At 67.8% G+C, this 57671-nt stretch carries 47 protein-coding genes, 1 tRNA gene and 4 pseudogenes (2 of these 52 running past the window's edge); 23 read left to right on the forward strand and 29 right to left on the reverse strand.

What is annotated here, in order from left to right:
• The 4 genes from QP165_RS15275 to QP165_RS15290 all read right to left on the reverse strand — a co-directional run.
• Positions 1-1147, reverse strand: the 5' end (the start) of a protein-coding gene (locus QP165_RS15275; protein ID WP_333996263.1) for a TonB-dependent receptor plug domain-containing protein. The gene continues 1955 nt to the left of window position 1, outside the view; only the first 1147 of its 3102 coding nucleotides appear in the window; its start codon is at positions 1145-1147; its stop codon lies off the left edge, out of view.
• A 1018-nt stretch (positions 1148-2165) separates the two neighbouring features.
• Positions 2166-3176 (reverse strand): Ig-like domain-containing protein, encoded by a 1011-nt coding sequence (locus QP165_RS15280; RefSeq protein WP_333996264.1) that lies wholly within the window; start codon positions 3174-3176, stop codon positions 2166-2168.
• On the reverse strand, positions 3095-4045 hold the full coding sequence (locus tag QP165_RS15285; protein WP_333996265.1) for a hypothetical protein: 951 nt from the start codon (positions 4043-4045) through the stop codon (positions 3095-3097). The genes QP165_RS15280 and QP165_RS15285 overlap by 82 nt, the downstream gene beginning before the upstream one ends.
• A gap of 1173 nt (positions 4046-5218) precedes the next feature.
• A complete protein-coding gene (locus QP165_RS15290; RefSeq protein WP_333996266.1) occupies positions 5219-6160 on the reverse strand; it encodes a hypothetical protein in 942 nt (313 codons plus the stop codon).
• A gap of 155 nt (positions 6161-6315) precedes the next feature.
• Here QP165_RS15290 and QP165_RS15295 point away from each other — a divergent pair, with 155 nt between their 5' ends.
• The 10 genes from QP165_RS15295 to QP165_RS15340 all read left to right on the forward strand — a co-directional run bounded on the left by QP165_RS15295 (position 6316) and on the right by QP165_RS15340 (position 16482).
• Positions 6316-7104 (forward strand): polysaccharide deacetylase family protein, encoded by a 789-nt coding sequence (locus tag QP165_RS15295; RefSeq protein ID WP_333996267.1) that lies wholly within the window; start codon positions 6316-6318, stop codon positions 7102-7104.
• A complete protein-coding gene (locus QP165_RS15300) occupies positions 7101-8276 on the forward strand; it encodes a glycosyltransferase (RefSeq protein WP_333996268.1) in 1176 nt (391 codons plus the stop codon). The genes QP165_RS15295 and QP165_RS15300 overlap by 4 nt, the downstream gene beginning before the upstream one ends.
• Positions 8273-8524, forward strand: coding sequence for a hypothetical protein (locus QP165_RS15305; RefSeq protein ID WP_333996269.1), 252 nt, complete (start codon positions 8273-8275; stop codon positions 8522-8524). Before QP165_RS15300 ends, QP165_RS15305 begins: the two co-directional genes overlap by 4 nt.
• A gap of 78 nt (positions 8525-8602) precedes the next feature.
• The gene (locus QP165_RS15310) at positions 8603-9154 is read left to right on the forward strand and encodes a thermostable hemolysin (RefSeq protein ID WP_333996270.1); all 552 of its coding nucleotides are present in this window, start codon (positions 8603-8605) and stop codon (positions 9152-9154) included.
• 133 nt (positions 9155-9287) lie between these two features.
• A complete protein-coding gene (locus QP165_RS15315; RefSeq protein ID WP_333996271.1) occupies positions 9288-11195 on the forward strand; it encodes an AMP-binding protein in 1908 nt (635 codons plus the stop codon).
• Entirely contained in the window at positions 11182-11937 is a 756-nt protein-coding gene (locus QP165_RS15320; protein WP_333996272.1) for an SDR family NAD(P)-dependent oxidoreductase, read from the forward strand. Before QP165_RS15315 ends, QP165_RS15320 begins: the two co-directional genes overlap by 14 nt.
• An 11-nt stretch (positions 11938-11948) precedes the next feature.
• The gene (locus tag QP165_RS15325; protein WP_333996273.1) at positions 11949-12614 is read left to right on the forward strand and encodes a hypothetical protein; all 666 of its coding nucleotides are present in this window, start codon (positions 11949-11951) and stop codon (positions 12612-12614) included.
• A gap of 69 nt (positions 12615-12683) precedes the next feature.
• Positions 12684-13172: an RNA polymerase sigma factor gene (locus tag QP165_RS15330; RefSeq protein ID WP_333981277.1), complete on the forward strand. Its 489-nt coding sequence runs from the start codon at positions 12684-12686 to the stop codon at positions 13170-13172.
• A 69-nt stretch (positions 13173-13241) separates the two neighbouring features.
• Positions 13242-14222: a FecR family protein gene (locus QP165_RS15335; protein WP_333996274.1), complete on the forward strand. Its 981-nt coding sequence runs from the start codon at positions 13242-13244 to the stop codon at positions 14220-14222.
• Positions 14122-16482 carry a TonB-dependent receptor gene (locus QP165_RS15340; RefSeq protein ID WP_333996275.1) on the forward strand — a complete coding sequence of 787 codons (2361 nt, stop codon included), beginning with the start codon at positions 14122-14124 and terminating at the stop codon, positions 16480-16482. The genes QP165_RS15335 and QP165_RS15340 overlap by 101 nt, the downstream gene beginning before the upstream one ends.
• A gap of 9 nt (positions 16483-16491) precedes the next feature.
• Here QP165_RS15340 and QP165_RS15345 read toward each other — a convergent pair whose 3' ends face one another.
• The gene (locus QP165_RS15345) at positions 16492-17844 is read right to left on the reverse strand and encodes a sensor histidine kinase (protein WP_333996276.1); all 1353 of its coding nucleotides are present in this window, start codon (positions 17842-17844) and stop codon (positions 16492-16494) included.
• A complete protein-coding gene (locus QP165_RS15350; RefSeq protein ID WP_333996277.1) occupies positions 17822-18499 on the reverse strand; it encodes a response regulator transcription factor in 678 nt (225 codons plus the stop codon). The genes QP165_RS15345 and QP165_RS15350 overlap by 23 nt, the downstream gene beginning before the upstream one ends.
• 128 nt (positions 18500-18627) lie before the next feature.
• Here QP165_RS15350 and QP165_RS15355 point away from each other — a divergent pair, with 128 nt between their 5' ends.
• From QP165_RS15355 to QP165_RS15365, 3 genes are read left to right on the forward strand one after another with little or no spacing between them, the layout of a single operon-like run.
• Positions 18628-19905: a TolC family protein gene (locus QP165_RS15355; protein WP_333996278.1), complete on the forward strand. Its 1278-nt coding sequence runs from the start codon at positions 18628-18630 to the stop codon at positions 19903-19905.
• Positions 19902-23072 (forward strand): efflux RND transporter permease subunit, encoded by a 3171-nt coding sequence (locus QP165_RS15360; protein WP_333996279.1) that lies wholly within the window; start codon positions 19902-19904, stop codon positions 23070-23072. Before QP165_RS15355 ends, QP165_RS15360 begins: the two co-directional genes overlap by 4 nt.
• Positions 23069-23596 carry a phosphatase PAP2 family protein gene (locus QP165_RS15365; protein WP_333996280.1) on the forward strand — a complete coding sequence of 176 codons (528 nt, stop codon included), beginning with the start codon at positions 23069-23071 and terminating at the stop codon, positions 23594-23596. The genes QP165_RS15360 and QP165_RS15365 overlap by 4 nt, the downstream gene beginning before the upstream one ends.
• A gap of 335 nt (positions 23597-23931) precedes the next feature.
• On the opposite strand, the gene QP165_RS15370 is transcribed toward QP165_RS15365, so the two are convergent.
• The 6 genes from QP165_RS15370 to QP165_RS15395 form a co-directional block, all read right to left on the reverse strand.
• Positions 23932-24006 (reverse strand) — tRNA-Glu (locus QP165_RS15370).
• A 47-nt stretch (positions 24007-24053) separates the two neighbouring features.
• Positions 24054-25805 (reverse strand): single-stranded-DNA-specific exonuclease RecJ, encoded by a 1752-nt coding sequence (gene recJ / locus QP165_RS15375; RefSeq protein ID WP_333996281.1) that lies wholly within the window; start codon positions 25803-25805, stop codon positions 24054-24056.
• A gap of 176 nt (positions 25806-25981) precedes the next feature.
• Positions 25982-26665, reverse strand: coding sequence for a prolyl hydroxylase family protein (locus QP165_RS15380; RefSeq protein ID WP_333996282.1), 684 nt, complete (start codon positions 26663-26665; stop codon positions 25982-25984).
• Positions 26666-26814: 149 nt separating this feature from the next.
• A complete protein-coding gene (locus tag QP165_RS15385; protein ID WP_333996283.1) occupies positions 26815-27843 on the reverse strand; it encodes an RcnB family protein in 1029 nt (342 codons plus the stop codon).
• Positions 27844-27969: 126 nt separating this feature from the next.
• The gene (locus QP165_RS15390) at positions 27970-28515 is read right to left on the reverse strand and encodes a (2Fe-2S)-binding protein (RefSeq protein WP_333996284.1); all 546 of its coding nucleotides are present in this window, start codon (positions 28513-28515) and stop codon (positions 27970-27972) included.
• A 40-nt stretch (positions 28516-28555) separates the two neighbouring features.
• Positions 28556-29317 (reverse strand): class II aldolase/adducin family protein, encoded by a 762-nt coding sequence (locus QP165_RS15395; protein WP_333996285.1) that lies wholly within the window; start codon positions 29315-29317, stop codon positions 28556-28558.
• Positions 29318-29453: 136 nt separating this feature from the next.
• Here QP165_RS15395 and QP165_RS15400 point away from each other — a divergent pair.
• A pseudogene (locus QP165_RS15400) lies at positions 29454-30765 on the forward strand (sugar MFS transporter).
• 81 nt (positions 30766-30846) lie between these two features.
• Here QP165_RS15400 and QP165_RS15405 read toward each other — a convergent pair.
• The 4 genes from QP165_RS15405 to QP165_RS15420 form a co-directional block, all read right to left on the reverse strand.
• A complete protein-coding gene (locus QP165_RS15405; RefSeq protein WP_333997050.1) occupies positions 30847-32028 on the reverse strand; it encodes a CaiB/BaiF CoA transferase family protein in 1182 nt (393 codons plus the stop codon).
• A 99-nt stretch (positions 32029-32127) separates the two neighbouring features.
• On the reverse strand, positions 32128-33312 hold the full coding sequence (locus QP165_RS15410; protein ID WP_333996286.1) for an acyl-CoA dehydrogenase: 1185 nt from the start codon (positions 33310-33312) through the stop codon (positions 32128-32130).
• A 67-nt stretch (positions 33313-33379) separates the two neighbouring features.
• Positions 33380-33721, reverse strand: a complete 342-nt coding sequence (locus QP165_RS15415; RefSeq protein WP_333996287.1) for a hypothetical protein — start codon at positions 33719-33721, stop codon at positions 33380-33382.
• Positions 33718-33906, reverse strand: coding sequence for a hypothetical protein (locus tag QP165_RS15420; protein ID WP_333996288.1), 189 nt, complete (start codon positions 33904-33906; stop codon positions 33718-33720). Before QP165_RS15420 ends, QP165_RS15415 begins: the two co-directional genes overlap by 4 nt.
• 107 nt (positions 33907-34013) lie before the next feature.
• Between QP165_RS15420 and QP165_RS15425 the strand changes: the two genes are divergently transcribed.
• A complete protein-coding gene (locus QP165_RS15425; RefSeq protein ID WP_333996289.1) occupies positions 34014-34634 on the forward strand; it encodes a S24 family peptidase in 621 nt (206 codons plus the stop codon).
• Here the strand turns inward: QP165_RS15425 and QP165_RS15430 are convergent.
• Positions 34631-34798: a DUF2207 domain-containing protein gene (locus QP165_RS15430; protein ID WP_162235475.1), complete on the reverse strand. Its 168-nt coding sequence runs from the start codon at positions 34796-34798 to the stop codon at positions 34631-34633. The two genes, QP165_RS15425 and QP165_RS15430, sit on opposite strands and share 4 nt — an antisense overlap.
• Positions 34799-35006: 208 nt before the next feature.
• Between QP165_RS15430 and QP165_RS15435 the strand changes: the two genes are divergently transcribed.
• Both QP165_RS15435 and QP165_RS15440 read left to right on the forward strand, forming a co-directional pair.
• Positions 35007-37022 (forward strand): autotransporter assembly complex protein TamA, encoded by a 2016-nt coding sequence (locus QP165_RS15435; RefSeq protein WP_333996290.1) that lies wholly within the window; start codon positions 35007-35009, stop codon positions 37020-37022.
• Positions 37022-41188: pseudogene (locus QP165_RS15440) on the forward strand (translocation/assembly module TamB domain-containing protein). The gene QP165_RS15435 and the pseudogene QP165_RS15440 overlap by 1 nt, the downstream one beginning before the upstream one ends.
• A gap of 63 nt (positions 41189-41251) precedes the next feature.
• Here the strand turns inward: QP165_RS15440 and QP165_RS15445 are convergent.
• On the reverse strand, positions 41252-42676 hold the full coding sequence (locus tag QP165_RS15445; RefSeq protein WP_333996291.1) for an aldehyde dehydrogenase family protein: 1425 nt from the start codon (positions 42674-42676) through the stop codon (positions 41252-41254).
• A gap of 105 nt (positions 42677-42781) precedes the next feature.
• Between QP165_RS15445 and QP165_RS15450 the strand changes: the two genes are divergently transcribed.
• Positions 42782-43747, forward strand: coding sequence for a quinone oxidoreductase family protein (locus QP165_RS15450; protein ID WP_333996292.1), 966 nt, complete (start codon positions 42782-42784; stop codon positions 43745-43747).
• A 254-nt stretch (positions 43748-44001) separates the two neighbouring features.
• On the opposite strand, the gene glnA is transcribed toward QP165_RS15450, so the two are convergent.
• From glnA to aroQ, 6 genes and pseudogenes are all read right to left on the reverse strand, one after another.
• Positions 44002-45414, reverse strand: coding sequence for a type I glutamate--ammonia ligase (glnA, locus tag QP165_RS15455; protein WP_333996293.1), 1413 nt, complete (start codon positions 45412-45414; stop codon positions 44002-44004).
• A gap of 120 nt (positions 45415-45534) precedes the next feature.
• On the reverse strand, positions 45535-45873 hold the full coding sequence (locus QP165_RS15460) for a P-II family nitrogen regulator (protein WP_055875939.1): 339 nt from the start codon (positions 45871-45873) through the stop codon (positions 45535-45537).
• 156 nt (positions 45874-46029) lie between these two features.
• Positions 46030-46364, reverse strand: a pseudogene (locus QP165_RS15465) (ArsC/Spx/MgsR family protein).
• Positions 46365-46497: 133 nt separating this feature from the next.
• Positions 46498-47850, reverse strand: coding sequence for an acetyl-CoA carboxylase biotin carboxylase subunit (accC, locus tag QP165_RS15470; RefSeq protein WP_056021063.1), 1353 nt, complete (start codon positions 47848-47850; stop codon positions 46498-46500).
• The gene (gene accB, locus QP165_RS15475) at positions 47850-48338 is read right to left on the reverse strand and encodes an acetyl-CoA carboxylase biotin carboxyl carrier protein (RefSeq protein ID WP_037527677.1); all 489 of its coding nucleotides are present in this window, start codon (positions 48336-48338) and stop codon (positions 47850-47852) included. The genes accC and accB overlap by 1 nt, the downstream gene beginning before the upstream one ends.
• A 14-nt stretch (positions 48339-48352) precedes the next feature.
• Positions 48353-48787, reverse strand: a complete 435-nt coding sequence (gene aroQ / locus QP165_RS15480; protein ID WP_056021066.1) for a type II 3-dehydroquinate dehydratase — start codon at positions 48785-48787, stop codon at positions 48353-48355.
• 142 nt (positions 48788-48929) lie between these two features.
• On the opposite strand from aroQ, the pseudogene thiS reads away from it, so the two are divergent.
• The 3 genes and pseudogenes from thiS (at position 48930) to QP165_RS15495 (ending at position 50981) form a co-directional block, all read left to right on the forward strand.
• Positions 48930-49936, forward strand: a pseudogene (gene thiS, locus QP165_RS15485) (sulfur carrier protein ThiS).
• A gap of 110 nt (positions 49937-50046) precedes the next feature.
• Complete coding sequence (locus QP165_RS15490) at positions 50047-50229, forward strand: CsbD family protein (protein WP_055875955.1); 183 nt, start codon at positions 50047-50049, stop codon at positions 50227-50229.
• Positions 50230-50321: 92 nt separating this feature from the next.
• The gene (locus QP165_RS15495; RefSeq protein WP_333996294.1) at positions 50322-50981 is read left to right on the forward strand and encodes an HAD-IA family hydrolase; all 660 of its coding nucleotides are present in this window, start codon (positions 50322-50324) and stop codon (positions 50979-50981) included.
• A gap of 26 nt (positions 50982-51007) precedes the next feature.
• Here QP165_RS15495 and QP165_RS15500 read toward each other — a convergent pair whose 3' ends face one another.
• Together QP165_RS15500 and QP165_RS15505 are read right to left on the reverse strand one after the other, a co-directional pair.
• The gene (locus QP165_RS15500; RefSeq protein ID WP_333996295.1) at positions 51008-52081 is read right to left on the reverse strand and encodes a PA0069 family radical SAM protein; all 1074 of its coding nucleotides are present in this window, start codon (positions 52079-52081) and stop codon (positions 51008-51010) included.
• Between the two features lie 79 nt (positions 52082-52160).
• On the reverse strand, positions 52161-52859 hold the full coding sequence (locus QP165_RS15505; protein WP_333996296.1) for an outer membrane protein: 699 nt from the start codon (positions 52857-52859) through the stop codon (positions 52161-52163).
• A 171-nt stretch (positions 52860-53030) separates the two neighbouring features.
• Between QP165_RS15505 and QP165_RS15510 the strand changes: the two genes are divergently transcribed.
• Positions 53031-53225, forward strand: coding sequence for a hypothetical protein (locus QP165_RS15510; protein WP_056021075.1), 195 nt, complete (start codon positions 53031-53033; stop codon positions 53223-53225).
• A 7-nt stretch (positions 53226-53232) separates the two neighbouring features.
• Here QP165_RS15510 and moaB read toward each other — a convergent pair whose 3' ends face one another.
• The 3 genes from moaB to QP165_RS15525 form a co-directional block, all read right to left on the reverse strand.
• On the reverse strand, positions 53233-53760 hold the full coding sequence (moaB, locus tag QP165_RS15515) for a molybdenum cofactor biosynthesis protein B (protein WP_333996297.1): 528 nt from the start codon (positions 53758-53760) through the stop codon (positions 53233-53235).
• A gap of 5 nt (positions 53761-53765) precedes the next feature.
• Complete coding sequence (locus QP165_RS15520) at positions 53766-55688, reverse strand: lytic transglycosylase domain-containing protein (RefSeq protein WP_333996298.1); 1923 nt, start codon at positions 55686-55688, stop codon at positions 53766-53768.
• A gap of 67 nt (positions 55689-55755) precedes the next feature.
• Complete coding sequence (locus tag QP165_RS15525) at positions 55756-56385, reverse strand: uracil-DNA glycosylase family protein (protein WP_333996299.1); 630 nt, start codon at positions 56383-56385, stop codon at positions 55756-55758.
• 187 nt (positions 56386-56572) lie between these two features.
• Here QP165_RS15525 and QP165_RS15530 point away from each other — a divergent pair, with 187 nt between their 5' ends.
• On the forward strand, positions 56573-57671 hold the 5' portion of the coding sequence (locus tag QP165_RS15530; RefSeq protein ID WP_056022236.1) for an electron transfer flavoprotein-ubiquinone oxidoreductase. 563 nt of this gene lie beyond the right edge of the window; only the first 1099 of its 1662 coding nucleotides appear in the window; the start codon lies at positions 56573-56575; its stop codon lies off the right edge, out of view.

Here is a 57671-nt window from a genome sequence, read left to right on the forward strand (position 1 = left end):
TGTAGGACTTGTCGCGGTAGAACAGCCCGTTGCCGTAGAGCTCGATGTCGTCCGTGATCTTGGCGGTCAGGAAGCCGCCAAGGTTGACGCGATTGAACGCACGCTGGACCGCCCAATTGTCATAGGGGTTGGCGGACGAGCCCTGCGGCCCGCTGTTGATCGGAATGAAGGTCCCGTTGCCGTTGGGATTGTTGACCAGGATCTGCCCCGCGCGCGGCCCCGACTGCGGGACGATCGTGCCGGCGGGCGTGAAGCTCGCCCGCGAACAGCCGAGCGGCGACGTGTTGGTCGGCTGGACTGCCTCGCAGACCGAATAGGAGCGATCGACCAGCTCGATCGGGTTGGACTGGCGGTAGTTGATGAACCCGGTGAGGTTCACGCGGTCGTTGAACAGATTGGTGCCGGCCGCCAGGCTGACGTCCGAACGGCCCCCGTCATTGGTCAATCCGCGCTTGGCGGCGAAACCCGCGCGACCGGCCGCATCGGTGACCGCGTTGCTGCCATTGTCGTGGTTGTAGAAGCTGTAGTTCGCGTCGAGCCGGATGCCTTCGAAATTCTTCTTCAGAACGAAGTTGACGACGCCCGACACCGCGTCGGACCCGTAGACGGACGAGGCGCCGCCGGTCAGCACGTCGATCCGCTCGACCAGCGCGTTGGGGATGATGCCGACGTCGACCGTGTTGGCGAGGCCCATGCGCAGGCCGTCGATCAGCGTCAGCGTGCGCTCATAGCCCAGGCTGCGCAGCTTGATGCGCTGGCGACCTTCGGAATCGCTGAAATTCTGTTCCGAGTTCACCTGGACCTGCGGCAGACGGTTCAGCACCTCCTCGATCGTCGTCGCGCCCTGTGCCGCGATTTCCGCGGCGGTCGTCGTGACGATCGGTGCGGCGGAGCGGTTGTTCGGGCGAGCGATGCGCGTGCCGGTGACGACGATGTCCGACCCATCCCGCGGTTCGCCGGTGCGCTGCGTATCTGCGGCGAGCTTGGCGGAGGCGACGGGATCGCCGATCGCGACCTGGCCATCCTGCGCGCCGGTATTTCCGCTGGCACTTCCCGTGCCGCCTGCATCCGCTGCCTGCGGCTCCGGCATGCCGCTATCCGGCGACTGGACCTGTGCCTGTGCCGGCAATGCCATCAACGCAGCCACGCAACATGTCGTGGCCATCAACCCCTTTAACACCATCATTCTAGCCCCCCTGTGTCGCCGATCGGGTCACATGGATGATGCCGCGCGCTGTCGACTGCCTTCCGACCCTGTTCGGACGCAGTCGATGAACCTTATGCTGCTCGTTCATCGGGATCTGGCGCCCCGTGACTTGCTGACATTGTTCGGCAGTACCATCCGGACCCATCGGACAAGCACATGCTGTCACGTTCGCAGTATCAAAACAATACCAATCATATCGAAAATCCGGGAAGGTTATATTGCGGGGATCGCATGCACTTGGCGCCGAAGATGCAATCGATTCCGCGGTCACTATGCATACAAATCGGCAGACGTCGTCGATGGCGAAGTTCGCTCGTTCCAATGTCTCGCCCGGATTGATCGTCTCAAATGTCGACACCATCGATATCGCGGTGTGACCCACGACTCGCGCCTCGGGCAGGACCGGGGTGGTTCGCCGCGGCAGGGCGGTTGTTCTTTACAAATTGATTCAGGTTAATCGATTGCGAACTAGGACAGTCAAACTGCCGGTCGTATGTAGCGGGCGTCACAGTGCGTGCGGCCAATCTTAAGCTTTTGATTGGTATCCTGCAGGTGGTCAGCGTGCCGGTTTTTATCAGCATTTTTTCCGGCACGCTGACCACCGGCATTTTTCTGTGACGTACCCAGATTTCGAGTTGACCGGCTTGCCGGCATCTATCCCAGACAGAGTGCCCACCTTCGCGAGGCAGCTTTCGGCGACGCTGAAGACGGGCGGAATAAAGCCTGCTGCTCAGTGGTTACTTGCGGTCACGATGGCAGCGCGATCCTGCCATTGGACGTCACGGAACAGTGACAGACGACACGCCCCTGCACGAGTCGAAGCGCAGATAACTCCGGGTCCGCTATACCTGTGGGGGTGTGGTGAAACCATTGGACAGGGCACGGTTTGAAATATCGCGTGCCCTGCGTGCTTGAAGAGCATGCCGGGCGACTGGAGTCGCCCGGCATGATCTTCCGCTCAGAACTGCAGCGCTGCGGTTCCGGCAGCCGACCCGTCGAGGCTGTAGACATAATAGGTCGTGCCGTCGTGCGAGACCGCGCCGTCGAATTCGAGCGTGGAAACGGACGCGCCCTTCAGGCCACCGATCGTGACGTCGCCCAGATCGACGCCCGCGTTGCTGCCCAGGTCGAGTACGCCCTTGGCGCCAAGCTTGACGTGGCCGGTGCCGTCGTCGGGCAGCGCGACCGTGGTCACCAGCACATCCTTGTTGCCGAAATTCGACAGCGTGTCGTGACCGAGATCACGCCCGAGCGCGGTATCGAAAAAGAACTGGCTGGCCGTCTTCTCGGTCGAATCGCCCGACAATTTGTCGTTGGCGAGCGTGCCTTCCTCTGCCCCCTGGGGGCGGACGCTCGCATCCGCGTAGATATACCGCCCTGCGGCATCGGTGCCCATCAGGCGGAGCGCCGAAACGCCTTCGATGACGGCGTAATCATCGCTCTTGGGCGCATCCAGCGACAGGCTGTTGGCGGCGAACTTGATGATGCCGTCGCCATTGCCGTCAAAAAGCTTGGCGGTGGTGGCGAGCACGTCTTCGTGGCTGAAGTTCTTGATCGTATCGGTGCCGCTGTTCTTCGCAATGTCGAAGAAGAACATGTCGTTGCCCGACGTCCCCGTGAGCGTCTGCGATGCCGAACTGCTGCCGTCCTGGATCGTTGGCTTGCTGACGGGGGGAGTGACCGGTGGCGCCGTCACCGCGATCGATACGACGCCATTGTCGGAGACCTTCCCGTCGCTTGCCGCGTAGGTGAAGCTGTCGCTGCCGACATAGCCCTTGTCCGCGACATAGGTGAAACCGCCATTGGCGTTGAACAGCAACGAACCATGCGTCGGACCCTTGACGAGGCTGGCGGTGAGCGCGTCGCCATCGCCGTCGCGGTCGTTGGTCAGGACGTTGCCGGTCTCGCTCTTGCCCGCGACGATCGCGAACGAGTCGTCGACTGCGACAGGAGCGATGTTGGCGGGCACCGGGGCGCGCCCGCACCGGACTTGATCGCGGCGACGGTCGCGTTCAGATCATCGGTGATACCCATGTAGAAGGTGAACGTCGTCGATCGGCCCGCGGCGAGCGTGCCGAGACCGAAATTGATGTTGATCGCGTTGTCGCCCTTGAGCGAATAGCCCTCGGCCGGCGCGGTATCGAAGGTCGCGGCCGCGTCGGGGTTCTCGTTGACATAGCCCTTGAAGGTGGAGACCTTCGCACGATCATCGGCCGTGTAGTAGAATAGCGGCGTCTTGCCGCTGGACGCATAGGCCGCGATCAGCGCGCCGTTAGCGCCGTCGCCACCCTGCTCGATCACCGTGTTGACGGTATCGAAGCCTGCACCGTGGTCGGGGTCGATCGAGCGCATGTAATGCAGATCGGCGACGGCCTTGCCCGTCGTGTTGGTCAGCGTGACGTCGACCTTGATGTATTTCGCACCATCGGCGAGCGACATCGTCTGCGCGACCTTGACGCCCTCGGTCGTCGCGCCGGTCCAGCCGGCCTTGCCGACGCCGTTGCTCGACAGATCGGAGGAGACCCCGCCGGCGACTTCGCTCTTACCGTTTCGCTCGCTGTTGACGCTGGAGTAATGCTTGGCGCCGATGTCGTAGCCGATCGAAAAGCTCTCGACGGGCGTTCCCGCGAGCATCGCGTCGCGCGTCGGTGCCGCACCCTTGCCGAAGCCATCCGTGTCGCCAACGAGCCCCAGGCGGATATAGCCGTTGACCGCATCGGTGACGAACCCGACGGGTGCGGTCGCGCGCGTCCCGAGCGTGCCGCTGCCGTTGATACCCAGGCTCAGATACTGACCCTGCAGAAAAATCTCATTTCCGATAGTCGCGTCGCGTAACATGCTCTGTTCCCCGTCCCGGACGACGCACGGTTATCCCCGTACAGCGCTTGGTTCCCTGAAGTTCACGGTAAGTGCGAGTAATCCGGTGTTTTTTCTGTGGACGGATCATCCCGAAACCGTTCCGCCCCAAAGCCCTTCCGAAGATTGACGGCAGATGAACGGGCACGTCGGATTTTCGTTTTGAGCGGGAACCAGCAGGCAATTCAGACGTTCCGGGCGCCCAATTTGCACGCTTCGTCGAGTCTGCGGGCGGTGGTTTGCGCCGACCGGGGGGCGAATTCCCGCCCGGAACTGGCCGATCCGGCTACCCCCAGAAGTGCAGAACGGTCAGACAATTCGCTGCATGGCTAAAACCGTCACACCCTTCCCGTAAGGTCTATCTCGTCCAATCTGCCGGCGCTCGTTCACGAGGGGCAAACGCACGATACCTGCGGATCAACCGGCTACCAACAGCAGGTCAAGGATGACTGACCTCTAATGTTGGTTCGCCCTTCGACGTGCGTCGTCGTTCGCGGGGAGGTATTCAGGCGCGGCAGGTCCGATGGTCGTGGTTGCCCTACTCGTACGCTGCCGCGACAGCGGGCGGCGAGCGAGCCCGGAACGTTCGGATTATCGCAGCACCAGCGTGGCAAAGCCTGCAGTGTCGTGGACACCGTCGATGTGGCTGGCGTTGACCGCGTGCGATGCAAGGACGCAGGGACCGGCTGAGACCGAGGGCGGTGGGCCAGCCAGGTTCGACATCACACTCGAGCGCGGCCGGCGTCAGGTCGATGGTGGCGGTGCGCGTGCCGACCCTGTCGTCGTGGTCGGGTGCGGCGAGCAGCAATGCGCTCGATAAGACCGGTCCGCCGAGCGCCATCACCGGCGATAGTCTTTAATCTTGTGCACCGCCCGCATTGGCGGTGCTCAGGTTCGTCCAGCCGACGGCGCTGCTCTGTGAATCGAGGCGGTGCCAACCCGTGAGCCAGAGATTGGAGACCTGCGTTCGGACAAGCGCGAGTGTCTTTAAGGCCTCCCGCGCGACCAGAGACCTTGTCGTCGGCGAGAAAGTCGCCGGTCGTTGCCGCGTAGATCTTGGCGCGCAGCCGTCCCGTGCGATCCTTCAACCCGTCGACCGTCACGAGGATGGGGGCTCGCTTTCGTGCGGCTACGAGCAGGGCGACGAGCGGAGGATCATCGCCCGGCCTCCGGCTGGGCAAGCTCGACCGCGGCGAGGATCGCGCCGAGCAGCAGGTGCGTGACGAGCCAGAGCGCGGCGATCATCGTCAGCATTTCGGTTACCTGCGACGCCTGGCCGATGGTGAAGGCGACGAGCCCGGCAAAGACGATGTCCTTGTTGGGCAAAAGCGGCAGACGCGAGACGAGCATGCGCAGCGCCGCGAGCACGAGCCACCAGGCGAGCGGCGCGGCGGGCAGCGTCACCGCCCACAGCATCGCCGCGAGCGTCGTCGTGGCGGCGATGCGGAGGAGGTGGATCAGCGCGATGCGGCGGAGTGCGGTCCCCGGCAGCGTGAACAGCCGTTTGCGCAGCGCGAGCGTGACGAGCGAGGGCAGCGCGATGCTCGCGGCGGACACCAGCATCACCTTGGCATCGGTCCCGAGGTTGAGCGCGAGCAGCGCGCGCCAGCTTACCGCGGCGAGCGCGAGCGTGCAGCCATTGGCGACCACCGCGGACAGGATCGACACGTCCTTGATCGCGCCGAACGGCGTCCCGATCAGCGTCGCGTGCCGCCGCGCCCAGGCATAGAAATAGAGCTCGCCCGAATAGCCCGCGACGATCTCGTTGCTGATCCGCTTGCGCAGCAGCGCGAGAAACCCCCTGGCCGGCAGCGCCCAGAGCTGGCGGTAGATGACCCATTCGCTCGCCGGCATCGCCAGATAGCCCGCGGCGAACACCAGCCAGAACCGCGGCGACCGCGGCAGCATCGCGATCACGCCGCGCACGTCGAGATGCCGCAGCTGCCACAGCGCAGCGACAAGGATCGCCGCGGACAGCGCCGGCGTCAGCCAGCGTGCGACGATACCCTGATGCACCGCGATGGGTGTGAGCGGCAAGGCGGGTAGTGCGGGCAGAGCGGGGGCGGGGGCGGCGGCGGACGATCCTGGTTCGGTCATGGCCCCTCGACGCCGCGGGGCTGCGTGATCCGCAGCTTGGTGCGCGGTGGGGGCGGAAAAAATTGCCGCCTGGTGTCCGCGGGGAGCTGCGGATCGGGTGGCGTGGTGCCGTCACCCGGCATGCAGCGGCGAGAGGTGACGGGAATGACGACATGATGATCGGTGATCCCCGGCGGGATGGTGCTGCGGCGAACCGGCGACTGGTGGTGTCGATCCACGATGTCTCGCCCGCCTTTGCCGATCCGATCGAGCAGCTGGCCGAGACGATCGGCGCGATCCTTGGCGGGCCGCGCTTTGCGATGCTCGTCGTGCCCGATCATTGGGGCCGTGCCCCGCTCGACCGTTCGCCGGCGTTCGCGCGCCGGTTGCGGCACTGGGCCGATGCGGGAGTCGAAATGTTCCTGCACGGCTGGTTCCACCGTGACGGAAGCGACCACCCGACCGCCGCCGCCGCGATGAAGGCCCGGTACATGACCGCGGGCGAGGGCGAGTTCCTGGGGCTCGGCGCGGACGAGGCCGAGGATCGCATGCGGCGTGGGCGCGCGGTCGTCGAGGACGCGATCGGTCGTCCGGTCGCGGGATTCATCGCCCCCGCCTGGCTTTATGGCGCAGGGGCGAGGGCGGCGCTGAAGGCCTGCGATTTCGCGCTTGCGGAGGATCATGTCCGCGTGTGGCAGCCGGCGACCGAGGCAATCGTCGCGCGCGGGCCGGTGGTGACCTGGGCGAGCCGGTCGGCGGCGCGGACCGCGAGTTCGCTCGCGGTTGCCGCCGCCGCGCGCGCGCTGCCCGACTGGCTGCCGACCTTACGGGTCGCGGTGCATCCGGGCGACGTCACCAAGGCATCGCTGATGACGAGCATCGCGCAGACCATCGGGACGCTCGCGGCACGACGGACGGTCGCGCGCTATGCCGATCTTCTCCCCCAGGACGGAGCGGCGGCATGAAGATCGTCGATGTCTGCGCCTTCTACACGCCGAGCGGCGGCGGGGTGCGCACCTATGTCGACCGCAAGCTCGTCGCGCTCGCGGCGCGGGGGCACGAGGTCGTCGTCGTCGCACCCGGCGCGCGCGATGCGGAGGAACGCCGTGGACCGCGCGCGCGAATCCGCTGGTTGCGGTCGCCCCGGTTCCCGCTCGACCGCGCCTATCGCTATTTCGCCGACCGCCCCGCCTTGTACCGCGTGCTCGACGAAGAGGATGCGGACCTGGTCGAGGTGTCGTCACCGTGGCGCAGCGCCTCGATCGTCGCCGACTGGCGCGCCGAGCGCCGCAGTCGCGCGCGGCTCGCGCTGGTTGCGCATGCCGACCCGCTGTCCGCCTATGCGTATCGCTGGTTCGAACAGGTCGCATCGACGCAGACGGTCGATCGTGCGTTCGGCTGGTATTGGCGGCATCTGCGCCGGCTCGACCAGCGGTTCGACATGGTGGTGAGCGCAAGCGACAGCCTGACCGGGCGGTTGCGCGACGGCGGGCTGCGCAAGGTCGTGACCGATCCGATGGGGGTCGAGCCGGGACTGTTCTCCCCCACGCTTCGCGACGCCGATGCGCGGCGCGCGATGCTCGGGCTGTGCGGGCTGCCCGAGACCGCGTTGCTGCTGATCGGGGTGGGGCGGCATGCGCCCGAGAAGCGCTGGCCGATGGTCGCGCAGGCGACAACGCTGGCGGGCGCGCAGGTGCCGGCCGGGCTGGTCATCATCGGCGGCGGATCGCGCCAGCGCGCGGTGGTCGATGCGATCGCGGGCAATCCGCACGTCCGCCTGATCGAACCGACCCGCGACCGCGCGGCGCTGGCGCGGATGATGGCGAGCGCGGATGCGGTGATCCATGGCTGCGAGGCGGAGACGTTCTGCTTTGCCGCGGCGGAGGCGGTCGCGTCGGGCTGTACGCTGATCGCGCCCGATCGCGGCGGTGCCGCCGACCTCGCGCGCGCAGGCGGCGGCGTCACCTATCGCTCGGGCGATGCGCACAGCGCCGCCGCGGCGATCCGTGCGGTCGCACGGACAGCGCCCGTGCGGCGCGCGGTCCGGTCCGTCCGGACGATGGACGATCATTTCGACGCGCTGCTCTCGCTCTATGCGGGGCTTGCGCCTGCGATCCGGGAAGGAACACGGTCATGACCGCCATCGCCATCGCCATCGCCGTCGCGCACCCCGCCGCCGTCGACCCGGCACCCGCCGCGATCGTCGAGGATGCGGACCCCTCTGATTTCAGCGGGGACGGGCGTCTCGCAAGGCCCCGGGCTACGGCGCGCACCGCCTGGGCGGCGCCGGATTTCTATCTTGCCCTCGCGATCGGCGCGGTGCTGGCGATCGCGGTCCTGGTCATCCGGGTGTGCGACGCGCTGTGGGCGCGGGGGCTGGAATAAAAAAATCGTCATCGCCGGCGGGCGCGGACTGCGGTGCGCGCGCGGCGGCGGCGTCACCTCCTCGAAGGAGACGGGCGGATGCGGGAGGACGAGATCAGGCGGTTCGTGAGCACGCGCTTCGACCAGGCGTTCGGGGCGACGGCGGACCCCGCCTATCCCGCCTGGCAGGTTCGCGGCGCCAGCGGGCGCGGGGCGTCGGATGCGGCCGCGCTCGGCTATCGGTCGGCAGCGGACCAGCGCCTGTTCCTCGAAGCCTATCTCGACCGCCCGATCGAACAGGCGGTTTCGGAGCGGCTGGGGCGCGCGGTCGATCGTGCGGAGATCGTCGAGATCGGCTGTCTCGCCAGCACGTCGCCGGTCGCGCTGATTCACCTGTGGCACGACACCGCTACCGCGCTGGGCGCGGGTCACGCGCTCGTCGTCGCGACGGTCACCGCGACGGTCCGACGGCTGCTCGGGCGGGCGGGGGTGCCGCTGGTCGAGATCGCGCGCGCGGACCCCGGCCGGCTTGCCGATGCCGCGCGCTGGGGCAGCTATTACGACGACGATCCGCGCGTGTGCGTCGGCGTGATCGCCGACGGCGTCGCGGGTCTCGGCCGCTATGTCGCGTTGCGGACGGCGGCGGCATGAGCGCGCTGTACGACTCGATCGTGGCGCGGGCGGCGCAGGTCCCGGACCGGATCGCGGTCGACGATGGCCGGGAGCGCATCAGCTATGCCGCGCTCCCCCGCGCGTCGCGACGATCGCGGACACGCTCGGGCGGGTGCTGGACGGCACGGCGGCACCCGTCGGGCTGGCGAGCGACAACGACATCGACTGGATTCTCGCCGATCTTGCGCTGCTGTCGCTCGGCGTCGCCTGCGTACCGATCCCGGCCTTCTTCACGCCCGCACACGCCGACGCGGTGCTGCGCGACGCGGGGGCGTGCGCGATCATCGATGCGCGGTCGATCCGGCGGCTCGACCTTGCGCGGCGCGCGGTCCCCGCAGGTACCGCGAAGATCAGCTATACCTCGGGTTCGACCGGCGCGCCCAAGGGCATCTGCCTGCCCGATACGCTGATGCTCGCCACCGCCACGGCGATCGTCGCGCGGTTCGGCGCGGACATGGCGGGGACGCACCTGCTGCTGCTGCCGCTTGCCGTGTTGCTCGAAAACGTAGCGGGGCTTTATGCCAGCCTGCTCGCGGGCGGCACCTATGCACCACGCGGTGCGGCGGCGATCGGGCTCGCACAGCCGTTTCGCCCCGATCTTCCGCAGATGGTCGAGGCGATCGCGGCGACGCGCGCGACCAGCCTGATCCTGGTACCCGAACTGCTCGGCGGCATCGTCGCGGTGCTCGAGGCATCCGGGCGCCGCTTGCCCGCGCTGCGGCTGGTCGCGGTTGGCGGCGCGCGCGTGCCCGTCGCGCTGCTCGATCGCGCCGCCGCGCTGGGGCTGCCCGTGGTGCAGGGCTATGGCCTGACAGAGTGCGGGTCGGTGGTGGCGATCGAGGCGCTGGGCGAACGCGTGCGCGGCACCACCGGGCTGCCGCTCGGTCATGTCCACGTCACGCTCGCCGACGACGGGGAGATCCTGGTCGACGGGGTCGGTCATCTCGGCACGATCGACGCCCCGCGGCCAGGCGGCGGACCGCTGGCGACCGGCGATATCGGCGCGCTCGACAGCGCCGGGCGGCTGACGATCGTCGGGCGCAAATCGTCGATGCTCGTCACCGGTTTCGGCCGCAACGTCGCACCCGAATGGGTCGAGGACGCGCTGCGAGCGCAGCCCGGCGTCGCGCAGGCGTGCGTGTACGGCGATGGCGACGCGGCGCTGTCCGCCTTCATCGTGACGTCTGCCCCGGAGGCCGACATCGCGACAGTGGTCGCCGCTGCGAACCGGTCGCTGCCTTCCTATGCACGGATCGCCGGCTGGCGGAGCGTCCGCGCCTTCACCCCCGCCGACGGCACGCTGACCGCCAATGGTCGGCTTCGCCGCAGCGCCATTCTTCACCGGGAGACTGCCATGCCGTTCTTTGACCAGCTCGTCGATCAGACCGCCGCGGCGCGCGCGGCGATGTTGCGCACGCCCCAGCTCCAGGCGGGGCTGACCGGGCGGATCGATCGCGCGACCTATATCGCCTATCTGACCCAGGCCTATCATCACGTCAGCCATACCGTGCCGCTGATGCACGAGGCGCGGATGCGGCTAGGCCATAACCCGATGCTGGTCGCGGCACTCGACGAATATATCGCGGAGGAAACCGGGCACGAGGCGTGGATCCTCGACGACATCGCCGCGGCGGGCGGCGACCGCGCGGCGGCGATCGCGGCGGGGCCGTCCGATGCGACCGCGGCGATGATCGCGTCTGCCTATGACACGATCCGCCACGGCAATCCGGCCGCGTTCTTCGGCATGGTGTTCGTGCTCGAGGGGACGAGCATCGCCTTTGCGCAGCAGGGGGCCGAGGCGGTGCAGGCGAGCCTCGGCCTGCCGCCCGCGGCATTCCGTTATCTCACCTCGCACGGTGCGCTCGACCAGGAGCATATGGTGTTCTTCGAGGGGCTGATGAACCGGATTGACGACCCCGCCGACCGCATCGCGATCGTCGCGATGGCGAAGGCGATGTTCGGGTTGTTCGGCGGGATGTTCGCGGCGATTCCGATGGAGGCGATCGATGTCGCGGCTTGACGGCGAACGCATCGTCCTGACCGGGATCGCCGGCGGCATCGGCACGCTGGTCGCAGCCCGGCTGCGCGCGGCGGGTGCAAAGGTGATCGGCGTCGACCGGGTCGCCTCCGATCTTGCGGACGATATGCTGGTCGCGGATCTCGGCAGCTTCGAGGGGCTCACACAGATCGCCGACGAACTTGCCGCGCGCGAGGTCGACGGGCTGATCAACCTGGCGGGCATCCAGTATTTCGGGCCGTTCGCGGACCAGTCGCCCGACGCGATCTGGGCGGGGTACATCATCAACCTCGTCGCGCCGGCGATGCTGACGCGTGCGCTGATGCCGCGGTTCAAGACGCGCGGGACGGGCCGCATCGTCAATATCGGGTCGGTCTTCGGCGCGATCCCGTTCGCGCATTTCGTGACCTATTCGAGCGCGAAGGCGGGGCTCAAGGGCTTCAGCGACGCGCTGCGCCGTGAATATGCCGGGACCGACGTCAGCATCACGCATGTCGCGCCGCGGGCGGTGCGCACCGCGCTCAATTCGCCCAAGGTGCTCGCCTTCGCCGACGCGACCGGAATGGCGATGGACAGCCCCGAGCACGTCGCCGACCGGATCGTCGCGGCGATCGTCGCGCGGAGCCGCAACGTCGTGATCGGGTTCCCCGAAAGCCTGTTCGTCCGCGTCAACGCGCTGATGCCGCGCGTGGTCGACCAGGCGCTTGCCGCGAACGACCGCAAGGCCGCCGCCCTTTTCATCTGATGGAGAAGATCATGCGATTCCGTATCAAGAACAGCGTCCCCGCCGTCCTCACCGTCATACTCGGCGCGGCGTTGACGACTGCCGCGCTGGCCGACCCGGTGACCGACCGTGCGGACGACATCGCCCGCACCTGGGCGCAGGTCCATTACCGCGTGCCCGCCGCGCAGAAGCTCGGCGCGATGACGAAGCTCAAGACGCAGGCGGACGCACTGGCGCAGGCTGCACCCAATCGCGCGGAGGCGCTGGCGTGGGACGGTATCGTCACGTCGTCGCTCGCCGGCCTGAAGGGCGGGATTGGCGGCCTGTCGCTCGCCAAGGATCTGCGGACGATGCTCGAACGGGCGAGCAAGCTCGACAATGGCACGGCGGGCGCGATGGCGCATACCAGCCTCGGCGCGCTGTATTATCAGGTGCCCGGCTGGCCGATCGGCTTCGGAAGCAAGGACAAGGCGCGCAGCGAATTGCTTGCGGGGCTGAAGATCACGCCGCGCGATATCGACGCGAATTATTTCTGGGGCGACTTCCTGTTCGCGCAGGGGCAATATGCCGATGCGGCCAAGGCGCTGCGGACGGCGCTCGCTGCGCCGGCGCGCCCGGGACGCGAAATCGCCGATGCGGGGCGCCGGGGTGACGTGCAGCAACTGCTCGCCAAGGTGAACGCCAAGCTCGGTGCCTGACCGCGGAGCCGTGCCGTAACCGACGCCGACACTCTTTCGCCCGCAGGCCCCATCGACGGCCTGTCTGCGGTGCTCGCGGCCCACCGCCCGCAACTCGTCCGGTTCTTTACCGGGCGAACGGGTAGTGCGGCCGAGGCGGAGGATGTCGTCCAGGAGATCTGGCTTCACATCGCGGAGCCCCTGGCGGGGCCGATCGGAAATCCGCTCGGCTACCTCCACCGGGTGGGCCTGAACATCGTGCTCGACCGGGCCCGCGCGCGTGGGCGGCGGCAGCGGCGCGATGCGGGCTATGTCGATGCGACGACGTCGGTGCTGGGGGCGGAGGCGATCGACGACCGGCCGTCCGCGTTCGACGCGGTCGTCGGTCGCGAGCGTGTCGCCCGCCTCGCCGCCGCCCTCGCGGGCCCGCCCGAGGGCGCGATGCGCGTGTTTCGGCGGCACCGTATCGACGGCGCGTCACATGCCGAGATCGCAGCCGAACTCGGCATCACGCGCAGCGCGGTGGAAAAGCATGTCGCGGTTGCTCTCCGGCATCTCAGAAAGGCGCTGGATGAGTGATCGGGTGGGCGACCTGCGGTTCGGTGGGCGCGGTGGCGTCTAATGGTTGAGCATGGAAAGGAGGGCGGCATGACGGATACGGAGACGGGCACACGGACAGCAATCGATGCCGCTGCCGCCTGGCATGCGCAGCTCGAGTCCCCCGACATGGACTGGGCGCGGTTCGGCGCGTGGCTCGAGGCCGATGCCGAGCATCGCCGCGCCTATGAGTCGATCGCGCTGCTCGATGCGGAGATCGCGGACGCGGCGCCGGCGATTGCCGCGCGGCTGCCGGCGAACGACGTCGATACCGTCGCGCCTGCCGCCGCGATGCGTCCCGCGCGCTGGCGGCTGGCCGCGCTCGGCGGCGGCGGCGCGCTGGCGGCCGGCCTCGCGCTGCTGCTGGTGGTGCCGTCGGCCGAGACCGCGGCGCAGATCTACACGACCGGTCGCAGCGAGACGCGCGCGGTGACGCTCGCCGATGGCAGCCGGATGCAGATCGACCGCGGCTCGCGCGTGACGGTCAGCGGCGCGCGCAGCCCGGTGATCGAGATCGCGCAGGGCGCGGCGAGCTTTGCCGTGCGGCACGATCCCTCGCGCGTGCTGACGGTCCGCGCCGGGGGTTACGAGGTGCGCGACATCGGCACGCGGTTCGACGTCGTCAGCGCGCATGGGCGTGTGGCGGTGACCGTTGCGCAAGGCATGGTCGGGGTGAGGCCGATTGGCGGCGAGTCGGCAGACATGACGACGCTCCACGCGGGGCAGGCGCTGGACATCACGCCCGCCAAGCAGATCGCGGCGCGCCGGAGCATCGATCCGGCACGCGTCGCGGACTGGGCCGATGGCCGGCTCGAATATGACGGCGCACCGCTCGCGCTGGTTGCGGCGGATATATCGCGATATGCTGATCGCCCGCTGATGGTCGACCCATCGGCGGCGGACCTACGCTTTTCCGGGGTATTGACGATTGGTGACGGATCGCGGCTCGTCGATCAACTTCGCGCGGTCCTGCCGATACGCGCTCGCGCTGTCGGCGGCGTCGTGCATCTGGACGCTCGCGGCGGCGGTTGACGCGCAGCGACCGGCGCTCACAATTCCGGCGGGAACGCTGCGTTCGGCGCTCGACGCGCTTGCACGGCAGAGCGGGATATCGATCGGCATGGCGGGCGCGCTGCCCGATCTGCGCGTCAGGCGGATCGAGCACGCGCGCGACGTCGGCGATGCGCTGCGCAGGATGCTCGCGGGCAGCACGCTTCACGCAGTCCGCATCGATGCGACGACGTGGCGGATCGAACCGCTCGCGCCCACGCGGCGACTGCGCAAGCTCATCCCGCGCCCGCCGCCCGAGCTCGCCGCGGGGGACATCATCGTAACCGCCAGCAAGCGCGACGAACGGCTTTCCGATCTGCCCGCCTCCATCAGCATCGTCGGCGGGCAGGGGCTGGGGCGGCTGGCGGGACGGCGCGGGCTGGTCGATGTGATGGCGACGACCGATGGCGCGTTTTCGACCAATCTCGGTCCCGGCCGTGACCGGATCTTCCTGCGCGGGGTCGCCGACAGCGCATTCAATGGTACGAGCCAGTCGCTCGTTAGCCTGTATCTCGACGATGCGCGGATCGGCTATGCCGCGCCCGATCCCGATCTGCGCCTCGTCGATGTCGATCGCGTCGAGGTGCTGCGCGGACCGCAGGGCACGCTCTACGGCACCGGCGCGCTGGGCGGGGTGGTCCGGATCGCGACCGTCGCGCCCGATCTCGACCGCTTTGCCGGCAGCGTCGCGGTCGAGGGGACGGGCATCACCAACGGGGCGCTTGGCGGCGCGGTCGAGGGGATCGTGAACCTCCCGATAAGGCCGGGTACGCTCGCGCTGCGCGTCTCGGGCTGGAGCGAGACGATGCCCGGCTGGATCGACGATAGCGGGCGCGACCGCCGCGACGTCAACCGGACACGGCGGAACGGCGCGCGGGCCGCGCTGCGCTGGGCGCTGGGCGACTGGCATGCGACGCTCGCCGGCGTCGCGCAGCGGATCGATGCGCGCGACAGCCAATATGCGACCCGCGGCCTGTCGCGCGCGACGCTCATCGCCGAGCCGCAGGACAACGACTTCACCGCGGCGACGCTCACGCTCCAAGGGCCGATCGGCAAGCTCGACGCGCGGGCAACGACCGCGGTCGTCGACCAGGAATTCGGCAGCACCTACGATGCGACCGTCCTCGCACCCGCGCTCGGGGCGCAAGCGCCGCTTTCCTATGTCGAGGATCGTTCGGCACAGCTTTTGTCGCAGGAGCTGCGCGTCAGCGACCCGACCGCGCGCCATCCGTGGATCGTCGGCGTGACGATCCTTCATTCGACGAGCCGGCTCGACGGCCGCTTCCTCGCGGTCGGCACGGCTGCGCCCGCGGCCGCGATCACCGCGCGCCGCGACGAGGAGAACGTCACCGACGCCGCGCTGTTCGCCGAGGGAACGCAAAGGCTCAGCGAGCGGCTCGATTTCAAGCTCGGGCTGCGCGCCTTCTCGACGACGAGCCATCTCGAGCAGCAGGGGCCCGAACGCGAGCGCGTGCACCGGCTGGGGGTGACGCCGAGCGGCACGCTGAGCTGGCACCGCGACGATCTCGGGCTCGTCTGGCTGCGCTATGCGAGCGCGGTCCGCCCGGCCGGGATCAGCCGAACCGCGCCCGTCGCCGGCCGCCGCATTCCCGGCGACGAATTGCAGAGCCTCGAGCTGGGGTGGCGGATCCGCCTGGGCGGTGACCGGCTGAGCATCCACGGTGCGCTGTATGGCTCGACCTGGGAGCATCTGCGGAGCGACACGGTCGGCGCGGATGGGCTGCTCGGGACGATCGACGCGGGCAATGCGACCAATGTCGGGCTCGAGGTCGGCGGGCGATGGGAGCTGGCGCCGGTCGCGATCGACTTCGGGGCGACGGTGCAGCGCGCCCGGCTGACCGCGCCGTCCGGCCGCGCGACGATCGAGGACGACGATCGCCGCCTGCCGGTCGTCCCCGACCTGTCCGCGCGACTGGCTGCGGCGCGCCGCTTCGTGGTGCACGGGCTGCCCGCGCAGATCTATGCGCAGGCGCGTTATGTCGGCAGCAGCCGGCTGAGCTTCGACCCCGTGCTCGACCGGCCGGCCGGCAACTATGCGACGCTCGACACCGGCGTATCGCTCGACGCGGGCGCGCGGCACTGGTCGATCGACGTCGCCAACCTGCTCGACAGTCGCGGCAACAGTTTCGGCTTCGGCAATCCCTTCACGCTCGACACGACGATGCAAAGCGTCCCGGTGCGGCCCCGGACGATCACGCTCAGGCTCGCGATCGGACTATAGGCGCCGATATCAGCCGGGCCCGACGAGCGAGACCGCGCTGCCCGTCTCGGCGAAGCGCAGCGTGAAGCCGTGGAGATCGGCGATCGCCTTGACCAGGCTCAGCCCCAGCCCCGCACCCTCGCGGTCGTGCCGGCCGCGGTAGAAACGCTGCGTGACCAGCGGCCGTTCGGCGGCGGGGACGCCCGCGCCCTGGTCGGTGACGGTGATGACGACCGCGCGCTCCTCCTGTCGCAGCAGCAGCGCGACATGGCCGCCGGCGGGGCCGAACTTCATCGCATTGTCGATCAGGTTCGACATCGCCTCGATCAACAGGCTCGCATCGCCCTCGATCGGCGCGACCGGGTCGATGTCGCAGCTGAGAACGATCCCGCGATCCTCCGCGGTCGGCCGGTGGAGCTCGCACGCATCCTCGGCCAGCCGCGCAAGATCGACCGGCGCGAAGCGGCTGCGGCGGGCATGGTCCTCGAGCTCGCGGACACGCAGCAGCGCGGCGACGATGCCGAGCAGCTGGTCGATCTCGTCAAGCGCGGCGTCGGCGCTGGCCTGGAATGCGGCGACGTCGCCCGCCTCGCGCAGCCCGCGCTCGAGCCGGGCGCGAAGCCGCGTCAGCGGGGTGCGGAGCTGATGCGCGATGTCGTCGCCGACGCCGCGCACGTCGATCACCAGCGACTGGATGCGGTCGAGCATCAGGTTGATGTGCGCGCAGAGCAGCCGGAAGCTGTCGGGGCGCTCGCCGACGGGCAGCCGCTGGTCGAGATCGCCCGCGACGATCCGCTCGGTCAGGCCGCGCACCGCATCGACCTGAGTCGCGGCACGGCGCCCCGCGACGAGCCCGAAGCCGATCGCGAGCAAAAGGCCCGGGATCAGCCCGAACGCGAGCGACCGCTCGATGATCCGCAATGCGCCCTCGGCATTGTCAAGGTCGACCCCGGTCAGCAGCCGGGTGCCGTCGGGCATCGCGCAGGTCCGCAACCGCGCGACGTCGCTGGTCTTGCCCGGCAGTTCGGTCGGTGTGATCGTTGCGACGGTCGAGCCGGCCCGCAGCGCATCCGGCGGCAGCCGGGCGACATTGCCGTCGATCCGCGTCCCGTCAGCGGCGAACAGCGCGAGGAACCGGTCGCGGTGGATGTCGTGCGCCAGCATCTCGCGCAGTTCGACACGGCGAACCTCCGGCGAAAGCGTCGCGAGCGAACGGCAATCCTCGGCAAAGCCGCGCTCCGCATCACGGCGATGGCTGCCATTGGCGAGCAGCCAGAACAGGCCGGCGAGCATGATCGACTGGACGACGAGCAGCGCCGCGATCGCACCGCCCCACCGCCACGTCGCGCGGGTGCGCGGGTCAGACCGCCGGATCGAAGACATAGCCTCTGCCCCGGACGTTGCGGATCAGCTGCGTCTCGCCCTCGGCGTCCACCTTGCGGCGCAGGCGGCCCATATGCACGTCGACGACGTTGCTGTTGGGCTCGAAACTATAGCCCCACACGTCCTGGAGCAGCATCGACCGGGTGACGATCCGTCCCGGCCGGCGGACGAGATAATCGAGCAGCTTGAGCTCGCGCGGGAGGAGGTCGAGCGGGCGGCCGGCGCGGCGGCCCGTGCCGCCGAGCAGGTCGAGATCGAGCGGCCCGACGATCAGCCGCGTGTCGCGCGTCTCGTTGGGGCGTCGGAGCAGTGCCTGGACGCGCGCGACGAGCTCGACCAGCGCGAACGGCTTGGCGAGATAGTCGTCGCCGCCCGCGCGCAGTCCGCGGACCCGGTCATCGAGGCTGCCGAGCGCGCTGAGCACGAGCGCGGGGGTGCGGCGGCCCTCGGCGCGGATCCGCTCGATCAGGTCGAGCCCCTCGCCATCGGGCAGCTGGCGATCGACGATCAGCAGGTCGACATCGTCGCCGCGCGCCGCCGCCAGCCCGTCGGCCACGCGCAGATGATGCGTCACCGCATAGCCCTGCGCGCCGAGCTCGAGCGCGATCTCGTTCGCGGTGCCCGCGTCGTCTTCGAGGAGCAGGATATGCGTCACCCGCCTGCTTCGCCATGCGCGGCCGACCGCGTCAACTGAATAGCAGTTCAGACTCTGAACCCGGATTTAGTCGACGGCGGGCCACCCGCGCGCATAGCGGAAGTCCTTCGTTACCAGGACTTTCCACCATGCGAATTGCCGTTTCCGCGCTGATGTTGGCCGCGCTGCCCGTGATGGCCCTGGCGCAGCCGGTCGCTGCCCAAGCCTCAGCACAGACCGGCATGTCGCTCGACCGGCTGGTGCAGGACGTCATCGCCAACAATCCCGAGCGGCAATATTACCAGCGGCAGATCGAGACCGCGGGGACCGAGCGCAGCGCGGCGGGGCGCTGGGCCGATCCCGAGGCGGTAGTCGAGTTCGGCCAGCGTCAGGCGAGCGATCGCACCACCGATGCCGCGCTGGGCGAGGGCACGACCTATGCCGTCTCGGTCGTCCAGCCGATCGAGTTTGGCGGGCGGATCGCGCTCAGGCGGGCGATCGCCGACCGGCAGGTCGAGCTGGCGCAGATGGGGCTCCGGCAGTTCGATGCGACGCTGGCGGCGCGCGCGCGGACGCTGGGCTACACGCTGTTCGCCGCCGACGAGAAGGCGGCGGTCGCGCGCACGGTCGCGCAGCGGATGCGCGAATTGTCGCGCGTCATCGTCTCACGCGATCCCGCCGGGCCCGCACCGCGGCTCGAGGCGGCGTCGCTGCAGGGCGGCGCGATCAGCGCGGAGCGCACCGCCGCGATCGCCGATGCCGACGCGAATTCGGCTTTGTACGAACTCAACCAGCTCCGCGGCGCGCCGTTTGCCGCGCGGATCCGGATCGTCCGTCCCGACATGGGCCTGCCCGACCTCGCATCGGGACAGGCGCTCGCGGACCGCGCCAGCGCGAACAATTTCGAACTGAAGGCGCTGCGGGCGCAATTCGAGCAGCAGGGGCTGCGCGTCGATCTGGCGCGCAAGGCGCGGGTCCCGATCCTCGGCGTCGGCCCCTATTACGACCGCGCGCGGTCGGACATCCGCGAGACCAATTACGGCGTCCGGCTGTCGACGACGATCCCGCTGTGGAACCGCCAGGCGGGCGAGGTCGCGGTCGAGCAGGGGCGGCAGGCACAGGCGAACGCGACGCTGATCGAGGCGGAACGGCGGATCGCGCGCGACGTGTTCGACCAGGCCGCGCAATATGACGCGAAGCGCCAGGCGCTGGCGAAATGGGACGGCGCGTCGGCGCAGGGCTTTGCCGGGGCGGCCGACGATGCGGACCGCAATTACCGGTTGGGGGCGATCCCGCTGACCACCTACATGCAGATGCAGCAATCCTATGTCGAGGCGACCAATGCGGTGCTCGACACGCGGCGCGAGGCGCTCGAGGCGTTGCTCCGGCTGCGCGCGCTCAACGGCGGCGACGCGCTCGTCCGATGATCCGCGGGCTGCTCGATCTCGTCACGCGCCACCGGCTCGTCGTCGCCGCGGTCAGCGCGGTCATCGCGGCGATCGGCCTGTGGGCGTTCGCGACGCTGCGGATCGATGCGATCCCCGACATCACCGGGGTCCAGGTGCAGGTCAACACGATGGTGCCGTCGCTCGCGCCCGAGGAGATCGAGCGGCTCGCGACGCTGCCGATCGAACGCGCGATGGCGGGGCAGCCCGGGCTGGTCGAGACGCGCGCGCTGACCAAGACCGGGCTTGCGCAGGTCACGCTGATTTATGCGGACGGCACCGACCAGATGCGCGCGCGCCAGCTTGTGACCGAGCGGCTGAACGCGGTGCGCGACCAGTTGCCGCCCGGCGCCACGCCGCAGCTCGCGCCGATCACCACGGGTCTGGGCGAGATCTATTACTATACGCTCGAATGGAAGCGGCCGCCGCGCGGGATGACGACGCAGCGCCAGCTGATGGATCTGTACGAGGCGCAGGAATATACCGTCCGGCCGATGCTGCGCGCGGTGAGCGGGGTTGCCGACGTCAACACCAATGGCGGGCTCGAGGAGCAATATGTCGTCGAGCCCGACCCCGCGCGGCTGACGCTGCACGGCGTGACCGCGGCCGAGCTGGCGGAGGCGGTCGGCCGGAACGTCGAGAATGCCGGCGGCGGGATCATCGCGCGCGGGGCGGAGCGGTTCACCGTTCTGACCAACGGCCGCGTCCGGACCGCCGCCGAGATCGGTGCGATCCCCGTCAAGTTCGCGGGCGGCGTTCTGCCGCTCCAGGTGCGCGACCTCGCCAACGTCGTCATCGGTGCGGCACCGCGCCAGGGCGCCGCGACGCAGAGCGCGCGCGAGACGGTGCTGGGCACTGCGATGATGCTGGTCGGCGAGAACAGCCGCGAAGTCGCGTTGCGAGTCCGCGACACGCTGCCCGCGGTGCAGGCGGCGCTCCCCAAGGGGATGGTGATCGACGAGCAATATAGTCGCGCCGACCTGGTCGACCGGACGATCTCGACCGTCGAGCGCAACTTGGGCGAGGGGGCGTTGCTCGTCGCGCTCGTCCTGCTGGTGGTGATGGGAAACTGGCGTGCGGCGCTGATCGTCGCGCTCGTCATCCCGCTCGCCTTCCTCGTCACGGTGACCGGGATGAACGCGATCGGCGTGTCGGGCAATCTGATGAGCCTGGGCGCGCTCGATTTCGGTCTGATCGTCGATGGCGCGATCGTGGTGGTCGAGAATAGTTTGCGGCTGCTAGCGAACCGGCGGCGCGACAAGGGCGAGGACCTGACCGACGAGGAACGGCGTGCGGCGGTGGCGGATGCCGCGCGAATGGTCGCGCGCCCGACAATGTTCGGCATCGCGATCATCGCGCTGGTCTATGTCCCCGTCCTCAGCCTCGGCGGAGTCGAGGGCAAGCTGTTCCAGCCAATGGCGCAGGCGGTCATGCTCGCGATCTTCGCCGGGCTGGTCTGGACCTTCACGATCGTGCCGATGCTGTCCGCGTGGCTGTTGCGCGCCCCGGCGAGCGCGCAGGAGGACGGGCGCCGCACCGGGCTGATCGGCTATGCGGAGCGCGGCTATGCGCCCGCGCTCGAGCGGGCGATCGCGCATCCCTGGCTGCTGGTGATCGGCGCGCTGCTGCTGCTCGCCGCGACGGCCGGGGTGTTCAGGACGCTCGGCTCGCAATTCACGCCGCAGCTCGACGAGGGCGCGATCACCGCGATGGTCTATCGCCCGGTCGGCATGTCGCTCGAACGGAGCCTCGCGATCGAGCAGGAGACCGAGCGCCAGATCCGCCGCCATTTCCCGCAGGTGACGCACACCTTCTCGCGGATCGGCACGAGCGAGGTCGCGACCGACCCGATGCCGCCCAACGAGAACGACCTCTACGTCTTTTATGCCCCCGAAAAGGACTGGCCGACGGGTGACGGGAAACCGCGGACGAAGGACGAGCTGGTCGAGGGTATCCGCAAGGTCGGCGAGCAGGTCTATCGCGGGCAGAGTTTCGAATTCGCGCAGCCGATCGAGATGCGGTTCAACGAGATGCTCGAGGGCGTCCGCGCTGACGTCTCGGTCAAGATATTCGGCGAGGATTACGACGTGCTCGAACGCGCGGCGCGGCAGGCCAAGACGGTCCTCGAGAAGCAGGACGGCACCGAAAGCGTCGAGTTCGAGACCGCGGGCCGGCCGAAGAGCATCGTCGTCGCGCTCGACCATGCAGCGATGCTGCGGCTGGGCCTTGGCACCGCGGAGGTGAACAAGGCGATCACCGACGCGGTCGCGGGGGCGGAGGTCGGCTTCATCCCGCACAACGAGGCGCGCCACGCGATCGTCATCCGCATGGCCGAAGGGTTGCGCGCGGATCCGTCCGCGATCCTCGCGCTGCCGCTGCGCGTCGGCGAATACGGGATGGTGCCGCTGTCGCGCGTCGCAACGCTGCGCGAGACGCGTACCGTCGAGCCGATCCTGCACGACAGCGGCAAGCGTCGCGCCGCGCTGATGGTCAATCTCAAGACGAGCGACCTTGCCGGCTATGTCGCACGCGCCCGCGCCGCCGTCAGCAGCCAGGTCAAGCTGCCGCCCGGCTACAGGATCGAGTTCGGCGGCCAGTTCCATCAGCTCGAGGCGGCGCAGAAGCGGCTGTCGATCGTCGTCCCCGCGGCGTTGCTGCTGATCTTCCTGCTGGTCTATGCCGCGCTCGGGAGCATCAAGGAGGCGGCGATCGTCTATACCGGCATCCCGTTCGCGGTGACTGGCGGCGTGCTGGCGCTGTGGCTGCGCGGCATGCCGTTCTCGATCACCGCGGCGATCGGCTTCATCGCGCTGTCGGGGATCGCGATGCTCAACGGGCTGGTGCTGGTCGACCATATCAATGCGCTGCGCGACGGCCGCGAAGGCGATCCGCTCCTGGTCGACGATGCGGTCCGCCACGGCGCGCGTGACCGGTTGCGCCCGGTGCTGTCGACCGCGCTGGTCGCCGCGATCGGGTTCGTGCCGATGGCGATCGCGAGCGGTGCGGGCGCGGAGGTGCAACGACCGCTCGCGACCGTGGTGATCGGCGGGATCGTCACCTCGACCATATTGACGCTGTTCCTGCTCCCGAGCCTGTATCGCCGGTTCGTCGGCGGGGCCGATCCTGTCGACACGGAGGTATCTGCATGACCCGGTTCCCGTTCGCCGTCATCGCTGCGGCGGTCGCCATCGCCAGCCCGTCGTCCGCGCAGGCGAGCGCGCATGGCTGGGGCAAGGCGAGCAGCATCGGCCGCACGCTGCTCGTCGGCGCGGCGCTGGGGGTGCCCGCGGTGCAGGGCGACTGGCGCGGCGATCTCGAGGCTGCGGGCAGCTTGGTCGCGGCGGGGGGCACGACGTTCGTGCTGAAGGAGCTGATTCACGAGCGCCGGCCCGACCGCAGCGACGACCGGAGTTTTCCGTCGGGCCACACGTCGATATCGTTCGCCGCGGCGGCGACGCTTGAGAAGCGCTATGGCTGGCAGGCGGGGCTTCCCGCGCTGGCGGTGGCGAGTTTCGTCGGGCTCGCGCGGGTCCAGGCGGACAAGCATTATGTCCACGACGTCCTTGCCGGTGCGGTGATCGGTGGCGTCAGCGGGCTGCTGATCACAGGCCGCCACGACGACCGCGTGCAGCTGACGCCCTGGTCGACGCATGGCGGAGGGGGCTTGATCTAACGCTGCAATTTTGACGCGCCGATGGCGTCCGAATTGCTTCCCCACTTTCGCTGTTGGTGGGAAGCGGACCAGCAGTTTTTGGGCAACGATTGCGAGAAGCAGCCGTCCGTTGAGACGATGACGCAGGGGCTGAACCCCCGGTTACGGATGCTACTCGGACTTCGCACTTACGGGCGGGAAAACCACAAGATTGACGTCTAACCGAGGCAAATGCCGCTAGCCTAAGCAGAAATTGCCGCGCTTGACGGAATGCGACATCCCATTTGTAGCACTAGGCGCCGACGAAAACGTTGATTTACTGCTTGTCCGCCGATCTCCGCTGCTTAGCGATGAGATGGTGACCCCTACGGGAATCGAACCCGTGCTTCAGCCGTGAAAGGGCCGCGTCCTAACCGCTAGACGAAGGGGCCTGCGTGGTGGGAGGCGCCTAAAAGGAAGGCGGCGAGGCGTCAACCCCTCAATCGGCCCAGGCTGCATCTTCGACGTGTAATTCCGCCGATGGACGCGAGGACCAGTCGTCGATCTTCGCGCGGCCGGCGAGCCAGAGCTTGCGGTGCGGTGCGGCGCCGAGCAGTGCCTGGCCCAGCGCGCTGTCGGCGGCGCGGAACGCCATCGCCTTGATGCTGCGACCATCGTCGCCCGCGACGACGGTCCGGACATGGCCATTGCCGACGACGTCCGCCCTGATGACCCGGACGGGACCCATCGCCACGCGGGGCGCTGGCCAGCCCATGCCGTACGGTCCGCCCACCTCGAGCGAGTCGACAAGGCCCGGATTGACGCCGCCGGGCGCGAGCACCGCATCGAGGAGGAGCGCCCGGTCGCCATTGGATCGCTCGACGGCGGCCGCGAGCCGCTCCTCGAGGAAGTCGGTGAAGGCGGGGATTGCGGACGCGGTGATGGTGAGTCCTGCGGCCATCGCATGCCCGCCGCCTGCGCTCAGCAGGCCGTGCTCGCGGGCCGCCATGATCGCCGCGCCAAGATCGACGCCGGGGATCGAGCGTCCCGATCCCTTGCCGACGCCGTGCTCGTCGATCGCGATCACGATCGCGGGCCGGCCAAGCTTTTCCTTGAGCCGGCCTGCGACGATGCCGATGACGCCGGGATGCCAGCCATGCCCCGCCACGACGGCAACAGCGCGATCGCGACTGGCGAGCAGGTCGGCCGCCTCCTGCACGCCCGTCTCGATCGCCCGGCGTTCCTCGTTGAGGCGATCGAGTTCAGCCGCGATCGTCCGCGCCTCGTCGGGGTCTAGCGTCGTGAGCAGGCGGACGCCGAGGTCGGCACGCCCGACACGGCCGCCCGCGTTGATCCGCGGGCCCAGTGCAAAGCCGAGATCGGTACAGGTCGGGTTGCGCGTCAGCCGCGATGCCTCGATGAGCGCGGCGACGCCGATGTTGCGACGCGCACCCATCACCTTCAGGCCCTGCGCGACGAACGCACGGTTCAGCCCGCGCAGCTGCGCGACATCGGCGACCGTCCCCAGGGCGACGATGTCGAGCAGGTCGATCAGCTTCGGCTCGGCCCGATCGGCGAAGAAGCCGCGCGTGCGCAAGGTGCGGACGAGCGCGGCGGCGGTGAGGAAGCACATCCCGACCGCGGCGAGGTGGCCGTGCGCGGCGCCTTCGTCCTCGTCGAGCCGGTTCGGGTTCACGACCGCCAGCGCGTGTGGCAACGTCGTCGAGCATTTGTGATGATCGATGACGATGACGTCGACCGGCGCATCGCGCGCGGCGTCCAGCGCGTCGAACGCCTGCGCGCCGCAATCGACGGTCACGATCAGCGACGCGCCTTCGCCCGCGAGCCGGACCATGGTTTCGCCCGATGGGCCATAGCCTTCGAGCAGCCGGTCGGGGATATAGGTCCGCGCCTCGATGCCGAGGGCGCGCAGCACGAGCACCATCAGCGCGGCGGACGTCGCCCCATCGACGTCATAGTCGCCAAAGATCGCGACCTGTTCGCCCGCCTGAACCGCATCGGCGAGCCGGTCGGCGGCGCGGTCCATGTCGCGGAAGATCGACGGGTCGGGCATGAACGCGCGGATCGACGGCGAGCGGTGCGCGTCGAGCCCCTCGCGCGGGCAGCCGCGGGCGAGGAGCAGCTGGGTGACGAGATCGTCGCCCGTGAAGCCGTCGCGGCCGTCTGCGGCAAGCGCGCGCCAGCGCCAGGGCTGGCCAAGGATGGACGAGGTTACGCCGAGAACTGTCATGCGTCGGACGTAGTGGCTGCCGGGCGATTGTCGAGCGGCCTGCGTGCGCTGCATGCGACCCGGGCACGACGCATTCGCTTTCGACCGTGGGCGCACCAGCGGCAGGCGTCGGCTCGACGCAAACGGGGTGTCCGGCAAAGCGGGCCGGACAAAGGCGGTGCCGTGGCGCGCCTAGGTCACTTGATCCACGGCCGTTCGCGAAACCATTTGGTGACGATATATTTGACGCCGTCGACGACGGGCATGCCTTCGTGCAGCGTCAGCGCGTTCGGGCTGCCGTCGGCACTCATGTTGTTCCAGGCGAGCAGCAGCCCGCGTTTCGGCGCGACCTTGATTCCGGCGTGCGGGAACCACGTCGCGCCGCCTTCGGCCACGTCGTTGAGGTAGAGCATCGCGGTCCAGGTCCGCTGACCGCCCTGTTGCTGCATACGCTCCCAATAGCTTTCGCTGGCATGGAAATAATCGTGATGCGCGCGGAATTGCTGGCCGGGGGCATAGCGCTGTCCCTGCATCGTCTCGCCATGCGGCAGGTCGATGCCGAGCAGTTGCGCGATCGCCTCATCGGTCGGTTGCACGTCGGCGGACCAGCGATCCATGTCGCAGCTTTCGGAGGTTCGGAAGCTGCTGTTGGGGCGATCGGACAGGAGCGTCGAGGGGCGGCGCTTCGAATCGATCAGCGCGACGAGCTTCTTGCAGGTCGCCGCATCGGCGAAATCGGCGTGGTGGTAGAATTGCACGCCGTCGATCGCAACGCGCTCGACCTTCGGGTTGGCGTCGAGCCGTGCGGCCACGCTCGCGCCAGCGGCCTGACGGACCGTCGCCATCGGATCCTGTGGTTTTGCTTTGGAGAAGAAGCCCATGCGTCTGAATCTGCGCAGTGGTGCGGTGAAACGCAAGAGGGACGGGGACTGGGATCGGCGCGGGATCGTCTCACGCCCGATAACGAGGGCGCATTGCTGGCCTGGCGGAGCGTGACCAAGACTGAAAGCTCGGCCACGCTCCGTCTCGGTCACCAGAAGATGTCGTACACCGTGTCCACGACGCGTCCGCTGTCGAGGTCGACGAGCAGCGCGTCATTGTAATAGCGGACCCAGCGATAGGGCCCATATGCCTCGGGAAGACGATAGGTATAGGGATCCTGGATCCAGTAATTCTGGTTGTACAGGATGCTGTTGAGCGAAAAGCCGATGTTGAAGCGGCGATAGCCATAGCCCCACCCGCTTGGCGCATAGTAGCGCGGCAGGCGGTAGGCGCCCCGGTTGGCCGCGCGGTAATTGCTCCAGCCATAACGGTTGTCGCTGCGCCAACCGCGGTTCCACGTTCCGCGCTGATCGATCCGACGCGTCTCGTAGCCGCCACGTCCATAGCCCGGCGCATTCGCGAAGCCGCCGAACTGCTGCCGGTTCTGATAGCCCCGTCCGCGCTGATCATCGCGCGCAAAGCGACCGTCGCGTCCGAACTGATCGTTGCGATCGAACCGATCGTTGCGGTCGCCGCGCCCATCGCGACCAAAACCGGGGCCGCGATCAAACGCGGGATTGCGATCTGAGCCGGGGCCGCGGTCGAAGCCCGGGCCGCGATCATTCCGGAAGCCACCGCGCTCGGAGCCTCGACCATCGCCGCGACGATCCGCCGAATTCCGGATCCAGGCGTCGCGGACCTGATCGGCCTGACGATCCGATTCGGGGCGCGCGGCTTGCTGGCGGTCGATCTGCGCACGATCGACCGGCTGGCGATCAGCCCGCGGCCGGCCATTCCAGTCGGGACGCGCGCCGTCACGCTCGAACGCCGGACGTTGTGGGCGGTCCCCGCCGGGATCGCGGTCGAAGGCGGGACGCTGCCTGCGAAACGACTGTGCAGGATCAGCCCCGGCAGCAGGATCGGCCCGCTGGAAGCGCTGGCCGCGATCAGGCCGTTCGCCGCGATCGCCGCGTGCCTCGCCGCTGACCTGAGCGTCGGCACCGAAACGCTGCGCCTGTGCGGCGACCGGTACGAGCACGGATGCAACGAGCAACATCTTCAGAAACCTACGCGTCATCGCGGTCGTCCTCGACTGCCGGCGCACGAGCCGGCTCCTATGGTGACCCCGGTCTACCCGTGCCTCCGTGAGGCCAAGCTGAATTGGTTCGTCAGCGATCCGACAGGAATCGACGGCCACCCGATGCTATCGGGCCGGCGGCGGCACCAGCGCGGGGACGAGCCGGGCCGAATCCGCGGGGTCGATTCCGGGGCGCGGGCCCGCGGGCAGCACCTCCTCGCCGCGCGTTGCCCGACCGGCGCGCTGGATCGCCTCGATGACGCGGGGATACACGCCGCAGCGGCACAGATTGGTGATGTGCGTGCGAATGTCCGCCTCGCTCGGATTCGCATTGGCGTGCAGCAACGCGGCGGCGGCCATGATTATGCCGGGAATGCAGAAGCCGCACTGCGGGACGGCCTCGGCAATGAAGGCGAGCTGCACCGGATGATTGCGCTCGTGCGACAGTCCCTCGATCGTCGTCACATAGCTCCCCTCGATCGATCCGATCGGGACCTGGCAACTGCGCCGGGCACGGCCATCGATATCCACGGTGCAGGCGCCGCATTGCCCCGTGCCGCAGCCATATTTGGTACCCGTCAGGTTCGACGCGTCACGCAGCGCCCAGAGCAGCGGCGTGGCCGGATCGAGCCGGTATTCGATCGCCTGGTTGTTGACGGTGAAACGGGTCATCGGCGTGCGCTAGCGCATCGCCGAGGCCGGCGGAAAGGGGCTATTGCCGCCAGCCCGTATCCTGCTTGTCGACAAGGCGGACCATCGCGTCGAAATCGGCCTTGCCGGCCCCACCGGGCAGCGACACCTTACCAAGATCGCGCTGGTGGACCCTGACGACGTCGTCGGGGATCAGGATCGGCGTCCCCATCGACGCGGTCGCGACCTGGATCTCGCAGGCGCGCTGCAGCGACCAGTGCTTGATGAACGCCTCGGGCAGCGTCCGCCCCATGACGAGGATGCCGTGGTTGCGCAGCAGCATGACGCGCTTGTCGCCGAGATGCTCGATCAGCCGTTCGCCTTCTTCGGAGCGGACGGTGACGCCCTCGAAATCATGATAGGCGATCTGGCCGATGAAGTTGCACGCATAGAAATTGGTCGGCTGAAGCCCGCCCTCGACCGCGCTGACCGCCATGCCCGCGGTGGTATGCGTGTGCATGATGCAATGTGCGTCGGGCAAATGCTTGTGGAACAGGGCGTGCTGCGTGAAGCCCGCAAGATTGACCGGATAGGGATTGTCGTCGAGCTTGTTGCCGTCGATGTCGATCTTGACGAGGCTCGATGCGGTGACCTCGCTGAAATGCAGCCCGAACGGGTTGATCAGGAACGCGCCGTCCTCGCCCGGGATCTTGAGCGTGATGTGGTTGTAGATCATCTCCGACCAGCCCAGCATGTCGAACACGCGGTAGCAGGCGGCAAGTTGTTGGCGCGCCTCCCATTCCGCAGTCGAGACCGTCGAATTGCGCAGGACTGCGGTCGCCATCGGATGCTCTCCCAATCTTTTTGTCCGGTGCAGCATACCCGAACCCTCAAACCCCGGCAATTGCCGTTCGGCATTGCCACGCCCCGCCGCCACGGCTTATGCCGCGGCCAAAGTACGCGAGAGGGCGCCCCAGATCATGCACGTCGATACCCATTCCACCGCCTCGGCGCATGGCCATGCCGCCGACGGCGATGCCAGCCACGGCTATGATGCGCCCGATCTGCGCGTGTTCGTGTTCGCGCTGTTCTTCATCTTCGGCGGCATCACTTCGCTGAACGACATCATCATTCCGAAGATGAAGGAGCTGTTCACGCTCGACCACGCGACCGCGATGCTGGTCCAGTCGGCGTTCTTCCTCGCCTATGCGCTGTTCTCGATCCCCGCCGCGGCGATCGTGCGGAAAGCAGGCTATATGCGCACCGCGTCGATCGGTCTCGTGACGATGACCGCGGGGTGCCTGTTGTTCATTCCCGCCGCTGGGCAGGCGAGCTTCGGCATGTTCCTGTTCGCGTTGTTCGTGCTCGGCGCCGGCATCACCGTGGTGCAGGTCGTGGCGAACCCGCTGATCTCCGCACTCGGTCATCCCAAGTCCGCGTCGAGCCGGCTGACGTTCGCGCAGGCGTTCAACTCGCTCGGCACCACCATCTTCCCCTATGTCGGCTCTGCGCTGATCCTCGGCGGGCTGGCCACGGTCGATCTCGTCCAAGCTCACCGGTGCCGTGCTCGACGCGTACCGGACGGAATCGTCGCGGACGGTGGTCCACACCTATATCGGCCTCGCGATCGCGCTGCTGGTCGTCGCCGCGGTCGTATGGACGAGGCGCAACCGGCTCAACGAAGAGCAGGAGCAGACGGGCAGCATCTTCCACGCCTTCACGCTGCTCAAGCGCCCGCGCTTCGCGATGGGGACGGCGTGCATCTTCCTGTATGTCGGTGCCGAGGTCGCGGTCGGCTCGCTGATCGTCAACTATCTGATGCAGCCGAGCGTGATGGAGCTGAGCGACGTCGCGGCGGGCAAGCACGTGCCGTTCTACTGGGGCGGCGCGCTCGTCGGCCGGTTCATCGGCGCGTATGTGCTGAACAAGGTGTCGCCGGGCAAGGTGCTCGCGGGCGTCGCGACGGGGACGCTGGCGCTGATCCTGATCTCGGCGAACACCGAAGGCGCGACGTCTGGTTGGGCGCTGCTGGCGATCGGTCTGATGAACGCGGTGATGTTCCCGACGATCTTCGCGCTGGCGTCCGAAGGTCTCGGCAAGCGTGCGGCCGAAGGGTCGGGCGTGATCGCCACCGCGATCGTCGGTGGCGCGATCATTCCGTATCTGACGGGGATGCTGGCCGATACGTCGGGCAGCCTGCACTTCGCGCTGCTGCTCCCGGCGATCTGCTACGCGCTGATCCTGGCCTATGGGCTGTATGCGCGGAAGCCGGTGACTGAAGCGGTCGCCTGAACCCTCCCGCGTCATCCTGGGCTCGACCTAGGATCCAGAGCCACGCCGGATGACGCTCGTGGCTCTGGATCCTGACTTTCGTCAGGATGACGGACGCGGAAGGGGCGGCGCGGCGCGGCCGGTCGCGAGGTCGGCGTCGGAGAAGCGGATCGGCGTGCGGAGGCCGGGGATGGTCGAGCCATCCGCTCGCTCGGCATCGATCCGCATCCCGCGCGCGATCACCTGCGGATCGTCGAACGCCTGCGCGACGGTGTTGATCGGCCCGGCGGGCACGCCGACCGCCTCCAGCCGCGCGAGCAATTCCAGCTTGGGCACCTGCGAGGTCGCCGTCTCGATGCCGGCGAACAATATGTCCTTGAAGGCGAGCCGGCCGGCATTCGTCGCGAACCGCGGATCGTCGCGCATCTCGGGCAGCGCCATCGCGTCGCAGAACCGCCGGAACTGCCCGTCATTGCCGACCGCGAGGATGAACCAGCCGTCGCTCGTCGGGAAGACGGCATAGGGGCACACGTTCATGTGCGCGTTGCCGACGCGCGTTGGCGAGACGCCGCTGGCGAACCAGTTCATCGCCTGATTGGCGAGCACCCCGGTCATCGTGTCGAGCAGCGCCATGTCGATCTGCTGACCCTCGCCGGTCCGCTCGCGCATCGCGAGCGCGGCCTGGATCGCGATCACCGAATATAACCCGGTCAGGATGTCGGCGAAGGCGACGCCGATCTTCTGCGGCGCCCCCTCGGGCTCGCCGGTCAGGTCCATGATCCCGCTCATGCCCTGGACGATGAAGTCGTAGCCGGCGCGGGGGGCATAGGGGCCGTCCTGGCCGAAGCCGGTGATCGAGCAATAGACGAGGCGGGGGTTGATCGCCGACAGCGTGGCATAGTCGAGCCCGTATTTGGCGAGCCCGCCGACCTTGAAATTCTCGATGACGACGTCTGCGTCGGCGATCAGGTCGCGGACGAGCGCGTGGCCTTCGGGGGTGGTGAAGTCGGCGACGACCGAGCGCTTCCCGCGGTTGGCGGCGTGGAAATAGGCGGCGTCGCGGGTTCCGTCGGGGTTGTCGATGAACGGCGGGCCCCAGCTGCGCGTGTCGTCGCCGGCGGGGCTCTCGATCTTGACGACGTCGGCGCCGAGATCGGCGAGCACCTGCCCCGCCCACGGACCGGCAAGAATGCGCGCGAGTTCGACGACTTTGAGGCCGGCGAGGGGGTGGGTTTGGCTTCCACGATCACACCACCACCACCCCGGCGAAGGCCGGGGCCCAATTGGGAAGGTGGAAGTAACTGGGCGCAACATTAGCCAAGGTGCGTCCCCCAATTGGGCCCCGGCCTTCGCCGGGGTGGTAAGACCGCAGGTGTGCCGCTCTCAAAACGCCGCGATACCCGTGATCGCGCGGCCGAGGATCAGCGCGTGGACGTCGTGCGCGCCCTCGTACGTGTTGACCGTCTCGAGGTTCATCAGGTGGCGCATCACCTGATACTCGCCCGAAATGCCGTTGCCGCCGTGCATGTCGCGGCTCATCCGCGCGATATCCAGCGCCTTGCCGACGTTGTTGCGCTTGACGATCGAGACCATCTCGGGCGCGAACCGGCCCTCGTCCATCAACCGCCCGACGCGCAAGCTTGCCTGCAGCCCGAGCGCGATCTCGGTCTCCATGTCCGCCAGCTTCTTCTGGAACAGCTGGCGTCCGGCGAGCGGCGTGCCGAACTGGTTGCGATCGAGGCCATATTGGCGCGCGGCGTGGAAACAGAATTCGGCGGCACCGAGTGCGCCCCACGAAATCCCGTAGCGTGCGCGGTTGAGGCAGCCGAACGGCCCCTTCAACCCCTGCACGTCGGGCAGCAGCGCATCCTCGCCGACCTCGACCTCGTCCATCATCACCATGCCGGTGATCGATGCGCGGAGCGACAGCTTGCCCTCGATCTTGGGCGTCTCGAGCCCCTTCATGCCGCGTTCGAGGATGAAGCCGCGGATGCCGCCGCCATGCTCGTCGGACTTTGCCCAGATGACGAACACGTCGGCGATCGGCGAGTTCGAGATCCACGTCTTGGCGCCCGAGATGACATAGCCATTGGCCGTCTTCTTCGCGCGCGTCGTCATCCCGCCGGGATCGGAGCCGGCATCGGGCTCGGTCAGCCCGAAACAGCCGATCCACTCGCCCGTCGCGAGCTTGGGCAGATATTTCTTCTTCTGCGACTCGGAGCCGAACGCGTTGATCGGATACATGACGAGGCTCGACTGCACCGACATCATCGAGCGATAGCCCGAGTCGATCCGCTCCACCTCGCGTGCGACGAGGCCATAGGCGACATAGGACGCGCCGACGCCGCCATATTCTTCCGGAATGGTAGGCCCGAGCAACCCGAGATCCCCCATCTCGCGGAAAATCGCGGGATCGGTATGCTCGTGCTGGAACGCGTCGATGATCCGCGGCGCCAGCTTGTCCTCCGCATAGGCGCGCGCGGTGTCGCGGATCATGCGCTCGTCCTCGCTCAACTGATCGTCGAGCAGGAACGGATCTGCCCAGTCGAACTTGCCCATCCCGGCCATCGTCATCTCCTTCGTTGACCGCCGACTTCGTGGTTCGGCGGTCGAAAGTCCAGCCCCACGCGGGCGTTTAGACGTCGATCAGTGTGAGCACGGCGATGGTTGCGTGCACTTCCGCGCCGATCACCGCGGATGAGTCGATTGCCAGATCGGCGACGATATGCCCGCGCAGGCAGAAAGCGGCTTCGGGAAGCGTCGACAGCCAGGATAGAATACCGGGTATGCCATCCTGCGTTGCCGACGCGACGACGATCCTGAGCAGGATCTGGTCCCCCGTGAACGTCGCGCTCGACCAGCACCGGCTCGCGATCTCCGTGAGGTCGATCGCATGGCCCGCGGTGGTCGCCTCGCTGCGAAGCGCCCGCGTGAACAGCGTCGCGGCATCGGGGCGGCGGATCTCCTCCATCCTCATGCCTGATGGCCGGCGTGATGGCGGTTCAAGAAACCATGCAGGCGCGCCATCATCGGCGGGCGCGGCCTGCGACCGCGACGCAGATCCCGGACCAGCCCTGGATCGCGCGCAGCCAGCCGTCCGAACGTGGTGGGCGGCATTCCGGCCTCTGCGAGATACTCGTCTATTTTCGTCAGCACATCCATCCGCCTGCCCTCCGGTTTTCGACGCGATCCCCGCTGGATTCGCCGTGTTCTTCCTTTGTTCTTTTGCGCGCGGCTTGTCTAGGATTTTTCCTATGCTATGGTCGGGCATGCCGAACGCAGATCCCCGGGAGACGTTGGCGGTCCTCGCCGAGGCGCGCGGCGACAGCCTTGCAGCCTTGTCGTCGATGCTCGGGCGCAACGCGGCCTATCTGCAACAGTTCGTGAAGCGCGGGTCGCCACGGCGACTGGCGGAGGGCGATCGCCGGACACTCGCGCAATATTTCGGCGTGGCCGAGGCCATCCTGGGGGGCGATGCCGTCGAGGCGACGGGGTTCCGCATCGCGCGGCTGGCGGTGCGGGCGTCGGCCGGACCCGGTACCCTCGTCGACGAAGAGGTCGTCGTCGGCACCGACGTGATCGATCGCGCTCTCGCGCGCCGGCTCGGCCTGCGCGACGGCAAGGCCGCGATCATCCGCGTCAGGGGAAGCTCGATGGAGCCGGGGTTTCGCGACGGCGACCATATCGTCGTCGACACGGCCGACCGGGCACCACGATCACGCGGGGCTCCCTATGTCGTCAGGATCGGCGATCTCGTGATGGTCAAACGTGTCGCGACATCGCGGGGCACGCTGACGGTGACGAGCGACAATCCGGATGCAGACGCGGTGCCCGCCGGTGACGTCGTCGTGATCGGCCGTGTCGTCTGGCAGATGCGCGAGCCCGACTAGCGGCGGTCCCGCATCCAGATCACGACCGCCGCGGCGACACCGATCGCGGTGCCGATCAGCAGCCCGGGTGTCGCCTGCCCGATCGCGAATCCGATCGCGGCACCTGCGAGAATACCGAGCGCAATGAGGGCGCCGCCGGCGGCACTGGGACGTTTTTCAGACATAGGCTGTGCCTGCCACGACATCGTGCGCGATACCAGCTTGCTATCGACGTGACGGGGGACTCGGCCGGGGGGCTGGCGGCACGCAACCCGGCGCAGCTGTCCTAATCGATTGATCGCCCGCCAAGTTTCCGAAGCTCCATGATGAAACGTGGCGAAAATGCGTCACGAATGACTGTCGCGCGGACGGAAGCCCGGCTAGGACGCGGTCATGGTGTTCCGCTTCGGGTGGGTCCGGCTCGGCACGGCCACCGCCATCCTTGTCGTACCCGGTTTCACCGCGACGTCCGTTGCGGTCGCGCAGACAGCGGCGTCGGCGCGCGACGCGGTACCGGCCACGGGCACGCCCGCCGGCACCGCACGGGTGCAGGATCCGGCCGGACAGGTTGCGCTCGATCCGAATGCGCCGCTCGACGCGATGCCCGATATCGGCGTGGCGTGGCCCGACCTCGCGGCGTCGCCTGCGGATCCGGTGACGATCGCGACGACCACCGATGCGGTGGCCGAGGCGCGCTATGTGTGGCGACTCGACGGTATCGACGGCATCGACAACACGCTGTTGAAACTGCGCTTCAGGCAATTGTCGACGCTCAACGCCAATGACGGCGAGGTCGCGAATGCCGCACAGATCGACCGGCGGGCGCATGAGGACGCCGATCTGCTCAACAGCCTGCTTCGCGCGGAAGGCTATTACGATGCGCGCGTGTCGACGCGGGTCGAACCCGGCGCCAAGCCGCTCGTGATCGTCTCCGCGGAACCCGGTACGCGCTATGTCTTCAAGGGCGTCACGATCGACGGGCTCGCGGCGGCCGGGGACAAGGCACCGGCACTCGCCAAGGCGTTCGGGGTCAAGGCCGATGACCCGGTCAATTCGGACGCGATCGTGGCCGGCGAGGCGCAACTGACGACGCAGATCGGGCGCGAGGGCTTTCCGTTCGCCAAGGTCGGCGACTCGGCGATCGTGGTCGACCATGCCACCAGGACCGCAACGCTCGACCTGTCGGTGGTTCCCGGCGGTGCCAAGCGGTTCGGCCGGATCGTCGCGTTGCCCGGGAACCGCGTGTTCGACGCCGGTCATGTCCAGGAGATCGCGCGCTTCTCGCCCGGCCAGCCCTATGATGCGAACGACCTCGACGACCTGCGTCGTGCGCTGGTGCAGACGAGCCTGGTATCCTCGGTCGAGGTCAGGCCGATCGCCGGCGCGACCGCGGACAGCGTCGATATCGGCGTCAAGCTGGACCCCGCGCCCCCGCATACGATCGCCGGTGAACTGGGCTACGGCACGGGGGAGGGCGCGCGGGCGGAGGTCAGCTGGACGCACCGCAACCTGTTTCGGCCCGAGGGTGCACTGACGCTGCGCAGCGTGATCGGCACGCAGGAGCAACTCGGGTCGATCGTCTATCGCCGCAACAATTTCCATGCGCGCGACCGCGTGCTGACCGCGCAGGTCTCGGCGGTGCACATCAATCGCGACGCCTTCGACGCGCGCACCTTCACGCTCGCCGGCAGCGTCGAGCGGCAGACGAACATCTTCTTTCAGAAAACCTGGACCTGGTCGCTCGGTGCCGAACTCGTCGCCTCTGACGAGCGCGACGTGATCGTCACGACGGGCGACCCGAGGCGGCGGACCTTCTTCATCGGCGCGCTCCCGACCAGCCTGAACTATGACGGGTCCAACGACCTGCTCAATCCGACGCGCGGGTTCCGGCTTGGTGGCCGGCTCAGTCCCGAGGCATCGTTCCAGGGCTCGGTGTTCGGCTATGCCCGGACGCAGGTCGATGCCAGCGTGTACCATACGGTGCGGGACGGAATCGTCATCGCCGGGCGCACGCGCCTCGGGACGATCGTGGGGGCACCGCGCGACGAGGTGGCGCCGTCGCGGCGCTTCTACGCGGGCGGCGGCGCATCGGTCCGCGGCTATGGCTATCAGTCGATCGGCCCACGCGACCCCAACAACGACCCGATCGGAGGCCGCAGCCTGACCGAATTCTCGATCGAGGCACGCGTCAAGGCGTTCGGCAATTTCGGCGTCGTGCCGTTCCTCGACGCCGGCAATATCTATACCTCGCCGCTGCCCAAATTCACCGGCCTGCAATATGGCACCGGGATCGGCGTGCGCTATTATTCGAACTTCGGACCGATCAGGCTCGATGTCGGGACGCCGATCAATCCGCAGCCTGGTGACAGCCGGATAGCCGTCTACGTGTCGCTCGGTCAGGCATTCTGATGGACGCGCAGGATCAGGTCGAAACGCCACCCCCGGCGACGTCGCGCACGCGCGGCATCCGCTGGTGGCGGTGGCTGGTCGGGGCGATCATCGCGCTGCTGGCGATCGTCGCGACCGCGCTGCTCGTCGTCGATACGGATATCGGGCATCGCTATGTCGCGAACCGGATCGGCGACATCCGCACCGCGAACGGGCTGCGGTTCACCGTCGGCCGGATCGACGGCTCGCTCTATTCGAACACGCGGCTGGTCGACCTCCGCGTCTACGATCTCGACGGGCTGGTGTTCGAGGCGCCGCGTGTCGCGCTCGACTGGTCCCCGTTCCGCTGGTTCTCCAACACGCTCGATATCGATCGTCTGGCGATCGATCGGGCGGCGCTGCTGCACACGCCGCGGACGCGCCCGTCGCGCACGCACACACCGATCCTGCCCGATTTCGATATCCGCATCGCCCGGCTTTCGGTGGGGCAGCTGACCCTCGCGCGTGGCGTGCTCGGCACCCGGCGCGTCGCGCGGCTCGATGGGCGCGCCGACATCCGGTCCGGGCGCGCGCTGGTCGATCTCGCGGCACGCGTTGCCGGGAGCGATCGGGTGAAGTTGCGGATCGACGCGGAACCCGCGCGCGATCGCTTCGACATCGACGTATCGGCGCAGGGCGCCGCCGACGGTGTTCTCGCCCGCATGGCAGGCGTCCGGCGCAGCGTCGTCCTCGACGTGACCGGTGACGGCAGCTGGGCACGCTGGACCGGACGCGCCAGGGGCGGGCGGGTGGTACCGATGTCATCGACCTCGCGCTCGAGCAGACCCGCGGCCGCTATGGCTTGTCGGGTACGCTCGCCCCGTCCGCGATACTGACCGGGCGGCTCCAGCGCCTGACCGCGCCACGCATTCGGGTGAACGGTGCGGCCACCTTCGAACGGCGGCGGATCGATGGACAGCTTTCGGTGCGGTCGCGCGCGCTGGCGATCGACACGACGGGCATTGTCGATCTCGGCGCGAATGCGTTCCGCGACGTGCGGATCAAGGCGCGGCTGCTGCAGCCATCGGCGCTGATCGGAACGATGAGTGGACGTGCGATCGAAGTCCGGACGATCCTCGACGGTCCGTTCGCGACCGCCAGCTTCGATTATCGCATCGACGCCGAGCGTATCGCCTTCGACAAGACCGGATTCGAGCGCGCGCGCGCGGCGGGCAAGGGGCGGTTGTCCGCCGCGCCCGTGATCGTCCCGATCCGCTTTACCGCGGCGCGCGTGACGGGGGTCGGCGATGTCGCGGGCGGCATCCTGCGCAACCTGTCGGTCGATGGACGCTTCCGGATCACCCCCGCGCTGCTCACCGGCGACGACCTCGTGCTGCGATCCGACAAGCTCAACGGACGGATCAACCTGCAACTGGACCTGCGGACCGGACGGTTCGAGGTCGGGGTGAACGGAACGCTCGGGCGGTATCTGATCCCGGGGCTCGGCATCGTCGACGTCAAGTCCGACCTGCGCGTGGTGCCCGGCCCCAATGGCAGGGGCACGCGCGTCGTCGGACAGGGATCGGCGCAGATGATACGCCTCGACAACGCCTTTTTCCGGAGCCTGGCGGGGGCCTTCCGCGGCTTACCGCGAAGCTCGAGCGGACAGCCGACGGCATCCTCCACTTCACCGATCTCGTTCTCGTGGCCCCGCAGATCCAGCTTCGCGGCAACGGATACCGGCGTCGCGACGGCAGCTTCCATTTCGAAGGCGGCGGGCGCCAGCAGACCTATGGCGCGGTGACGCTGACGCTCGACGGCAGGATCGATCGGCCGACGCTCGATCTCGTCTTCGCTCAGCCCAATGCGACGCTCGGCCTGTCGAACGTCCGCGCGCATCTTGATCCGACCGCCCAGGGCTATGCGTTCAATGCGGCGGGCGGGTCGCGACTCGGACCGTTCACCGCGAATGGCGCGATCCTGCTGCCACGCGGCGCCGGAGCGACGATCGCGATCGGCGCGCTCGACGTCAGCGGGACCCGCGCTACCGGCAACCTGGCGATCGTCGCTGGCGGCTTCAACGGCCGGCTCGCGGTCAGCGGTGGCGGCCTGTCCGGCGAATTGCTGTTCCGTCCGGTCGGCGACGATCAGCGGATCGAGGCGCATCTCGATGCCCGTACCGGCGCGCTCGCGGGCTGGACGCTCAGTCGCGGTCACCTCGACCTCGTGACGGTGCTCGATCCCGCGGGAACGTCGATCGAGGCGAAGGTGACCGCACAAGGGCTGCGGCGGGGCAAGCTGAGCATCGCGCGGCTCGGCGGCACCGCGTCGCTGCGCGGGGGCGTCGGACAGATCAGGGCATCGATCGCGGGGTCGCGTGGTCGCGGTTTCGACATCCAGAGCGTCACGCAGGTGACGGCGGACAGCTACAGCATCGCCGCACAGGGAACGCTCGATCGCCGCCCGCTCAAACTTCTGTCGCCGGCGATCGTGACACGCGACGGCGACGGGTGGCGGCTTGCACCGACCCGGCTGAGCTTTTCGGGCGGGGAGGCGATGGTCGGGGGACGATTTACTGCCGCGACGACCGCAATCGATGCGAGCCTGACGCGAATGCCGCTGGCGATCATGGATATCGGCTATCCGGGGCTGGGCCTTGGCGGGCTCGCCTCGGGCAGTTTCAGCATCGTCACCGCAAATGGTGCGGCACCGACCGGCAAGGCCGACCTGACGATCCGCGGGTTGAGCCGCGCGGGGCTTGTGCTGTCGTCGCAGCCGATCGACGTCGGCATCGCCGCGCTGCTCTCGCCCGACAAGCTGGGGTTGCGCGCCGTCGTCGCATCCGCCGGCAAGACGATCGGGCGTGCGCAGGCGCAGTTGTCGCCGCTCGGTCCGGGCGATCTGGCGACGCGGATCAGCGCGGCGCGGCTGTTCGGGCAGGTGCGCTACAGCGGCCCCGCCGATACGCTCTGGCGGCTGACGGGGGTCGAGCTGTTCGATCTGTCGGGACCGGTCGCGATCGGCGCGGACGTCGCCGGTACGCTCGACAATCCCGTCATTCGCGGCGTCGTTCGCGCGACCAATGCGAGGATCGAGAGCGGTACGACGGGGACGATCCTGTCGAACGTGCAGGCGACGGGACGGTTCGGCGGCTCGCGCCTGGTCATCGATCGCTTTGCGGCCGATGCGGGCAAGGGCGGGCGCGTGACGGGCACGGGCGGATTCGACTTCGCCGCCAGAAACGGCCTTGGCATCGATCTGCGGTTGCTGGCCGACAATGCGGTGATGATCAACCGCGACGATATCGGCGCGACCGTCAGCGGACCGCTGACCTTCACGTCCGACGGCCGCGGCGGGGTAATCGCCGGAGACGTGGTCATGAACAAGAGCCGCTACCGGCTCGGGCAGGCGACCGCGGCGAGCGCGGTGCCACAGCTCAACATCCGCGAGATCAACCTTCCCGATGGCGGTGAGGAGGTCGCGGCCCCAACCCAGCCCTGGACGCTGGCGATCAAGGCGCGCGCGCCCAACCAGGTGATGGTCAGTGGCCTCGGTCTGACGAGCGAATGGTCCGCCAACCTGCAGATTGCGGGCCAGCCGCAGAACCCGGCGATCACCGGGCGGGCGACGCTGATCCGGGGGACTATGAATTCGCCGGCCGCGAATTCGAGCTCGCGCGCGGGGTGATCCGCTTCGACGGCGGCGTGCCCGCCAATCCCGCGCTCGATATCGAGGCCAATGCGGATTCCACCGGACTGAACGCGTCCATCCGGGTGACGGGCTATGCGCTCAAACCCGAGATCGGGTTTACCAGCACCCCCGCCTTGCCGCAGGACGAACTACTGTCACGGCTGTTGTTCGGCACGTCGATCACCAACCTGTCGGCGCCCGAGGCCTTGCAGCTCGCCGCCGCGGTGGCGGCGTTGCAGGACGGTGGCAATGGCATCAATCCGATCAACGCGGTCCGGCGCGCCGCCGGGCTCGACCGTCTGCGCATCCTGCCGGCCGATCCGCAGACCGGGCAGGGGACGTCGATCGCCGCGGGCAAATACGTCACGCGACGGCTCTATGCGGAGATCGTGACCGATGGGCAGGGGTACAGCGCCACCCAGGTGGAGTTCCAGGTCACGCGCTGGCTCTCGCTTCTGTCGAGCATCTCGACACTCGGCCGGCAGAGCGCGAACGTGCGCGTGTCACGCGACTATTGACCGCTGCGCTCGCTGCCCGTGAAGCGCGCCCCGGAGCGGGGCAGGCGCTTCACGGCACGGATGTCAGCCCGGCAGGCCGACGACGGTCTTGACCTCCATGAAGTCGGTCAGCCCGTAGCGCCCGTTCTCGCGACCATTGCCTGATTGCTTGTAGCCGCCGAACGGCGCGCCGATGTCGGGGCTCCAAGAATTGATCGTGACGAGCCCGGCGCGCAGTTTCGGCGCGACCTTCGCGGCGGCGGCGGGATCACCCGAGATCGTCGCGGACAGCCCGTATTCGGTCGCGTTGGCGATGCGGATGCCCTCGTCCTGGTCGGCATAGGCGGTGATCGTCGCGACCGGGCCGAACGTCTCCTCCTGCGCGATCCGCATGTCGGGGCGGACATCGGCGAACAAGGTCGGCTGGATGTAATAGCCCGCGTTGCGCCCGTCGGGACGCCCCACGCCGCCGGTCACCAGCGTCGCACCCTCGTCGATCGCGGACTGGATCAGCCCCTGGATCTTGTCGAACTGCGCCTTGTTGACGACGGGGCCGATATGCTGGCCCATTTCGGCGGGGTCGCCGACCCTGGTCTGCTCCATCATCGCCTTCACGATCGCGGTGGCCTCGGCGACCTGGCTGGCATGGACGAGCAGCCGCGTCGGCGCGATGCAGCTCTGCCCCGAATTCGCGAGCACACCCGCCACCGTCGGCGGCAGCACGCTGGCGAGGTCGGCGCCCTCGAGCACGAGGTTCGCCGCCTTGCCGCCTAGTTCCTGATGGACGCGCTTGACCGTCGGTGCGGCGGCCTGGGCCACCGCGATGCCCGCGCGCGTCGAGCCGGTGAAGCTGACCATGTCGACGTCGCGGTGGCTCGACAGCGCCGCGCCGACGCCCGGACCATCGCCGTTGACGAGGTTGAACACCCCCGCGGGGACGCCGGCCGCATCCATGATCTCGGCGAGGATGATCGCGCAGGACGGCGCCTCTTCCGACGGCTTCAGGATCATCGTGTCGCCCGCCGCCAGCGCGGGCGCGACCTTTGCGCAGATCTGGTTGAGCGGCCAGTTCCACGGCGTGATCATCGCGACGACGCCGAGCGGCTCGTGCACGACGGTCGCCTTGCCGATGACTTCGGAGAATTCGAACGCGGCCAGCGCCTTGGCGGTCGCGGAGAAATGCGCGAGGCCGGTCGGGGCCTGCGCCATCGACGCGAGCGCCATCGGTGCGCCCATCTCCTGTGACATCGCCTTGGCCAGATCGGGCATCCGTGCCTTGTATTCGGTCATGATCCGGCCGAGCACGTCGAGCCGCTCCTGCACGCTCGTCTGGCTCCAGCTGTCGAACGCGGCACGCGCGGCTGCGACCGCCTTGTCGACATCGGCCGCGGTGCCGAGCGTGATCTCGGTACAGGGCTGTTCGGTCGAGGGGTCGATGACCTGATGGGTGCGACCGCCGTCGCTGTCGACCCACGCGCCGTCGATATACTGCTTCAGATAGCTCTTCATCATGCCTCTCCGCATCGTGTTTGGTGAAGGAATGGGCGTCGGGCCGGGCGGTTGCAACCCGAAACGCGGCGCCTAGTTAGGGGCCAGGATCAACGGGAGACGGGCATGGCACGCGTAGCGACAATCAGGACGACCGGCGGGCCCGAGGTGATCCGGTGGGATGACGTCGAGCTGCCCGCGCCGGGCAAGGGCGAGGTGTGGATGCGCAACACCGCGGTCGGGCTGAACTATATCGACACCTATCACCGCAGCGGCGTCTATCCGGTGTCGCTGCCCTCGGGACTCGGCAGCGAGGCGGTCGGCGTGGTGATGGCGGTGGGCGCGGGCGTCACGGGATTCGCTGCGGGCGACCGCGTCGGCACCTTCGGCCCGACGCGCGGGGCCTATGCCAGCGAGCGCAACGTGCCCGCGGCCGAGCTCTTCCATTTGCCTGACACACTGGACGACCGCACCGCGGCGGCGATCCTGCTCAAGGGCTGCACCGCGGAGTTCCTGATCGAACGCTGCGCCCGCGTCGAGGCGGGGCAGACGGTGCTCGTCCATGCCGCCGCGGGCGGGGTTGGGCATATCCTGGTCGGCTGGCTGAAGGCGATCGGCGCCACCGTGATTGCGAGCGTCGGGAGCGAGGCAAAGGCCGAGCGGACGCGCAAGGCGGGGGCCGATCACGTCATCCTCCACCGGTCCGAGGACATCGCCGCGCGGGTGCGCGAGATCGCCGGCGGGAAGGGCGTCCCCGTGGTGCTCGACGGCGTCGGTGGCGCGACGTGGACCGCATCGCTCGACAGCGCGGCGAAGCGCGGGCTGATCGTCAGCTATGGCAATGCGGGGGGCGTGGTGGACGGCGTCAATCTGGGCGTGCTCGCGGCCAAGGGGTCGCTGTTCGTGACGCGCCCGACGCTGTTCGATTATGCCGAGCAACGGCAGGCGATGGTCGACCGGGTGTTCGCGATGCTCGCACAAGGCGCGTTCAAGCCCGAGATCGGCCAGACCTTCGCGCTGGAGGAGGCTGCCGAGGCGCACCGGGCGCTCGAGGCGGGGGAGACGTTCGGGAGCAGCGTGCTGCTGGCCTGAGCGCGCTGCAATCCTGTTCTCCCGCGAAGGCGGGAGCCCAGACTGGGTCCCCGCCTTCGCGGGGAAACACGGTTATCGAGCGGAGAGCCGTTTGATGACCGTGCAGGGAAGAGCTTGCGAGATACGCTAACGAAAAAGGGCGCCCGGATTGCTCCGGGCGCCCTTTTCTCTGTCAGCGCCGTGGCGAAGCCACGTCGTCGGTCGTCGCTCTACGCGACGCCGGCCGACAGCGGCTAAGCTGCCGACGCGGCAGCTTAGCCGCTGTAGTACATGTCATACTCGACGGGGCTCGGCGTCATTTCCCACCGCGCGACCTCGGCATACTTGATCTCGACATAGCTCTCAATCTGGTCCTTCGAGAACACGTCGCCCTTGAGCAGGAAGTCGTGATCCGCGAGCAGGCATTCGAGCGCCTCGCGGAGCGAACCCGCGACGGTCGGGACCTGTGCGAGCTCTGCCGGCGGCAGGTCGTACAGGTTCTTGTCCATCGCCTCGCCCGGATGGATCTTGTTCAGGATACCGTCCATGCCCGCCATCATCAGCGCCGCATAAGCGAGATACGGGTTGGCCAGCGCATCGGGGAACCGCACTTCGACGCGCTTCGCCTTGGGGCCCGTGCCGTATGGAATGCGGCACGATGCCGAGCGGTTGCGGGCCGAATAGGCGAGCAGCACCGGCGCTTCGTAACCGGGGACGAGACGCTTGTAGCTGTTGGTCGACGGGTTGGTGAACGCATTGACCGCCTTGGCGTGCTTGATGATGCCGCCGATGAAATACAGGCACATGTCGCTGAGGCCCGCATAGCCGTTACCGGCGAACAGCGGCGTCTTGCCGTCCCAGATCGAGAAGTGCGTGTGCATCCCCGAACCGTTGTCCTCCTTGATCGGCTTGGGCATGAACGTCGCCGTCTTGCCGTACGCATGCGCGACCTGGTGGACGACGTACTTGTAGATCTGCATGCGATCCGCGGTCTGCGTCAGCGTACCGAAGGTCAGGCCCAGCTCATGCTGTGCGGCCGCGACTTCGTGGTGATGCTTGTCGCAGGGCAGGCCCATCTCGATCATCGTCGAGACCATCTCGCCGCGGATGTCGACGGCGCTGTCGACCGGGGCGACCGGGAAATAGCCGCCCTTGGCGCGCGGACGGTGGCCGAGGTTGCCGCCCTCATATTCGCGGCCGGAATTGCCCGGCAGCTCGATGTCGTCGATCTTGTAATAGCTGGTCGAATAGCTGTTCTCGAAGCGGACGTCGTCGAACATGAAGAATTCGGCTTCGGGGCCGACATAGACGGTGTCGCCGACGCCGGTCGTCAGCAGATACGCCTCGGCGCGCTTGGCGGTCGAGCGCGGATCGCGCGCGTACAGCTCGCCCGTCGACGGATCGCTGATGTCGCAGATCAGGATCATCATCGGCGTCGCCGAGAACGGATCGACATAGACCGCGTCGAGATCGGGCTTGAGCGTCATGTCGCTCTCGTTGATCGCCTTCCAGCCCTCGATCGACGAGCCGTCGAACATCAGGCCGTCAGTCAGCTCGTCTTCGCCGATCAGGCTGGCGACCATCGTCAGATGCTGCCACTTCCCCTTGGGATCGGTGAAGCGCAGATCGACCCACTCGATCTCCTGGTCCTTGATCATCTTCAGGACGTCGTTGGCCGAATTTGCCATGATGCTAAGCCCTCTTTGCTCGATAGGTCGGCAGATATGCCGGAAATGATAGTGCGGCGCAGCGCGCTATTTCCACAGATTGTTGCGCCGCGTCAAATGAAGTCGGTGTCAGGGAAGCGGTTAGATCGCGTCGTCGTCGCGCTCGCCGGTACGGATGCGCAGCGCGCTCTCGACCGGGATCACGAAGATCTTGCCGTCTCCGATCCGGCCGGTCTGCGCGGCCGCGGCGATCGCCTCGACGACGCGCTGGGCCAGACCGTCCTCGACGACGACCTCGAGTTTCACCTTGGGCAGGAAGTCGACGACATATTCGGCGCCGCGATACAGCTCGGTATGGCCCTTCTGCCGGCCGAAGCCCTTCGCCTCGGTCACGGTAATGCCGCTCACGCCGATCTCGTGCAGCGCTTCCTTCACCTCATCAAGCTTGAACGGCTTGATGATGGCTTCGATCTTTTTCACAGGTACGCCCCCGATTGTCGTTGAAACCAACGCCCTACAGGGCGCCTTGCACCAAGCGTGCCAGTCGCCGCCGCCTCGGGCAACGACCGATTCATCTGGAAACCCTGCCCGAAAATACAGCATCCGGAACGGATGTGCACGATGCAGGGGCAGCGGTCACAGGATTTCGTGCAGCCGCGCGATGGGCCGTCCGAGGCGGACGCCCTTTTCGGTCTCGACCAGCGGACGCTCGATCAGCAGCGGATCGATCATCATCGCGTCGAGGATCGCCTCGGCATCGCCGTGCTTGACCGCCTTGGCGCCGTCTTCCGCCATGCGCAGGCCCTGGCGCGGCGTCAGCCCCGCGCGGTCGTAGAGCCGGACAAGTTCTGCGCGCGACGGGGAGTCTTCAGATATTCGACGATCGTGACGTCCGCGCCGGCATCCTGCAGCAGCGCGAGCGCCTCCCGAGACTTTGAGCAGCGTGGGTTGTGGTAGATCGTCGCCTTCACGAATGCTCCGTCGTCATTGTTGACCCTCGTCATCCCGGCGCAAGCTGGGATCTCCCCGTTGGGATCTTACCGCAAACCAAGCGGGAGATCCCAGCGTGCGCTGGGATGACGGCTGGGGTGGAAGCAGGGACGCTTAAGCCCCCTGCTTGGCGAGCCACTCTTCCAGCCACTTGATCGTGTAAGCGCCTTCCTGGAACTCGGGATCGTCGAGCAGTGCACGGTGCAGGGGAATCGTCGTCGTGACGCCCTCGATCACCATTTCCTCGAGCGCACGCCGCAACCGCCGCAGCGCGCCCTGACGCGTCGCGCCGTAGACGATCAGCTTGGCGACCATCGAGTCGTAATAAGGCGGCACGCGGTAGCCGGCATAAAGCCCGCTATCGACGCGGACATGCATCCCGCCCGGCGCATGATAGAGCTTCACCAGCCCCGGCGACGGCGCGAAAGTGCGCGGATCCTCGGCGTTGATGCGGCATTCGATCGCATGCCCGCGGAACTGCACATCTTCCTGGCGCAGCGTCAGCGGATGCCCCTCGGCGATGCGGATCTGTTCGCGCACGAGATCGAGGCCGGTGATCATCTCGGTCACCGGATGCTCGACTTGAAGCCGGGTGTTCATCTCGATGAAGTAGAATTCCCCCGCTTCCCACAGGAACTCGATCGTCCCCGCGCCGCGATAGCCCATGTCGGCCATCGCCTTGGCGACGATCCCGCCCATCCGCTCGCGCTCTTCCGCGGTGATGATCGGCGAAGGCGCTTCCTCGAGCACCTTCTGGTGGCGGCGCTGGAGCGAGCAGTCGCGCTCGCCGAGATGGATCGCGTTGCCCTCGCCGTCGCCGAAGATCTGGAATTCGATATGCCGCGGATTGCCGAGATATTTTTCCATGTAGACGGTGGCGTCGCCGAACGCGGCCTTCGCCTCGCTGCCGGCCTGCTGCATCTGCGTCTCGAGGTCTTCGGCGTCGCTGACGACCTTCATCCCGCGGCCGCCGCCGCCCGACGCGGCCTTGATGATCACCGGATAGCCGATCTCGTCGGCGATCCGCTTCGCCTCGGCGATGTCGCTGATCGCGCCGTCCGAGCCGGGGACGAGCGGCAGCCCGAGCGCGCCTGCGGTGCGCTTGGCCTGGACCTTGTCGCCCATCGTGCGGATGTGCTCGGGCTTGGGCCCGACGAACAGGATGTTGTGCAGTTCGACGATCTCGGCGAACTGCGCGTTCTCGCTGAGAAAGCCGTAGCCCGGATGGATCGCGTCCGCGCCGCTGATCTCGGCGGCGGAGATGATGTTGGGGATGTTCAGATAGCTGTCGGTGGCCGATGGCGGTCCGATGCAGATCGCCTCGTCCGCGAGCCGGACGTGCATCGCGTCGGCGTCGGCAGTCGAATGGACCGCCACCGTCTTGATGCCCATCTCATGGCAGGCACGGTGGATCCGCAGCGCGATCTCGCCGCGGTTCGCAATGAGCAGCTTCTTGATTTGCTTCATTATTCGACCACGACCAGCGGCTGGTCGAATTCGACCGGCTGGCCGTTCTCGACGAGGATCGCGGTGACGGTGCCGGCCGAGGGCGCGACGATCGTGTTCATCACCTTCATCGCCTCGATGATCAGCAGCGTGTCGCCCGCATTGACCTTCTGGCCGACGGTCGAGAACGGTTTCGCCTCCGGGTTGGCGGCGAGATAGACGGTGCCGACCATCGGCGACTTGACCGCGCTCGCGCTGATTGCCGGGGCGGAGGCGCCGACCTCGGCCTGGGGGATCGCCAGCGGTGCGGAGACGGCGGGCGCGGCGGGGGCGGGCGCGTAATGCGCAACGGGCGCAGCCTGTGCGGCCTTGCGCGCGACGCGGATCCGGCGCGAGCCGTCCTCGACTTCGATCTCGGTCAGCTGCGTGGTGTCGAGCAGTTCGGCGAGCTGGCGCACCAGGGTCACGTCGACCTGCATTGCGCCTGTGGTTTCTGGTGTATCGGTCATGGCGGGGCCTCCTGTCAGAACCGTGCGACGGCTTCAAGCGCGAGCAGATACGAAAGCGCGCCGAAACCCGCGATCGTACCCTTCGACGCCTGCCCGACCAGGCTTACATGCCTGAACGATTCACGTGCGTGGGGATTGGAAAGATGCACTTCGATCACCGGCGTCTTCACGCCCTTGATCGCGTCATGGACCGCGACCGAGGTGTGCGTGAACGCGCCGGCGTTGAGGATGACGGCCTTCGCGCCGCGCGCCTGCGCTTCCTGGATCCAGTCGACGAGATGCCCTTCGTGATTCGACTGGCGCATGTCGATCGTCAGGTCGAGCTCGCGCGCGCGATCCTCAAGCTGGCCGGCAATGTCGTCGAGCGTCTCGTCGCCGTAGATCTCCGGTTCGCGCGTGCCCAGCAGGTTGAGGTTGGGGCCGTTCAGGACGAAGACTGTCGCGGGCAAGGGCTGCTCCTGGTTGCAGGGGCATCGAACCACCCCCTATATGCACCTCCCTTACCCGTTCGTGTCGAGCGAAGTCGAGACATGAGACCGGCAGCGGACGGGTGGTTTCCCGACTTCGGTCGAAACGAACGGAAAACTCTGCATGCCCCACTCCGACGGCACCGTCTCGATCACCGTGAACGGCGAGCACAAGCGGGTCTCCGCCGGCCTCAGCCTTGCCGGGCTGGCGACCGAACTGGGACTCATTCCCGAAAAGATCGCGGTCGAACGCAACATGGAAGTCGTGCCGCGCTCGACGCTGGCCGAGGTGATGGTCGAGGATGGCGACGATCTGGAGATCGTGCATTTCGTCGGCGGCGGCGATCATGTCGCAGCGATCGACGCGGATCGCTGGACGGTCGCCGGGCAGACATTCCGTTCGCGGCTGATCGTCGGGACCGGCAAGTACAAGGATTTCGCGCAGAACGCGGCTGCCGTCGAGGCGTCGGGCGCGGAGATCGTCACCGTCGCCGTCCGCCGCGTCAACGTGTCGGATCGCAACGCGCCGATGCTGACCGACTTCATCGACCCGAAGAAGGTCACCTATCTGCCCAACACCGCGGGCTGCTTCGATGCCGAATCGGCGATCCGCACGCTGCGGCTGGCGCGTGAGGCGGGGGGCTGGGAGCTCGTGAAGCTCGAGGTGCTCGGCGAGGCGAAGACGCTCTACCCCGACATGGTCGAGACGCTGCGCGCGACCGAAGCGCTCGCCAACGAGGGTTTCAAGCCGATGGTCTATTGCGTCGATGATCCGATCGCGACGAAGCGTCTGGAGAATGCCGGCGCGGTCGCGATCATGCCGCTGGGCGCGCCGATCGGCTCGGGGCTGGGGATCCAGAACCGCGTGACGATCCGGCTGATCGTCGAGGGGCAGGGGTGCCCGTGCTCGTCGATGCGGGCGTCGGCACCGCGTCGGATGCGGCGGTGGCGATGGAGCTTGGCTGCGACGGCGTGCTGATGAACACCGCGATCGCCGAGGCGAAGGATCCGCTGATGATGGCGGCGGCGATGAAGGCCGCGGTCGAGTCCGGGCGGCTCGCCTATCGTGCCGGCCGGATGGGGCAGCGGCGCTATGCCGATCCGTCGAGCCCGCTGGCCGGGCTGATCTGATGGCGACCTCATGACGCAGACGTCACGGAACCGCCGGTAAACATGACCGTTATACCTTCACAAGTTCAGAGCGGCACGACTGGCGTGTCGCGAAACAGATGGAGGCTCTGATGGGCGAGTTCACCGACAAGGTCGCAGCAGCAGGCAACAAGGTCGCAGGCAACGTCAAGGAAGCCGTCGGCAAGGCGACCGACAACGACCGTCTGGTCGCCGAGGGCGAAGCACAGCAGGCCAAGGGTACTGCACAGAATGTCAAGGGCAGCGTCAAGGGCGCACTCGGCGACGACATCTAAGCTTCACCTGATACGTGAATACAGGCCGTTCCGGGAAACCGGGACGGCCTTTTCTTTGTGCCCTATCGGTCTTTTCGCATATGAGCGTCCCCATGATCCCCACGCGACAGTACCAGGCGTTTATGTTCGACATGGATGGTACCATCCTGACGTCGATCGCCTCGGCGGAGCGGTGCTGGACGCGTTGGGCGATCGCGCACGGGCTCGACGTCGCCACGTTTCTGCCAACGATCCACGGTGTCCGGTCGGTCGAGACGATCAGGCGACTGAACCTGCCGGGCGTCGATCCCGTCGCAGAGGCAGCGGCGATCACCGCGGCGGAGATGGAGGACGTGGCGGATATCTCGCCGATCGCGGGCGCCGCGGCGTTCCTCGCGCGGCTGCCGTCCGAACGCTGGACGATCGTGACGTCGGCCCCACGTGCGCTTGCCGAGTGTCGCCTGCGCGCCGCCGGTCTGTCGGTCCCGACGGGGATGATCGCGGCGGAAGACGTCACGACCGGCAAACCGGCACCGGACTGTTTCATGCTTGGCGCGCAAAGGCTCGGCGTTGCACCGGCGGATTGCCTGGTGTTCGAAGACGCGGCGGCGGGTTTCACGGCGGCGACGGCGGCGGGCTCCGACGTGCTCGCTATCACCGCGACGCACGGCGCCGCATCCACCGTCGCCGCGGAATATCCCAGTGTCGTCGATTACCGCGGCCTTGGGGTCGACATCGCCCCCGACGGTCTCAGGCTCGTGACGCACATATAAGCACGCGTCGTATCGTCGCGGCCTGGTTATGCGAACAGGTCGCCCTGCGGCCCGCGGGGTGGACGGAACAGGTCGCTGCGCAATCCGATCCTATCGGTATTGAGCCCGTGCTTGCGGCAGGCGATCGCGAACCGGGTCTGTAGCAGATCCGCCCAGGGTCCCTGGCCCTTCATCCGCGTGCCGAAGCCCGGGTCATTGTCGCGCCCGCCGCGGATCGACTGGATCGTCGCCATCACCTTGCCCGCACGATCGGGAAAATGCTCGTCGAGCCATGCGCGAAACAGCGGCGCGACTTCCCACGGCAGCCGTACGGGGATGAAGAAGGCGAACGTCGCGCCTGCCTCGGCCGCACGCGCCAGCAGATGCTCGATTTCGTGATCGGTGATCGCGGGGATGACGGGCGATATCGACACGAACACCGGAATCCCGGCATCGGCGAGCGTTCGCACGGCCTTCAGCCGACGTTCGGGATGCGGAGCGCGCGTCTCGATCGTCGCGGCGATCCCGGGGTCGAGCGAGGTAATCGACATCGCCACCGTCGCGAGACGCTTGGCGGCCATCGGTGCGAGCAGATCGATGTCGCGAACCACGCGATCCGATTTGGTCGTGATCGTCACCGGGTGATCGGTCTCCGCGAGCACTTCGAGAATGCTCCGCGTGATCCGCCAATCCGCCTCGATCGGTTGATACGGATCGGTATTGGTCCCGAGCGCCATCGGCCGCGCCGTATAGCCCGGCTTGCCGAGCTCGACACGCAGCAGGTCGGCCGCGTCGGGTTTGGCAAACAACCGTGTTTCGAAATCGAGTCCCGGCGACAAATCGTGGAACGCATGACTGGGTCGCGCGAAACAATAGATGCAGCCATGCTCGCAGCCGCGATAGGGATTGATCGAGCGGTCGAACGGTACGTCGGGGGAGGCGTTGCGCGATATGATCGTCCGCGCGCGCTCCACGGTCACCGTCGTGCGCAATCGCGGAACGACCCCGTCGATGTCCGTGCGCGCATCCAGCCAGTCGCCATCGGCCTCGGTCTGCGGCAGATTGAAGCGCGTGCTTTCGCCGTTGAGCGTCGCACCGCGGACGGGACGCGGTTTGGTCATCCCGGGATGATAGCAGACCGCCCGGAACAAATAAAGAACAAGGCGGGCGGCATCGACGCCGCCCGCCTCGTCCCGTGGATCAGAAGCGGACGCCGAAGCCTGCGTTCACCTGGTGGCGGCTGAAGTCGAGGCTGGTCTTGGTCACGCCGTCGAACGTCTCATAGCCGTTATAGTCGGTGTAGACATATTCGACCTTGCCATAGAAGCGCGGCGAGAAGCTGGTCTGCATTCCGGCGCCGGCGTGGAAGCCGCTGAGCGAATCCTTCTCGGAAAAGTTATTCGCGGGAACGGCCGCGTTGGTGTTGCGCAGCTCGAGACGTCCGCGCGAAAACCCGCCCTTGATGTACAGGAAGGTCGTCTGCGACAACAGATAGCCGCCGCGTGCGCCGACCGTCAGGTTGCGATCGGTCGCGAGGCAGGTACGATCGCCGTTGTCGGGAAAGAACAGGTCGCTCGCACAGGTTTTCGCGCTCGATCCCTCGATGCCGGCATAGACGCCCAATACGGTGTCGCTGCCGACCTGCGCGTCGTACCCGACCTCGCCGCCATAGGTTACGCCGCTCTTCGCCTCGCGGACGCTGTTCGAATCGGTGGCCGTTTCGGTGTTCAACTCGGCGATGACCCGTTCATATCCGATCCGCGGCTCGACGCGCAGCCCCGATACCAGGCTCGCCGGATTGCCGCGCGAATCGAGTGGAACGCCGTCATAGGACTGCGCGGCAACCGGTGCCGCGAGCGTTCCGGCGGTCAACAGGGCGAGCAGGTGAATGGTGCGCATGACAGTGATTTCCCGTCCGGTCCGTCCCCCATGGCAGGACCGTCTCGGGTCACCTATCCTGCGTTAATCCTGATACGACGTTAACGCCAATAATCAGGGCTTTGCATCAATCTGTGCCGTACCGGCCCTTTGCATGCTCGCACTCCGCCATGATTGCGCGTAGGCGAGGCCATGGCGGAAAACATGACGACGATGGAACGGGCGTTCGAACTGGCGCGATCGGGCGAGTGCGAGTCGATCAACGCGCTGCGCCAGCGGCTTCGGCGCGAGGGCTATGAGGCGGTGCACCTCCATCTCCACGGCGCCTCGATCAACCGCCAGCTGACCGACCTGATCCGCGCGGCAAAACCGAGCGATCCGGCGTGACCGCGATCTAGCGTTCGAGCAGGCGCGGCATCAGTTCGACGAAGTTGCAGGGCCGGTGGCGGCTGTCGAGCTGATCGCGCAGGATACCGTCCCATCCATCCTTCACCGCTCCCGTCGATCCGGGCAGGGCGAAGATGTAGGTTCCGTGCGCAACGCATGCGCAGGCGCGCGACTGGACGGTCGAGGTGCCGATCGTCTTGTAGCTCAACATGCGGAAGAGCTCGCCAAAGCCCGGGATCATTTTCTCCGCGACCCGTTCGACCGCCTCGGGCGTGACGTCGCGCCCGGTGACGCCCGTGCCGCCGGTCGTGATGACGCAGTCGACCTCGGGATCCTCGATCCAGGCATGGAGCCGCGCGACGATCGTGTCGACATCGTCCTTCTCGATCCGGCGGTCGGCGAGGATGTGACCCGCCTCGGCAAGGCGCGCGACCAGCGTGTCGCCGGAGCGGTCTTCGGCCAGCCCGCGCGTATCCGATACGGTCAGCACGGCGATGCGGACCGGGAGGAAGGTCCGGCTTTCGTCGATCGGCATGGCGTTCAGTCAGCCCGCGTGACGGTGGTCGACTGCATCCCGACGCGCGCGTTGACCGCGATGTTCGGCTGTATGGCGTTGCCCAAAGTGGCAGTGCTTGCGCTCGCGCGGCGGTTCGGCGTGGCATTCATGCGTATCGCGACCGCGCCGGGCAGGCCGGGAAAGCGTGGCCACATGCCCTGCGACAGCGCGGTCCGGCTGGTCGACGCTTTCTTGCCGCCTTGCGCCTCGTACATCCAGTAATTGCGCAGCACCGTCGTCACGTATCCGCGCGTCTCCCAATAGGGAATGCTCTCGATATAGAGCAGCGGATCGCCATTATCGTGGACGATCGCGTTCCAGTCGCCGACGGGTCGCGGCCCGGCGTTATACGCGGCGATCACCTTGGGCAGCAGGCCGCCGGTGACGCCTGCCATATCGCGGAGGCGCTCGAGATGGCGCTGGCCGATATCCATGTTGGTCGACGGCTTGGTCAGCGCCTTGAGGTCGATCGACGTGCCGCGTTCGCGCGCGAAGTCGGTCGCGGCGGCGGGCATGATCTGCATGAGTCCATATGCACCGGCCGGGCTGCGCACCGAGTTGCGGAAGCGCGATTCCTCGAGCGTGTGCGCATAGACCAGCGCCTTCTCGACGCGCCAGCCGCTGTCGGGCGTCCAGTTCGGGGTGGGGTAGCGTGCTTCGGCGGTCGAGGTGACCCCTTGCGGGCAGTTATGGGCGAGCCACACCGTCGTCGCCGGCAGGCTCAACGCCTCGGCGACGCGGACCAGATGCGCGAACTCGCGCGGATCGCCGATCTTTGCCTGCTGGCGGATGACGGTGTCCGCCAGGTCGGTCTCGCCGACCTCGACCAGTGCCGCGGCGACCCGGACATTGGGGCGCTTGCCGACGACGTTCCAGTCGCTGGCAACGACGCCGCCGACGCGGGTGCCCTTGTCCTTCATCGCGAGTTGCTGGCGCGCGAGCTGCCCGTAGAAGCTTTCGCTGAACTGCGCCGCGGTCTTCAGCCGGCCCTCGATCTTGTCGGGCCGTCCGCAGACCATGTCCGACCGCGCCGTCCAGTAGAGCGCGGCGGCGCGCAGATCGACATCGCCCGCGCGCGCTGCGACGCCTTCGAATCCCGCGCCGGCGCTCGCGCAGTCATTCTGGCGCCAAGCGGACAACGCGCCGACCCAGCGGGCCTGCACGGCCCATTCGCCGACGCCGTCCTGCGCCTTGGCAGCCATGACGCGCGCATTGGCATCGTCACCCTGCAGGAAATAGATCCACGAGATCTTCTGCTGCCACTCGGTCAGCGCCTCCGGCGTAAGCCCGACCGTGCTGTCGAGCAGCGACTGTGCCTCGCGGCCCATGTCCGCCTTGACGTAAGGCTGCATCTTGAGCGCGAGATCGGCTGCGATCAGGTCGCCCTTGAGGCTCTTCGCGCGGACGCGGCGCGGCGCACCGTCCTGCCAGATCAATCGCTGTGCGACGGGCAGGGGGAGGCCGACCGCGCCCCGCAGCGAGGCGAGACGTGCGACCTGCTCGGCCTCGGGCAATTCGGGCGCTTCGTTGAGCAGCGCGACCAGCGGCTCGAGCTCGACCCTGGGGGAGCCCTTGGCGGTGTACATCTCGGCACGCGCAATCGCGTGCAGCGGACCGGGCTTCATCGTGTCGAGCTGGATCTGCGCATCGGTCCACTTGCCGTCGCGGATCGCGGCGAAGACCTGGCGATAGGCGCCGCGCTGCTCGGCATCGAGCTGGTCGGGAATCTGTTCGAGCGTCGGCGCACCGACCAGCCGCGAGTCGGCACCGGCATCGGCCGCGCCGGTATCGACGGGGGCGACCGCCGCGGGGGCGGCCGTCGCTGGCGCGGTCCAGGCCGGGATCGTCAGCGCGACACCGCCGAGCAGCGCGCCATGGCGCAGCACTGCTGCAAATGTACGGGTCATGCCGCTTTTGCCGCCATCAGCATCTGTAAGTCCTTCCAGGCTTCTGCCTTTGCCGCCGGCTTTTCCATCAGGAAGCGCGGATGAAAGCTGGCAACGACCCCCGTCTCTCCGGTCTTATGGTTAAAGTCGTGCAAACGCCCACGCGCTGCCTGCAATTCCATCCCGAGGATGGCACGGCTCGCCGCATTCCCCAGCAGGAGCAGCCGGGGGGCGCGATCAGCTGGATATGATGCTTGGCGATCTCGGCAAGCCGATCCTCGACCTCGCGCTGGATCCGTCCGGCGGTCGGGCGCTTGGCGCAGACCGACGCGAGATGGACCTCCGAACGGGTCAGCCCGATGGCCGCGAGCATCCGGTCGAGCAGCCGGCCGGACGCCCCGCTCAACAGCGCGCCGCCCCCCGTCTCGTCGCAATCGTCGCGATCGGGGCAGTCGACAAGCACCATGACCGTAGCGTCAGCGGGGCCTGCCGCGGTCAGCGATATGCCGCCCCAGCTCGCCTCGGGAACGTCCGGACCATTTCGCCATGTCAGGAAATCGGCGAGCGCGTGCGGCATCGACGATGGCGCAACGACGGGAACCGCAGCCGCCGGTATCGCTGGCGTCGGGGCCTGCGGTGCGGCGAACCAGTCGCGCGGCGCATCGTCGACGAGCGTGTCGACACCTGCCTCCTGCCACCAGTCGAGGGTGCTCAGCACGGCATTTTGCCAGTCGAAGTTTTGGTCCGCCCCCACCATTTACCCTATGCTGTGGAGTTGACGTGGCGGTCAACTCGCGCAATCGCCTAAACGAAGAAGACATGGACAAGACGGTGCCGGCCCGAGCCCGAACGAGCGCGACGGCCAGGATGCCGGGCAATCAGGGGAAATCCCCCGGGAGACGATGATGACGACACGTGAATCGATGCCCTACGACGTGGTGATCGTCGGCGCTGGTCCGGCCGGCCTCTCGGCAGCGATCCGTCTGAAACAGCTGGCAGCCGAGAAGGACGCGGACATCTCGGTCTGTGTGCTCGAAAAGGGCTCGGAGGTCGGCGCGCACATCCTCTCGGGCGCGGTCATCGACCCGAAAAGCCTCGACGAACTGCTCCCCGACTGGCGCGAGGACGGCTGCCCGCTGGCGGAAGTGCCGGTGACCGAGAACCATCACTGGATCCTCAGCAAGACGAAGAAGAGCGAGATGCCGCACTTCGTCACGCCGTCGTTCATGCACAACAAGGGCACCTATACCGGCAGCCTCGGCAACCTGTGCCGCTGGATGGCGGGCAAGGCGGAGGAGCTCGGCGTCGAGATCTTCCCAGGGTTCGCCGCCGCCGAGATCCTGTTCAACGACGACGGATCGGTGAAGGGCGTCGCGACCGGCGACATGGGCGTCGCGCGCGACGGCACGCACAAGGGCGATTATACCCCGGGGCTCGAACTCCACGCCAAATACACCTTCTTCTCCGAGGGCTGCCGCGGGCACCTGACCAAGCAGCTGATCGCGAAGTTCGATCTCGCCAAGGACAGCGACCCGCAGGTCTACGGCCTCGGCATCAAGGAGCTGTGGGACATCGATCCCGCGCTTCATTCGCCCGGCCGCGTCATCCACACGCAGGGCTGGCCGCTGACCGAGACCGACGGCTCGAACGGCGGCGGCTGGATCTATCACCAGGCGAACGGTCAGGTCTCGATTGGGTTCGTGACGTGGCTGAATTACACCAACCCGCATCTCTCGCCGTTCCACGAGATGCAGCGCTGGAAGACGCACCCCGAGATCGCCGCGCTGCTCAAGGGCGCCAAGCGAGTCAGCTACGGCGCGCGTGCGATCAGCGATGGCGGGCTGCAGTCGATCCCCAAGCTCGTGATGCCCGGCGCCGCGCTGATCGGCGACAGCGCGGGCTTCCTCAACGTGCCGCGCATCAAGGGCACGCACACCGCGATGAAGTCGGGCATGATGGCGGCCGAGGCGGCGGTCGATGCGATCGTGTCGCAGCGTGGTCATG

The organism is Sphingomonas sp. 22R3R2A-7 (genome assembly GCF_036856055.1).
Lineage (GTDB): Bacteria > Pseudomonadota > Alphaproteobacteria > Sphingomonadales > Sphingomonadaceae > Sphingomonas.

Coding starts and splice junctions, on each gene's coding strand:
- QP165_RS15435 (WP_333996290.1), top strand. CDS start 35,007: ATGGTGTTCCGCTTCGGGTGGGTCCGGCTCGGCACGGCCACCGCCATC.
- QP165_RS15390 (WP_333996284.1), bottom strand. CDS start 28,515: ATGACCCGTTTCACCGTCAACAACCAGGCGATCGAATACCGGCTCGAT.
- accB (WP_037527677.1), bottom strand. CDS start 48,338: ATGACCGATACACCAGAAACCACAGGCGCAATGCAGGTCGACGTGACC.
- QP165_RS15445 (WP_333996291.1), bottom strand. CDS start 42,676: ATGAAGAGCTATCTGAAGCAGTATATCGACGGCGCGTGGGTCGACAGC.
- QP165_RS15510 (WP_056021075.1), top strand. CDS start 53,031: ATGGCGGAAAACATGACGACGATGGAACGGGCGTTCGAACTGGCGCGA.
- accC (WP_056021063.1), bottom strand. CDS start 47,850: ATGAAGCAAATCAAGAAGCTGCTCATTGCGAACCGCGGCGAGATCGCG.
- QP165_RS15305 (WP_333996269.1), top strand. CDS start 8,273: ATGACCGCCATCGCCATCGCCATCGCCGTCGCGCACCCCGCCGCCGTC.
- QP165_RS15325 (WP_333996273.1), top strand. CDS start 11,949: ATGCGATTCCGTATCAAGAACAGCGTCCCCGCCGTCCTCACCGTCATA.
- QP165_RS15410 (WP_333996286.1), bottom strand. CDS start 33,312: ATGGCCGGGATGGGCAAGTTCGACTGGGCAGATCCGTTCCTGCTCGAC.
- QP165_RS15385 (WP_333996283.1), bottom strand. CDS start 27,843: ATGACGCGTAGGTTTCTGAAGATGTTGCTCGTTGCATCCGTGCTCGTA.
- QP165_RS15520 (WP_333996298.1), bottom strand. CDS start 55,688: ATGACCCGTACATTTGCAGCAGTGCTGCGCCATGGCGCGCTGCTCGGC.
- QP165_RS15320 (WP_333996272.1), top strand. CDS start 11,182: ATGTCGCGGCTTGACGGCGAACGCATCGTCCTGACCGGGATCGCCGGC.
- QP165_RS15300 (WP_333996268.1), top strand. CDS start 7,101: ATGAAGATCGTCGATGTCTGCGCCTTCTACACGCCGAGCGGCGGCGGG.
- recJ (WP_333996281.1), bottom strand. CDS start 25,805: ATGACAGTTCTCGGCGTAACCTCGTCCATCCTTGGCCAGCCCTGGCGC.
- moaB (WP_333996297.1), bottom strand. CDS start 53,760: ATGCCGATCGACGAAAGCCGGACCTTCCTCCCGGTCCGCATCGCCGTG.
- QP165_RS15295 (WP_333996267.1), top strand. CDS start 6,316: ATGATCGGTGATCCCCGGCGGGATGGTGCTGCGGCGAACCGGCGACTG.
- QP165_RS15505 (WP_333996296.1), bottom strand. CDS start 52,859: ATGCGCACCATTCACCTGCTCGCCCTGTTGACCGCCGGAACGCTCGCG.
- QP165_RS15420 (WP_333996288.1), bottom strand. CDS start 33,906: ATGGATGTGCTGACGAAAATAGACGAGTATCTCGCAGAGGCCGGAATG.
- QP165_RS15365 (WP_333996280.1), top strand. CDS start 23,069: ATGACCCGGTTCCCGTTCGCCGTCATCGCTGCGGCGGTCGCCATCGCC.
- QP165_RS15345 (WP_333996276.1), bottom strand. CDS start 17,844: ATGTCTTCGATCCGGCGGTCTGACCCGCGCACCCGCGCGACGTGGCGG.
- QP165_RS15425 (WP_333996289.1), top strand. CDS start 34,014: ATGCCGAACGCAGATCCCCGGGAGACGTTGGCGGTCCTCGCCGAGGCG.
- QP165_RS15395 (WP_333996285.1), bottom strand. CDS start 29,317: ATGGCGACCGCAGTCCTGCGCAATTCGACGGTCTCGACTGCGGAATGG.
- QP165_RS15380 (WP_333996282.1), bottom strand. CDS start 26,665: ATGGGCTTCTTCTCCAAAGCAAAACCACAGGATCCGATGGCGACGGTC.
- QP165_RS15495 (WP_333996294.1), top strand. CDS start 50,322: ATGATCCCCACGCGACAGTACCAGGCGTTTATGTTCGACATGGATGGT.
- QP165_RS15500 (WP_333996295.1), bottom strand. CDS start 52,081: ATGACCAAACCGCGTCCCGTCCGCGGTGCGACGCTCAACGGCGAAAGC.
- QP165_RS15490 (WP_055875955.1), top strand. CDS start 50,047: ATGGGCGAGTTCACCGACAAGGTCGCAGCAGCAGGCAACAAGGTCGCA.
- glnA (WP_333996293.1), bottom strand. CDS start 45,414: ATGGCAAATTCGGCCAACGACGTCCTGAAGATGATCAAGGACCAGGAG.
- QP165_RS15285 (WP_333996265.1), bottom strand. CDS start 4,045: ATGTTACGCGACGCGACTATCGGAAATGAGATTTTTCTGCAGGGTCAG.
- QP165_RS15335 (WP_333996274.1), top strand. CDS start 13,242: ATGACGGATACGGAGACGGGCACACGGACAGCAATCGATGCCGCTGCC.
- QP165_RS15415 (WP_333996287.1), bottom strand. CDS start 33,721: ATGAGGATGGAGGAGATCCGCCGCCCCGATGCCGCGACGCTGTTCACG.
- QP165_RS15355 (WP_333996278.1), top strand. CDS start 18,628: ATGCGAATTGCCGTTTCCGCGCTGATGTTGGCCGCGCTGCCCGTGATG.
- QP165_RS15310 (WP_333996270.1), top strand. CDS start 8,603: ATGCGGGAGGACGAGATCAGGCGGTTCGTGAGCACGCGCTTCGACCAG.
- QP165_RS15430 (WP_162235475.1), bottom strand. CDS start 34,798: ATGTCTGAAAAACGTCCCAGTGCCGCCGGCGGCGCCCTCATTGCGCTC.
- QP165_RS15450 (WP_333996292.1), top strand. CDS start 42,782: ATGGCACGCGTAGCGACAATCAGGACGACCGGCGGGCCCGAGGTGATC.
- QP165_RS15360 (WP_333996279.1), top strand. CDS start 19,902: ATGATCCGCGGGCTGCTCGATCTCGTCACGCGCCACCGGCTCGTCGTC.
- QP165_RS15290 (WP_333996266.1), bottom strand. CDS start 6,160: ATGACCGAACCAGGATCGTCCGCCGCCGCCCCCGCCCCCGCTCTGCCC.